58 protein-coding genes, 1 pseudogene and 1 riboswitch are annotated in these 55005 nt (G+C 67.5%); of the genes and pseudogenes, 29 read left to right on the forward strand and 30 right to left on the reverse strand.

All coding sequences use genetic code 11. The features are described 5' to 3' along the window. The 8 genes from J1M43_RS01550 to rplI form a co-directional block, all read left to right on the forward strand. On the forward strand, window positions 1–672 hold a 672-nt coding region (locus J1M43_RS01550), incomplete at its 5' end, for an HAD hydrolase family protein (protein WP_206475508.1). Between the two features lie 71 nt (window positions 673–743). Next, window positions 744–1616, forward strand: a complete 873-nt coding sequence (locus tag J1M43_RS01555; protein WP_206475509.1) for an N-acetylneuraminate synthase family protein — start codon at window positions 744–746, stop codon at window positions 1614–1616. Beyond that, window positions 1613–3034, forward strand: a complete 1422-nt coding sequence (locus J1M43_RS01560; protein WP_206475510.1) for a DUF6716 putative glycosyltransferase — start codon at window positions 1613–1615, stop codon at window positions 3032–3034. The genes J1M43_RS01555 and J1M43_RS01560 overlap by 4 nt, the downstream gene beginning before the upstream one ends. A gap of 151 nt (window positions 3035–3185) precedes the next feature. Continuing rightward, the gene (locus tag J1M43_RS01565; protein WP_152594837.1) at window positions 3186–3389 is read left to right on the forward strand and encodes a hypothetical protein; all 204 of its coding nucleotides are present in this window, start codon (window positions 3186–3188) and stop codon (window positions 3387–3389) included. Window positions 3390–3538: 149 nt separating this feature from the next. Further along, a complete protein-coding gene (gene rpsF, locus J1M43_RS01570; protein WP_033105626.1) occupies window positions 3539–3907 on the forward strand; it encodes a 30S ribosomal protein S6 in 369 nt (122 codons plus the stop codon). 5 nt (window positions 3908–3912) lie between these two features. Further along, window positions 3913–4422 carry a single-stranded DNA-binding protein gene (locus J1M43_RS01575; RefSeq protein ID WP_033105627.1) on the forward strand — a complete coding sequence of 170 codons (510 nt, stop codon included), beginning with the start codon at window positions 3913–3915 and terminating at the stop codon, window positions 4420–4422. Between the two features lie 59 nt (window positions 4423–4481). Then, window positions 4482–4736: a 30S ribosomal protein S18 gene (rpsR, locus tag J1M43_RS01580; RefSeq protein ID WP_017829850.1), complete on the forward strand. Its 255-nt coding sequence runs from the start codon at window positions 4482–4484 to the stop codon at window positions 4734–4736. Window positions 4737–4747: 11 nt separating this feature from the next. Beyond that, window positions 4748–5200, forward strand: coding sequence for a 50S ribosomal protein L9 (rplI, locus tag J1M43_RS01585; protein ID WP_033105628.1), 453 nt, complete (start codon window positions 4748–4750; stop codon window positions 5198–5200). Window positions 5201–5405: 205 nt separating this feature from the next. Here the strand turns inward: rplI and J1M43_RS01590 are convergent, their stop codons facing one another. Next, complete coding sequence (locus J1M43_RS01590) at window positions 5406–6692, reverse strand: chaplin family protein (RefSeq protein ID WP_206475511.1); 1287 nt, start codon at window positions 6690–6692, stop codon at window positions 5406–5408. 102 nt (window positions 6693–6794) lie between these two features. Beyond that, complete coding sequence (locus J1M43_RS01595; RefSeq protein WP_206475512.1) at window positions 6795–7835, reverse strand: hypothetical protein; 1041 nt, start codon at window positions 7833–7835, stop codon at window positions 6795–6797. 529 nt (window positions 7836–8364) lie between these two features. Here J1M43_RS01595 and dnaB point away from each other — a divergent pair. Next, a complete protein-coding gene (gene dnaB, locus J1M43_RS01600) occupies window positions 8365–9738 on the forward strand; it encodes a replicative DNA helicase (protein ID WP_206475513.1) in 1374 nt (457 codons plus the stop codon). A 92-nt stretch (window positions 9739–9830) separates the two neighbouring features. Here dnaB and J1M43_RS01605 read toward each other — a convergent pair whose 3' ends face one another. The 3 genes from J1M43_RS01605 to J1M43_RS01615 all read right to left on the reverse strand — a co-directional run bounded on the left by J1M43_RS01605 (window position 9831) and on the right by J1M43_RS01615 (window position 11853). Further along, window positions 9831–10331 (reverse strand): GNAT family N-acetyltransferase, encoded by a 501-nt coding sequence (locus tag J1M43_RS01605; RefSeq protein WP_206475514.1) that lies wholly within the window; start codon window positions 10329–10331, stop codon window positions 9831–9833. Then, entirely contained in the window at window positions 10328–10627 is a 300-nt protein-coding gene (locus J1M43_RS01610; RefSeq protein ID WP_206475515.1) for a DUF1778 domain-containing protein, read from the reverse strand. Before J1M43_RS01610 ends, J1M43_RS01605 begins: the two co-directional genes overlap by 4 nt. Before the next feature lie 188 nt (window positions 10628–10815). Beyond that, window positions 10816–11853 carry an aminoglycoside phosphotransferase family protein gene (locus tag J1M43_RS01615; protein ID WP_307823193.1) on the reverse strand — a complete coding sequence of 346 codons (1038 nt, stop codon included), beginning with the start codon at window positions 11851–11853 and terminating at the stop codon, window positions 10816–10818. A 74-nt stretch (window positions 11854–11927) separates the two neighbouring features. Here J1M43_RS01615 and J1M43_RS01620 point away from each other — a divergent pair, with 74 nt between their 5' ends. Then, window positions 11928–12428 carry a DUF664 domain-containing protein gene (locus J1M43_RS01620; protein WP_206475516.1) on the forward strand — a complete coding sequence of 167 codons (501 nt, stop codon included), beginning with the start codon at window positions 11928–11930 and terminating at the stop codon, window positions 12426–12428. A gap of 49 nt (window positions 12429–12477) precedes the next feature. On the opposite strand, the gene J1M43_RS01625 is transcribed toward J1M43_RS01620, so the two are convergent. The 3 genes from J1M43_RS01625 to J1M43_RS01635 are packed head-to-tail and all read right to left on the reverse strand — an operon-like array spanning window position 12478 to window position 15393. Beyond that, on the reverse strand, window positions 12478–13161 hold the full coding sequence (locus J1M43_RS01625; protein WP_206475517.1) for an NADPH-dependent F420 reductase: 684 nt from the start codon (window positions 13159–13161) through the stop codon (window positions 12478–12480). Continuing rightward, on the reverse strand, window positions 13158–14243 hold the full coding sequence (locus J1M43_RS01630) for an LLM class flavin-dependent oxidoreductase (RefSeq protein WP_206475518.1): 1086 nt from the start codon (window positions 14241–14243) through the stop codon (window positions 13158–13160). Before J1M43_RS01630 ends, J1M43_RS01625 begins: the two co-directional genes overlap by 4 nt. Before the next feature lie 37 nt (window positions 14244–14280). Then, window positions 14281–15393 (reverse strand): LLM class flavin-dependent oxidoreductase, encoded by a 1113-nt coding sequence (locus tag J1M43_RS01635; protein WP_206475519.1) that lies wholly within the window; start codon window positions 15391–15393, stop codon window positions 14281–14283. 88 nt (window positions 15394–15481) lie between these two features. Between J1M43_RS01635 and J1M43_RS01640 the strand changes: the two genes are divergently transcribed. Then, complete coding sequence (locus J1M43_RS01640; protein WP_206475520.1) at window positions 15482–15967, forward strand: MarR family winged helix-turn-helix transcriptional regulator; 486 nt, start codon at window positions 15482–15484, stop codon at window positions 15965–15967. 12 nt (window positions 15968–15979) lie between these two features. Here the strand turns inward: J1M43_RS01640 and J1M43_RS01645 are convergent, their stop codons facing one another. The 7 genes from J1M43_RS01645 to J1M43_RS01675 all read right to left on the reverse strand — a co-directional run bounded on the left by J1M43_RS01645 (window position 15980) and on the right by J1M43_RS01675 (window position 20630). Further along, on the reverse strand, window positions 15980–16831 hold the full coding sequence (locus tag J1M43_RS01645; RefSeq protein ID WP_206475521.1) for a sugar nucleotide-binding protein: 852 nt from the start codon (window positions 16829–16831) through the stop codon (window positions 15980–15982). Between the two features lie 154 nt (window positions 16832–16985). Continuing rightward, window positions 16986–17213: an RNA-binding S4 domain-containing protein gene (locus J1M43_RS01650; protein ID WP_033105639.1), complete on the reverse strand. Its 228-nt coding sequence runs from the start codon at window positions 17211–17213 to the stop codon at window positions 16986–16988. Between the two features lie 218 nt (window positions 17214–17431). Then, complete coding sequence (locus tag J1M43_RS01655) at window positions 17432–18028, reverse strand: dihydrofolate reductase family protein (RefSeq protein ID WP_033105640.1); 597 nt, start codon at window positions 18026–18028, stop codon at window positions 17432–17434. Window positions 18029–18145: 117 nt separating this feature from the next. After that, window positions 18146–18625, reverse strand: coding sequence for a molybdenum cofactor biosynthesis protein B (locus J1M43_RS01660; protein ID WP_206475522.1), 480 nt, complete (start codon window positions 18623–18625; stop codon window positions 18146–18148). After that, window positions 18622–19092: a cyclic pyranopterin monophosphate synthase MoaC gene (moaC, locus tag J1M43_RS01665; RefSeq protein ID WP_188435254.1), complete on the reverse strand. Its 471-nt coding sequence runs from the start codon at window positions 19090–19092 to the stop codon at window positions 18622–18624. Before moaC ends, J1M43_RS01660 begins: the two co-directional genes overlap by 4 nt. Continuing rightward, on the reverse strand, window positions 19085–20374 hold the full coding sequence (gene glp, locus J1M43_RS01670; protein WP_206475523.1) for a gephyrin-like molybdotransferase Glp: 1290 nt from the start codon (window positions 20372–20374) through the stop codon (window positions 19085–19087). The genes moaC and glp overlap by 8 nt, the downstream gene beginning before the upstream one ends. Before the next feature lie 7 nt (window positions 20375–20381). Further along, entirely contained in the window at window positions 20382–20630 is a 249-nt protein-coding gene (locus J1M43_RS01675; RefSeq protein WP_033105644.1) for a MoaD/ThiS family protein, read from the reverse strand. Between the two features lie 92 nt (window positions 20631–20722). Here J1M43_RS01675 and J1M43_RS01680 point away from each other — a divergent pair, with 92 nt between their 5' ends. Together J1M43_RS01680 and J1M43_RS01685 are read left to right on the forward strand one after the other, a co-directional pair. Next, on the forward strand, window positions 20723–21916 hold the full coding sequence (locus tag J1M43_RS01680; protein ID WP_206475524.1) for a ThiF family adenylyltransferase: 1194 nt from the start codon (window positions 20723–20725) through the stop codon (window positions 21914–21916). Beyond that, a complete protein-coding gene (locus J1M43_RS01685; protein WP_206475525.1) occupies window positions 21913–22326 on the forward strand; it encodes a molybdenum cofactor biosynthesis protein MoaE in 414 nt (137 codons plus the stop codon). Before J1M43_RS01680 ends, J1M43_RS01685 begins: the two co-directional genes overlap by 4 nt. A gap of 9 nt (window positions 22327–22335) precedes the next feature. Here J1M43_RS01685 and moaA read toward each other — a convergent pair whose 3' ends face one another. The 5 genes from moaA to J1M43_RS01710 are packed head-to-tail and all read right to left on the reverse strand — an operon-like array spanning window position 22336 to window position 26654. Continuing rightward, the gene (gene moaA, locus J1M43_RS01690) at window positions 22336–23430 is read right to left on the reverse strand and encodes a GTP 3',8-cyclase MoaA (RefSeq protein ID WP_206475526.1); all 1095 of its coding nucleotides are present in this window, start codon (window positions 23428–23430) and stop codon (window positions 22336–22338) included. A 35-nt stretch (window positions 23431–23465) separates the two neighbouring features. Beyond that, on the reverse strand, window positions 23466–24596 hold the full coding sequence (locus tag J1M43_RS01695) for a sulfate/molybdate ABC transporter ATP-binding protein (protein WP_206475527.1): 1131 nt from the start codon (window positions 24594–24596) through the stop codon (window positions 23466–23468). Further along, a complete protein-coding gene (locus J1M43_RS01700) occupies window positions 24593–25444 on the reverse strand; it encodes an ABC transporter permease (protein ID WP_206475528.1) in 852 nt (283 codons plus the stop codon). The genes J1M43_RS01695 and J1M43_RS01700 overlap by 4 nt, the downstream gene beginning before the upstream one ends. Continuing rightward, on the reverse strand, window positions 25441–26250 hold the full coding sequence (modA, locus tag J1M43_RS01705) for a molybdate ABC transporter substrate-binding protein (RefSeq protein WP_307823194.1): 810 nt from the start codon (window positions 26248–26250) through the stop codon (window positions 25441–25443). Before modA ends, J1M43_RS01700 begins: the two co-directional genes overlap by 4 nt. After that, entirely contained in the window at window positions 26247–26654 is a 408-nt protein-coding gene (locus J1M43_RS01710; protein WP_206475529.1) for a molybdopterin-binding protein, read from the reverse strand. Before J1M43_RS01710 ends, modA begins: the two co-directional genes overlap by 4 nt. A gap of 234 nt (window positions 26655–26888) precedes the next feature. Here J1M43_RS01710 and J1M43_RS01715 point away from each other — a divergent pair, with 234 nt between their 5' ends. The 3 genes from J1M43_RS01715 to J1M43_RS01725 all read left to right on the forward strand — a co-directional run bounded on the left by J1M43_RS01715 (window position 26889) and on the right by J1M43_RS01725 (window position 30282). Continuing rightward, on the forward strand, window positions 26889–27419 hold the full coding sequence (locus J1M43_RS01715; RefSeq protein ID WP_206475530.1) for a nucleoside deaminase: 531 nt from the start codon (window positions 26889–26891) through the stop codon (window positions 27417–27419). 12 nt (window positions 27420–27431) lie between these two features. After that, a complete protein-coding gene (locus J1M43_RS01720) occupies window positions 27432–28946 on the forward strand; it encodes an NCS2 family permease (RefSeq protein ID WP_206475531.1) in 1515 nt (504 codons plus the stop codon). A gap of 157 nt (window positions 28947–29103) precedes the next feature. Then, on the forward strand, window positions 29104–30282 hold the full coding sequence (locus J1M43_RS01725; RefSeq protein WP_206475532.1) for an MFS transporter: 1179 nt from the start codon (window positions 29104–29106) through the stop codon (window positions 30280–30282). On the opposite strand, the gene J1M43_RS01730 is transcribed toward J1M43_RS01725, so the two are convergent. The 5 genes from J1M43_RS01730 to J1M43_RS01750 form a co-directional block, all read right to left on the reverse strand. Then, entirely contained in the window at window positions 30266–31018 is a 753-nt protein-coding gene (locus J1M43_RS01730; protein WP_206475533.1) for an SDR family oxidoreductase, read from the reverse strand. The genes J1M43_RS01725 and J1M43_RS01730 overlap by 17 nt on opposite strands. Then, a complete protein-coding gene (gene xdhC, locus J1M43_RS01735; RefSeq protein WP_206475534.1) occupies window positions 31011–31856 on the reverse strand; it encodes a xanthine dehydrogenase accessory protein XdhC in 846 nt (281 codons plus the stop codon). The genes J1M43_RS01730 and xdhC overlap by 8 nt, the downstream gene beginning before the upstream one ends. 11 nt (window positions 31857–31867) lie before the next feature. Beyond that, entirely contained in the window at window positions 31868–34249 is a 2382-nt protein-coding gene (xdhB, locus tag J1M43_RS01740; protein ID WP_206475535.1) for a xanthine dehydrogenase molybdopterin binding subunit, read from the reverse strand. After that, window positions 34246–35859, reverse strand: coding sequence for a xanthine dehydrogenase small subunit (locus J1M43_RS01745; RefSeq protein ID WP_206475536.1), 1614 nt, complete (start codon window positions 35857–35859; stop codon window positions 34246–34248). Before J1M43_RS01745 ends, xdhB begins: the two co-directional genes overlap by 4 nt. A gap of 211 nt (window positions 35860–36070) precedes the next feature. Continuing rightward, window positions 36071–36826: an IclR family transcriptional regulator gene (locus J1M43_RS01750; RefSeq protein WP_033105651.1), complete on the reverse strand. Its 756-nt coding sequence runs from the start codon at window positions 36824–36826 to the stop codon at window positions 36071–36073. A gap of 139 nt (window positions 36827–36965) precedes the next feature. Between J1M43_RS01750 and aceB the strand changes: the two genes are divergently transcribed. Genes aceB through J1M43_RS01765 form a run of 3 tightly spaced genes read left to right on the forward strand, consistent with a single transcriptional unit; the run spans window position 36966 to window position 40720 of the window. Next, window positions 36966–38588 carry a malate synthase A gene (gene aceB, locus J1M43_RS01755; protein ID WP_206475537.1) on the forward strand — a complete coding sequence of 541 codons (1623 nt, stop codon included), beginning with the start codon at window positions 36966–36968 and terminating at the stop codon, window positions 38586–38588. After that, window positions 38585–39853 (forward strand): aldolase, encoded by a 1269-nt coding sequence (locus J1M43_RS01760; RefSeq protein ID WP_206475538.1) that lies wholly within the window; start codon window positions 38585–38587, stop codon window positions 39851–39853. The genes aceB and J1M43_RS01760 overlap by 4 nt, the downstream gene beginning before the upstream one ends. 24 nt (window positions 39854–39877) lie before the next feature. Beyond that, the gene (locus J1M43_RS01765; protein WP_152594839.1) at window positions 39878–40720 is read left to right on the forward strand and encodes a bifunctional allantoicase/(S)-ureidoglycine aminohydrolase; all 843 of its coding nucleotides are present in this window, start codon (window positions 39878–39880) and stop codon (window positions 40718–40720) included. Between the two features lie 179 nt (window positions 40721–40899). Here J1M43_RS01765 and J1M43_RS01770 read toward each other — a convergent pair whose 3' ends face one another. Continuing rightward, on the reverse strand, window positions 40900–41823 hold the full coding sequence (locus tag J1M43_RS01770) for an endonuclease domain-containing protein (RefSeq protein ID WP_206475539.1): 924 nt from the start codon (window positions 41821–41823) through the stop codon (window positions 40900–40902). 319 nt (window positions 41824–42142) lie between these two features. Between J1M43_RS01770 and J1M43_RS01775 the strand changes: the two genes are divergently transcribed. From J1M43_RS01775 to pucL, 9 genes and pseudogenes are all read left to right on the forward strand, one after another. After that, window positions 42143–42946 carry a hydroxypyruvate isomerase family protein gene (locus J1M43_RS01775; protein WP_033105655.1) on the forward strand — a complete coding sequence of 268 codons (804 nt, stop codon included), beginning with the start codon at window positions 42143–42145 and terminating at the stop codon, window positions 42944–42946. A 51-nt stretch (window positions 42947–42997) separates the two neighbouring features. Beyond that, window positions 42998–43876, forward strand: a complete 879-nt coding sequence (locus tag J1M43_RS01780) for a 2-hydroxy-3-oxopropionate reductase (RefSeq protein ID WP_033105656.1) — start codon at window positions 42998–43000, stop codon at window positions 43874–43876. 21 nt (window positions 43877–43897) lie between these two features. Then, the gene (gene gcl / locus J1M43_RS01785) at window positions 43898–45694 is read left to right on the forward strand and encodes a glyoxylate carboligase (protein WP_206475540.1); all 1797 of its coding nucleotides are present in this window, start codon (window positions 43898–43900) and stop codon (window positions 45692–45694) included. Window position 45695: 1 nt separating this feature from the next. Continuing rightward, a pseudogene (locus tag J1M43_RS16610) lies at window positions 45696–46799 on the forward strand (glycerate kinase); the annotation flags it as partial. A gap of 18 nt (window positions 46800–46817) precedes the next feature. Next, the gene (allB, locus tag J1M43_RS01790) at window positions 46818–48251 is read left to right on the forward strand and encodes an allantoinase AllB (RefSeq protein WP_307823523.1); all 1434 of its coding nucleotides are present in this window, start codon (window positions 46818–46820) and stop codon (window positions 48249–48251) included. Continuing rightward, window positions 48248–48724, forward strand: a complete 477-nt coding sequence (bcp, locus tag J1M43_RS01795; protein WP_206475541.1) for a thioredoxin-dependent thiol peroxidase — start codon at window positions 48248–48250, stop codon at window positions 48722–48724. The genes allB and bcp overlap by 4 nt, the downstream gene beginning before the upstream one ends. Window positions 48725–48871: 147 nt before the next feature. Continuing rightward, complete coding sequence (uraD, locus tag J1M43_RS01800) at window positions 48872–49369, forward strand: 2-oxo-4-hydroxy-4-carboxy-5-ureidoimidazoline decarboxylase (protein ID WP_206475542.1); 498 nt, start codon at window positions 48872–48874, stop codon at window positions 49367–49369. Then, the gene (gene uraH, locus J1M43_RS01805) at window positions 49366–49710 is read left to right on the forward strand and encodes a hydroxyisourate hydrolase (RefSeq protein WP_206475543.1); all 345 of its coding nucleotides are present in this window, start codon (window positions 49366–49368) and stop codon (window positions 49708–49710) included. The genes uraD and uraH overlap by 4 nt, the downstream gene beginning before the upstream one ends. Before the next feature lie 4 nt (window positions 49711–49714). Next, complete coding sequence (gene pucL, locus J1M43_RS01810; protein ID WP_235272340.1) at window positions 49715–50665, forward strand: factor-independent urate hydroxylase; 951 nt, start codon at window positions 49715–49717, stop codon at window positions 50663–50665. Window positions 50666–50692: 27 nt separating this feature from the next. On the opposite strand, the gene J1M43_RS01815 is transcribed toward pucL, so the two are convergent. The 3 genes from J1M43_RS01815 to J1M43_RS01825 all read right to left on the reverse strand — a co-directional run bounded on the left by J1M43_RS01815 (window position 50693) and on the right by J1M43_RS01825 (window position 52889). After that, window positions 50693–51610 (reverse strand): J domain-containing protein, encoded by a 918-nt coding sequence (locus J1M43_RS01815; protein ID WP_033105661.1) that lies wholly within the window; start codon window positions 51608–51610, stop codon window positions 50693–50695. After that, window positions 51610–52326: a nicotinamide riboside transporter PnuC gene (gene pnuC, locus J1M43_RS01820; protein ID WP_206477282.1), complete on the reverse strand. Its 717-nt coding sequence runs from the start codon at window positions 52324–52326 to the stop codon at window positions 51610–51612. The genes J1M43_RS01815 and pnuC overlap by 1 nt, the downstream gene beginning before the upstream one ends. A gap of 74 nt (window positions 52327–52400) precedes the next feature. Continuing rightward, window positions 52401–52529, reverse strand: a riboswitch (FMN riboswitch). A gap of 129 nt (window positions 52530–52658) precedes the next feature. Further along, window positions 52659–52889 (reverse strand): hypothetical protein, encoded by a 231-nt coding sequence (locus J1M43_RS01825; protein ID WP_206475544.1) that lies wholly within the window; start codon window positions 52887–52889, stop codon window positions 52659–52661. A 247-nt stretch (window positions 52890–53136) separates the two neighbouring features. On the opposite strand from J1M43_RS01825, the gene J1M43_RS01830 reads away from it, so the two are divergent. Continuing rightward, window positions 53137–53724: a protein-L-isoaspartate O-methyltransferase gene (locus J1M43_RS01830; protein WP_206475545.1), complete on the forward strand. Its 588-nt coding sequence runs from the start codon at window positions 53137–53139 to the stop codon at window positions 53722–53724. A 220-nt stretch (window positions 53725–53944) separates the two neighbouring features. Here J1M43_RS01830 and J1M43_RS01835 read toward each other — a convergent pair whose 3' ends face one another. Continuing rightward, a complete protein-coding gene (locus tag J1M43_RS01835) occupies window positions 53945–54862 on the reverse strand; it encodes a DUF808 family protein (RefSeq protein ID WP_206475546.1) in 918 nt (305 codons plus the stop codon). Window positions 54863–55005 lie beyond the last annotated feature (143 nt).

The following is a 55005-nucleotide window of genomic DNA, read 5'->3' on the forward strand; positions in this document are numbered from 1 at the left end:
CGCCAGGACCGCGAACCGCACTACCTCGAGACCGGCGCCTTCTACGTGTTCCAGGCGGGCGGCTTCCGCCGGGCCAGGCATCGCTTCTTCGGCCGGATCGGGATCGTCGAGGTCCCGGAGCGGTCGGCGATCGAGATCGACGACGAGCAGCAGCTCGCCGCGGCATCCGCTCTCGCCCCACTCGTGGACCAGTGCGAGAGCATCGCGGTCACAGCCGTCGTCACCGACTTCGACGGCGTGCACACCGACGACACCGCCATGGTCGACGCTGAGGGGCGCGAGCAGGTGCGTGTCAGCAGAGAGGACGGGATGGGAGTCGCGCGGCTCAGGCGTGCCGGCATCCCGATGCTCATCCTCTCCACCGAGGTCAATCCGGTCGTCAGGGCCAGAGCCGACAAGCTCCGCGTTCCGGTGCTGTACGGCGTCGACGACAAAGAAGAGGCGCTCGCCGTATGGGCCGCCGAGAACGACATCGCCCTCGCCGACATCGCGTATCTCGGCAACGACGTCAACGACCTGCCGGCCATGCGCATCGTGGGCTGGCCCGTTGCGGTCGCGAACGCGCATCCCGAGGTACGCGCAGCCGCGAGGGTCGTGCTGTCGAAGTCGGGCGGGCAAGGCGCGGTGCGCGAGCTCATCGAGCGCGTTCTGACAGCCGACCGACCCCGGTAACCCCGGGTTCGCGCGATGTTCACAGTCGCGGCGTACTCAGGAATGAGGGGTACGACGACCGGAGGAGCACCATGACTGTCAGCATCGGATCACGTGTCATCGGAGGCGGCCAGCCCGCCTACGTCATCGCTGAGATCGGCCTGAATCACAACGGCGATGTAGACATCGCCAAGCGACTCATCGACGTCGCGGCGGAGGCCGGCGCTGATGCGGTGAAGTTCCAGAAGCGCACCCCCGAGATCGCCACTCCCGAGCACATGCGCGACGTGCCGCGAGAGACGCCGTGGGGCACCATGACCTACCTCGACTACCGCCGCCGCGTCGAGTTCGGCCGCGATGAGTACGTGGAGGTCGGCGACCACGCCACGCTGCGCGGGCTCGACTGGTTCGCATCGCCGTGGGACGTGCCCAGCGTCGCATTCCTGGAAGACCTGAACGTCGTCGCGCACAAGGTCGCCTCGGCCAGCGTCACCGACCTCGAACTGCTCACCGCACTGCGCGAGACGGGCAAGCCCATCATCCTCTCGTCCGGCATGTCGACGATCGAGCAGATCGATCGCGCGCTCGAGACCCTCGGCACCGACCGGGTCGTGCTCATGCACGCGACGTCGACGTATCCGATGGAGCCGGAGGAGGCCAACCTCCGCGTCATCACGACGCTCCGCGACCGCTACCCCGGTGTGCCGATCGGATACTCCGGACACGAGCGCGGACTGCAGATCTCGCTCGCGGCCATAGCGCTCGGCGCAGTGGCCGTCGAACGGCACATCACGCTCGATCGCACCATGTGGGGATCCGACCACGCCGCATCGCTCGAGCCGACCGGACTTTCGCACCTCGTGCGCGACATCCGCGTGATCGAGACCGCTCTCGGCGACGGCGTCAAGCGCGTCTTCCCCGGCGAGCAGGCCCCCATGGCGAAGCTGCGTCGCGTTCCGGCATGAGCATGAGCACGGTCGTCAGCACGGTCGAACTCCGCGTCGTCGCGATCGCGGATGCAGACTCCTTCGTGAAGTGGTCGGCGTCGCTGCTGTCGGGCGTCGAGGGCATCCGCCGCCACATGCTGCTCGTGCGCACCCCGCTCACGGTCAGCCCGGCGCAGGAGCGCACAGCCCTCACGGGCACGAGTTTCACGGATGCTGACACCACCCGTCTCGGCTTCGACGAGGTGCACGGATGGCTGAGGGGGCATCAGCCCGACGTGGTCGTGCTCTCCGGACGCGGACCGTTCGTGCGGCTGATCGCGCGCCAGATCGACCGGCTGTCGCACCGGCCGGTCGTGGTGAGCGGGCTGCCGGGCATGTCGATCCCCGCCCAGCGCGGCGCGCTCGAGTACCGGCGCGAGAGCGACCTGATGGTCGTGCACTCGCACCGTGAGGAGCGGGCCTTCGCCGAGTTGGGTCGTCGCATCGGCATCCAGGTGCCGACCGCGCTCGCGACCCTTCCCTTCGCTCAGATGGCGCCGGATGCTGTGACAGCAGGGTCCGTTCGCGTCTCGCAGCGCGAACTGGTCGGTGCATCGACGGGTGGCGCCTCGCGGTCCGCGCGCGCGGTCGCTGCGCCCGCCGCCGCGCCGATCGCAGGACCGGGCGGCACGGACCTCGTGTTCGCCGCCCAGGCACTGGTTCCGGCGGCGCGGCACGAGCGCGAGCAGATCGCCGAGATGCTGCGCCTCGCGGCTGTCGCGGATCCGGCCAAGCGCGTCGTCGTCAAGCTGCGCTCGCGCCCAGGCGAGGCCGAGGCGCATCTGGAGCGTGATGCCTACGCCGATCTGCTCTCCGACCGACCGGGCAACCTCGTCATCTCTCACGAGCCGATGTCGACGGCGCTCGCACGTGCCGAGGGGTTGGTGACGGTCAGCTCGACTGCGGCGATCGAGGCGCTCGCGCAGAAGGTCCCCGTCATCGCTCTGGACACATTCGGCGTGCACAAGGCCCTGCTGAACACGGTGTTCACCGGCAGCGGGCTGCTGGGAGGGGGCGAGGAGGTCGTCGGCCGCCGGTTCCGGCATCCGCTCGCCGGCTGGCAGCGCGACAACTACTTCCATCCGGAATCGCACACGAACTGGTGGCGCTGCGTCGAGGAGCTCGTCGCGCTGCGCCGCGAAGGGCGCCTGCGCGCGAAGGTCGTGCCGACCGGTCGCGGCGGCGCCCTCCACGCCGCGTGGCACCGCAAGAGCGTGCTCGCGGACGAGGACCGTTCGCTGCTCGGAAGTGTCGCACTGGGCATCGGTGCACCGCTCGTGAACGGCATCCTGTCGATGCGCCGGGCGCGCGGCAAGGCGGGGGAGGACACGTGGTCGGACGCCACGACCGACTACACGCTCGAGCCGACCCCGCATCACGACCCGATCCGCCGCTGAGGCCGGACCGTTCGCCGGCGGTTGTCTGAACGTTTTCGTGGGGTCCTGGCCGGGGAGCTGTTGCCGGAAGAGTTTCGCGGGTCGAGGTGCATCTGAAGCCGGGAAACTCTTCTGGCACGTGCGCGAGGGGTGGGGCTTCGCGGATGCGAGCATGAAGGCGAAGATCTTCCTCGAGCCGGATGCTGAGGTGGCGCGCCTTGCCGTCGATCTGCAGATCGCCGCCACCGCGCTTCGGTACAGCACGGACGGCCGGCGCGTGAGCGTGGTGCACTACGACGCCGACTTCGAAAGCATCGCCGCCATCGAGCCGGCATTCGTGCATCGCTGGGTGGTCTCGCGGGGGTCGGTCGATTGATGCTGTTCGCGACACGCCCGCGCCTCCGCTAGACTGTCCAGGTTGTCTGTCTTCTGCGTGCATCCTGCGCGCACGGCCGGGCACGTGCACACACCCTCCTGCTTTCGGGAAATGCCCGGAAGCCGTTCTAGTCCGAAGGAGGTGGGTAAGTGACGCACCAGTACGAACTCATGGTCATTCTGACCCCCGAGATCGACGAGCGCCAGGTAGCCCCTACGCTCGACAAGTTCCTGAAGGTCATCACCAACGATGGTGGCTCGATTGACAAGGTCGACATCTGGGGCAAGCGCCGTCTTGCATACGAGATCCAGAAGAAGAACGAGGGCATCTACGCCGTCGTCAACTTCACCGCGACGAGCGCTGCCACGCAGGAACTCGACCGCCAGCTGGGCCTGAACGAGCAGATCATGCGCACCAAGGTTCTTCGCTCAGAAGAAGCTCAGGCGATGGTCGCTTTCGAAGCCAAGCGCTCCGAGGAGAAGGCAGCCCGCAAGGCTGCCAAGGCAGCGAAGGCCTAAGGCTCATGGCCGGCGAAACCGTCATCACCGTGGTGGGAAACCTCACGGCCGACCCCGAGCTGCGTTACACGCAGAACGGGCTGCCGGTGGCGAACTTCACCATCGCATCGACGCCGCGAACCTTCGACCGTCAGGCGAACGAGTGGAAGGACGGCGATGCGCTGTTCCTCCGTGCGTCCGTGTGGCGCGAGTTCGCCGAGCACGTGGCGGGTTCACTGACGAAGGGCATGCGTGTTGTCGCGCAGGGTCGTCTTCGCCAGCGCTCCTACCAGGACCGTGAGGGCAACAACCGCACGGCCATCGAGCTCGAGGTCGACGAGATCGGCCCGTCCCTGCGATACGCGACGGCACAGGTCACCCGTGCCGCTTCCGGCGGTGCCGGTGGCGGCGGTGGAGGACAGCGCCCCGCGCAGCAGCAGCAGGTGTCGGAGGAGCCGTGGTCAACGCCCGGTTCCTCGACCAGCGCAGATGCCTGGAGCACTCCTGGCAGCTTCGGCGACGACACCCCCTTCTAAACTCCGTTTCGATCCCTGAGCCTGTCGAAGGGTCGAAGCACACATCTTAAGGAATAACCATGGCTGGAAAGTCGAGCGGCGACCGCCGCAAGCCGCGGAAGGGTGGCAAGCCCACCGCTCCCGCGAAGTCGATCCGGGTCGGCGTCATTGACTACAAGGACGTCGCAACCCTTCGCAAGTTCGTCTCGGAGCGCGGCAAGATCCGCGCCCGTCGTATCACCGGTGTCTCGGTGCAGGAGCAGCGTCTGATCGCCACGGCAATCAAGAACGCACGCGAGATGGCACTCCTGCCTTACGCCGGCGCTGGCCGCTAAGGGGTATCGACATGGCAAAGCTGATTCTCACGAATGAGGTCGCCGGGCTCGGAAGCGCCGGCGACGTGGTCGAGGTCAAGAACGGGTACGCCCGCAACTACCTCATCCCCCAGGGCTTCGCTACGGCGTGGACCCGTGGTGGCGCAAAGCAGGTCGAGTCGATCCAGGCCGCACGCAAGTCGCGTGCGATCCACGATCGCGACGAGGCCGTTGCTCTCAAGGACAAGATCGAGGACACGAAGGTCCGTCTGGCCGTCAAGGCCGGCGGCGCCGGACGCCTGTTCGGTTCGGTCAAGACCGAGCACGTGGCGAACGCTGTCGAGGCTGCCGGTCTCGGCACGATCGACAAGCGCAAGGTGACCATCACGTCGCCGATCAAGTCGACCGGTGACCACGAGGCGACCGTGCGTCTGCACGAAGACGTCGTGGCCGTCATCACCCTCCAGGTCGTCGCGGCCAAGTAGTCCGCAACACCTTTCGGAACGCCCTCTGCCCTTCGGGACAGGGGGCGTTCTGCGTTTCTGCGACGATGATGCGGATGCCGCGTGCGTGCGGCGCCGGCATGATGGCAGCGCGATCCGGCAGGTCGACGGCTCCTGTTGAGGACGTCGACCCGCCGGGTCACTCGTGTCGTGCCTTGTGGCGCGTGGCCCTTGTGGCGCGTGGCGATCAGGCCATGCGGCGCCGGAGCAGCAGACCTCCTCCGAACACCATCAGCAGGATCGCCAGGGCGGCGGGCATGAACCCGTCTCCGCCGCCGGTGGTGGCAAGGCGCTCACCCGAGGGGACGATCGTTGAGCCGTGACCGCCCGCCGTCGGCGTGACGCCGGCGTTCGTTCCCGGGTCGGTGCCAGGGTTCGTCCCAGGATCGGTTCCAGGATCGGTTCCAGGATCGGTTCCAGGATCGGTTCCAGGATCGGTTCCAGGATCGGTTCCAGGATCGGTTCCCGGGTCGGTCCCAGGGCCCGTTCCAGGGTCAGTGCCGGGATCGGTCGGCGTCGTGCCCGGCCCAGGGTCGGTCACGGTGCTCGTCCCGATCAGGGAGATGGCGTTGCCGCCGATCGTGAGGGGGATGCTGATCGGCGCCGCGATCTGCGTGCCACCGAGCACCGAGTCGCGACCCGAGGTCACGATGTCGCCACCCGAGGCCGGCACGGTGCCGACGGCGCCGTTGCCGCTCCCGGGGACGGTGCTGGTGCCGAGCACGCTGATCGCATTGCCGGTGACCGTGATCGGTGCGGTGACCGGTGAGATCACCTGAGTGCCGCCGGCGATCGAATCCGAGCCGTCGGTGACAGCATCCGGTACGGGAGCCGTCGACGAGCCGTCCGCAGAGGAGGCGGGCATCGCCGCCCCGTCCGCAGTCGAGGCATCGCTGGTTCCGAGTACCGCGACGCTGTTTCCGGTGACCGTGATGGGCACGTTCACCTGGAGCAGCGCCTGGGTACCGCCGAGCAGCGAATCGACGCCGGATGTGGTGGTTGACGGCACCCCTGCCGCCGGAGCATCGGTCTGGGGAGCCGCACTCGGCGATGACTGGGGATCATCGCTCTGGGGTACGGCGGCAGGGGTGCCAGCTGAGGATGAGCCGAGGACGCTCACCGCGTTGTCTTGGACGGTCACCGGGACGTCGAGCGTGGCGACGGCCTGCGTACCGGATGCGACGCCCTCAGCGCCGCCTGTCGTGGCTTCCGGTGCCGGTGCCGGTGCCGCTGCCGGTTCTGCTGGAGCCGGTGCCGGCGCTGGCGCTGGCGCCTCCACGGTGGAGATGCCGAGCACGGATACCGCGTTGCCGACGATGTCGACGGGAACCGAGACGGGAATGATCGCCTGGGTGCCGGAGAGGATGCCGTCCTCTCCGTCGGTCTCTGCCGCGTTGGCGGCTGTGGCGCCGAGCAGGGTGATCCCGCCGGCTACCACGACGCCCCAGAGGGCGTGCTTGATGACTTTATGCATGATGATTCAGCTCCTGACTGAAATGGGGTCGTTTGGATGCGCGCGATCGGATGTGCGCGCGCAGCACACGTCGGTCATCCACGAGGGATGACGAGACCCCGGTCAGTCAGGTGAGACGTCGGTGCCGGCGACCGGTGATGACGGCAGTGCGTCATCGGATGCGCCGAGAATTCGCTTCCAGGTGTGAAGCGGGTCGAATGCGGAGTCGCCGAGGCGCGCAGCGTCGCCGTGGGAGCCGCCGCCCGATCCCGTTGAGGGCAGGGGCGTGGACAGGCCGGCCAGTGGCGCGTGCCTGTTCTCGTGCGGTCGCGTGGATGCCGCGGCATCCCGTTCCGCAAGGGGAGCATCGGATGCCGCGGCACTGAGCTGTCCGAAGGCGTGAGTCGACATCCGACCGATGGTCGCTTCGGAAGCAGCGCGGACGACCGCGTCGTCGACGCGTGCGGACGAGGGAGGTTCCGACTCGTCGTGGTGAACGGGCGCTTCCGCCACGGGCTCAGTGCCGGGCACTTCGGATGCTGCCGGCGGGGTCAGAGCGCCGAGCACGGGAGGCACTGTGCCGGCCGCCGTGCCTCCGATCAGATCGGCGGTCGCATCCACGACTTCGACGACCTCCCGCAGGGCGCCTGTGATCCCGAGGTCGGTCAGGACTTCACCGACTGTCCCGTCCGCGATGCCGGAGAGTGTCTGCAGAACCGGCTCGGTGAGCGTCGCCACAGGGGCGTGCTGCAGCGCGCCGGTCAGCGGAGAGGCGACGGCTTCGACGGCTCCGGTCGTGAGCGGGGCGACCGGGTCGAGAACGGGCCGGACGGAATCACCGACGATCGGCGTCGACACGACGGCCTCGATGGTGCGTTCGGCGATCTGCGGTGCGGTCTGCTGCACCACTGGAGCGACCACCGTCTCCACCACTGTCTCCACCACCGGCGCGACGATCTCGGTGGCGATCGGGGTCGCGAGAGAAGAGACGTCGTCCACGGTCGAGCCGACGAGCGAGGTCAGGGGGCTCAACGGAGCCTCCGGCTCTTCCTCGGCGTGCGCGGCGCTGCCACCGATCAGAACAGTGAACGTCGCCCACGCGAGCACGCCGAAGGCGACCCAGGCGATGCCGCTCAAGATCCGACGGGGTGCAGCAGCGGCCACGTTCACCTCCCCCTCCGAAGGAACGTTCTCGACGCGGATGCGTCCTGCCCGAAGATACTCGTGTCGATGATCCGTGTCCAGAGCTTATTGAGGTTTGACCTGCCCCTTCTGGAGGGGGCGCCACCTGACGCGCCCGGGAAAAATCGGGCTTGACTTCTCCCCAGGTTGTACACACCCCGTCGTGGTGGGGCAAACCTTCAATCGGGAGTTTAAACAGATTGTCATCCACAGGCTGGGGAGTGGGAAAAGCCCAGTTCACACGGGCTTAAAAACCTTGACATCGGGATGCACCACAGGGTTATCCACATCCGTTGTGCACAGACACTCCGAGGTTCTCCGCACGTTCTCCACATAGTTATCCACAGGCTGTGTTGCGGGTGCTGTAGCGCCCTTCTAGCGTGGACGAGCGACGAGATGTCGGAGGTACGTGGTTCGCTCTGTGCAACCGCGGATACACCCGCCGTCGTACGGCAACCGGAGATCACACATCCCGCGCCGCACCAGCAGCAAGCGCATCGAAGGGAGCACAGTGTCGATTGCCGACATCTCGGAGGAGCGCCTCGGGGGCCAGCGCAAGCCGGAGCGCACGCCGCCGCACGACCTCCTCGCCGAGCAGAGTGCTCTGGGCGGAATGCTTCTGTCGAAGGATGCTGTCGCCGATGTGATCGAGACCCTCAAGGGTGCCGACTTCTACATCCCCAAGCACGAGCTCATCTTCGAGGCGATCCTCTCGCTGTACTCGCATGGTGAGCCCACCGATGTGGTCGCCGTCACCGATGAACTGATCAAGACCGGTGAGCTGGGCCGCGCCGGCGGCGCCGATTACCTGCACACGTTGACCTCGATCGTCCCGACCGCCGCGAACGCGGGGTACTACGCCGGCATCGTCGCCGAGCGTTCGATCCTGCGCCGCCTGGTCGACGCCGGCACGCGCATCGTGCAGATCGGGTACGACGGCCAGGGTGACGCGACCGACCTCGTCAACAACGCGCAGGCCGAGATCTACGCCGTGACCGGCACCCAGACTGCTGAGGACTATGTGCCGCTGACGGTCGCGGTGGATGCCGCGATGGAGGAGATCGAGGCGGCCAGTGGCCGCGACGGTTCGATGACGGGTGTGCCGACCGGCTTCAAAGAGCTCGACGAACTCACGAACGGTCTGCACGGCGGACAGATGATCGTCGTGGCGGCGAGGCCCGCGGTCGGCAAGTCGACGCTCGCGCTCGACATCGCGCGTGCAGCCGCGATCGGGCACAAACAGCCGACGGTGTTCTTCTCCCTCGAGATGGGCAGGAGCGAGATCGCGATGCGTCTTCTCAGTGCAGAGGGAGCGATTCCGCTGCAGCACATGCGTAAGGGAACGCTCGACCCGCGCGATTGGACCACGGTCGCCGCGACCCGCGGGCGCATCAACGACGCCCCCCTCTTCATCGACGACAGCCCCAACATGACGCTGGTCGAGATCCGCGCGAAGTGTCGCCGCCTGAAGCAGCGCGAGGGCCTGCGCATGGTCGTGATCGACTATCTGCAGCTGATGACGAGCGGCAAGCGCGTCGAGTCGCGCCAGCAGGAGGTCTCGGAATTCTCCCGTGCCCTCAAGCTGCTCGCGAAGGAGCTGCAGGTTCCGGTCATCGCGCTGTCGCAGCTGAACCGTGGTTCAGAGGCGCGTCAGGACAAGAAGCCGCAGATCAGCGACCTGCGCGAGTCGGGCTCGATCGAGCAGGACGCCGACATGGTGATCCTGCTGCACCGCGACTCCGTCTACGACAAGGACGTGCGTCCGGGCGAGGCCGACCTCATCGTCGCCAAGCATCGCAACGGCCCGACCGCGACGATCAACCTCGCGTTCCAGGGTCACTACTCGCGGTTCGCGGATATGGCGACCGGCGGGGACTTCAACTGATGTAGGTTCAGCGTTGTCCGCGGGCAGCCGGAGGTGCGATATCTATCTATCACGGAGTGGATAGACGACTTCGCCGAAGCTGAGGAGATGATTCACTCCGCGAATTGACGGAGGGCCTTCATCGGGATCATGAGGTGCAGATCTTCGACCGGCGACTGGAGAAAGTCCCCGTGGTGGAGGTAGAAGTTCTTAGCGCTCTCGTCACGACAGTGGATCAACACAGCGGCGGCCCCGATGCTCCCACTGATGTGGAATGAGCGGCGCAAGGCATCGCGGAGCAATCCCGAACCGAGGCCTTTGTCGTTGAAATCCTCGTCTACGGCGAGTCGTGCGAGGAGGATGCATGGAATCTGGGTGGGCCGTCGCTCCGCAACGCGAGAAGGGGCCTCATTGCGAGCTACGGCGGCCATGGTGATCGAGTAGAACCCAACCACTCGCTCACCGTGACATGCGACATAGGTGGTTGCATTGTTTGCCGCCTGATTTTCCCAGGAAAAGCGCGTGAACCACTCGTCAAGCTCGGGTGCTCCACTGTGGAATGTGCCTCTGGGATCGCTCTTCTCAAGCTTTCGCGGGGTGCTGAAGTTTGTCACACTTCATCCGAAAAAACGGATGGTCGAGCGAACAACTTCTCAAACTTCGTCGTCGACGGCAGAGGCGCGTCGAGGAGTCGAGTGAACTCCTCAAACTGCTCCTCGGTGGCGACGAACCAGCGACGATCAGCCAAGACACGCTCGGCGTGGTCCACGGCGCTCCCAAGTATGAATTCGGTGAGGGTGTGATCGGTGGCCTCGGCAGCGCGACGGAGCAGTGATTCTTGCCGATCCGTTGCGCGCAGGTTGATCCGTTGATTCTTGGCGAGTCGATTGCCGACTACAGGCTCAGACATCGGAGTCTCCTTCGGGTACGTACATCGTATGTACACAAAGTTCTTGATGTCAACTCCTCCCTCCCCGCCAGCCCGTGCGTACCAAGAGTCTTCATCAGCGTCTGACGGTGCTTTGACTGTTACGTCATGGCGGACGGACTTCGCAGAGTCGCTGGCTGGATGCGCTCGGGTCTCAACGGGAGACATACTTAGGGCACTGTGGAGAGGACTTTGGCCAGCACGCGCTGCTGAGCTCTCCCGGCGTCTGGGCCGGACTGGCCCGACATGGTTGCAAGTGCTTTCCAGAGGGCCCATCCTCGTGCGCGTTGCCATGTTGCATCATCGAGGGCGACCGACTCGCGAAACGCCGCACGCGCCTCGCCATCGAAGTAGGTCCACGCGATGACGAGATCACATGCGGGGTCGCCGATCCCGCATGTGCCGAGATCGATGACTGCCGAGAGTCTTCCTTCCTCTGTGAGGAGGTTGCCGGTGGCAATGTCTCCGTGAAACCAGACGGGCTCGGACTCCCACGCAGACGTCGTCGCGGCGAGCCAGATCTCTCGGCACCGCTCCGCATCGACGTCGTCTCCCAGACGTTCGAGGGCAAGCTGCACTTGATCGCTGTACACGCTCGGGTGACAGCCGCGGTAGAAGGAATGTCGTCCCGCTGAGGCGCCCGCACCTGTCGGGAGGGATCTCAGTGCGCGCAACACGGAGCCCAGATCGACGGCCAAGGAGACCGGGTCGACCAGCGAACTCTCGTCGATCGTGTTGCCGGGCAACCACCGACGTACGGACCAGGGAAGCGGGTAGTCCTGGCTTGGCGCTCCGACTGCCATGACACCGGGGACAAGAACCGGAAGCTTCCCGTCGAGGAAGTCGAGCGCGCGCTTCTCTTTCTCGACAGCCGCGGCATAGGCCTCGCCACTGGGCAACCGTACGGACAGGTCATCTCCCAGGCGAAACGTCCGGTTGTCCCACCCCTGTTGCGGAACCGCGCGAATTCGCAGTGTGCTCCAGTGTGGAAACTGCTCCGATATGAGTTCGGCCACCAGGGGCTCGTCGATATCGATCATCTTTCCTCCCCACCGCTTCGTCGCGACCGAAACGAATACTCCTCGGAGCCAAGGACTCGCGACCAAGCGTATCTCGCCGTGCCGTTCGTTGAACTTGTCGTCTATGGCTACGACTCGATCACCGACAACGTGCTCACGCACCAACGTGTCCTCCGGGTGGATGATCACGGAAACGTGACGGCCAGCCCCCGTGACTCCGACGCGGTGCGCGCATTGTCGGCGACCAGCGCGATGATCGAACCATGGACAAGGACGACATCGACTCCGGTTTCACCACGCGGCAGGACTTCGACAGGCGGATCGAGCAGTACCGTCTGCTCATCCTGAGCAGTCTCGACGGTCTCTCAGAACAACAGGCTCGCGCTGTACAGGTACCCGGTCGACCTTCGCTCCTCGGGGTCGTGCGTCACACCGCCTACGTCGAGGGCGTCTGGTTCGGCGAAGCGATCACCGGCCGGCCCCGCACCGAACTCGGCCTTCCCTTCGCGACGGCGAACTCGTGGAAGGCTCGCAAGTCCGACAGCATCGCATCCGTCACCGAGCACTGCCAAGAGATCCATCAGCACTCGCGATCCAATCTCGCAGTTCTCGATCTTGCCGATGTCGTCACGGGGCGCAGCCCGCGCACGGTGCTGAGCATCTACACGCACGTCCTCAGCGAACTCGCCTGGAACACAGGGCAGATCGACATACTCCGCGCTCTCGCGGAGAACCCCGATGATTCCGGCGTGGGGCGCAGCTGAAGAGGTGAGGCGCAATTGAAGAGGAGGCGCCCAGCCGAAGAGCCGGACCTCAGACGTTCGTGGCCCGGGAGGGGGACGACGCGGCGGCCACCTCGATGAGCGCACGAAGCTCGTCGACGGGGAGATCGGCGCCGAAAGTGGGCTTACCCGGCTCGAGCAGAACACCGGCGGCGAGCGGCCCCGCGACGAGGGGATCGAAGCCCAGAGCCTCGATGAACTCGGAGACGCGCGCGACGTCGGCCTCGCGGTCACCGGCGATCGCGATGGCCTTGCGCCCCTGCGCCCCTGACGGTCGCGCTTCTTCCTCGAGGTCGTGATAGCCCATGTGGTTCAGGGCCTTCACGACGCGCGACTGCGGCAGGAACTCCTGCACGATCTCGCTCGTAGAGGTGCGCGGGTCGCTCAGGTCGTCGCGGATGCCGTCGGTCTCCCACCAGTAGTTCATCGCATCCAGCACGAGCGTGCCTTCGAGCTCCGCGACCGGCAGATTCCGATACTTCCCGAGCGGCAGCGCGAGCACGACGATGTCCGCTTCCCTGGCAGCATCCGTCGACTCAACGGCCGTCGCGCCGGGCGCGAGCACATCGATCGTGAGCGCGATCCGCTCTGGGCCGCCGGATCCGGCGATGAGCACGCGGTAGCCCGCGGCGATCGCGAGCCGCGCCAGTATGGTCCCGACCTTGCCCGCTCCCAGGATGCCGACGGTCGGCCTGTTCCCGTTCGTCTCGATCATCGCCGGAACGCCTCTCCGGTGACGACGGACTGCGCGGGCGCTTCTGCCAGCAGTTCGCGCACCATCGGGATCACCTTCGTGCCGTACAGTTCCACGGCGCGAAGCCGTGCGCTCGCCGCCATGGCGCCGCCGGCCGTGTAGATGAGGTCGAACCGGCCGACATCCAGCGTACGGATGGCGGCCACCATCTTCCTCGCCACCGTCTCCGGCGAGCCGACGTACAGAGATCCGCTCTCGACATCCGCTTCGAACTCGGAGCGACGCAGCGGCGGCCAGCCGCGCAGTGCTCCGATGCGGTCGCGGATCACCTTGTACCCGGGGTAGAACGCTTCCTTCGCCTCCTCGTCCGTCTCGGCGATGAAGCCGGGGGAGTGCATGCCCACCGGGTGGTCGGTGGTGCCCAACTGCTCGGTCGCCCGCCGGTACAGGTCGACGTACGGGGCGAAACGGGCCGGCGCCCCGCCGATGATCGCGAGCATGAGCCGGAACCCGTAGTGCGCCGTGCGGATCACCGACTGCGGCGAGCCGCCGACGCCGACCCACGTGCGCAGCCGGCCCGAGTCGGTCTTCGGGAAGACATCCGCCTCGTGCAGCGCAGCGCGCGTCGTCCCCTCCCAAGTGACCGGCTTCTCGTCGAGCAGGGCGTGGAACAGGTCGATCTTCTCGTCGAAGAGCAGTTCGTAGTCCGAGAGGTCGTAGCCGAACAGCGGGAACGACTCGGTGAAGGATCCGCGGCCGAGGATGATCTCGGCACGCCCGTTCGAGAGGGCATCGAGAGTGGCGAAGCGCTGGAACACCCGCACAGGGTCGTCCGACGACAGGACAGTGACGCCCGAGCCGAGCCGGATGCGCTGGGTCGCCGTCGCGATACCTGCCAGGACCGTCTCCGGGGACGAGATCGCGAACTCGGGGCGGTGATGCTCGCCGATCGCCACCGCCTCGATGCCCAGGTCATCGGCCAGCACAGCTTCCGCGACAGTGGCGCGGATGGCCGCAGCATACGAGACGACTGTCCCCTGGTCGTCGCGGGGCAGGTCTCCGAACGTGTCGATGCCGAACTCGAGGTCGGTGAAGTCGCTCATGGTCTCTTCCTTCTTGTGGATCTCAGGTCTGGTGGGCTCAGGCGTGGGCGGCCTTGCCGCCCTTGACGATCTCTGCGGGTGTACGCCCGGTGAGGTGCCACTCGCCGGGGTCGTCTTCGAGCAGTTCGCGTACTCGAGGCGCGACGCGTTCACCGAACAGGCGGATGCTGTGCTCACGCGCATCCCGCGGCAGGTGCAGCACGTCGTACTTCAGATCGAAGCGGGACAGGTGGTTGGCGCGGACGATGCGCGCGATCTTCTGGGCGACCGTCTCCGGCGACCCGACGTACAGTGCGCCGGTTCTGACCTCGGTCTCGTACCGCTCGAGGGTGGGCGCGTAGAAGCCGCGCTCCTCACTCATCGCGGTCACGACCGGCTGCCAATGCGTCCAGTGCGTGTTCTTCGCCTCTTCGTCGGTGTCGGCGATGAAGCCGAGGGAGTGCTGACCGATGGGCAATTCCGGTTGACCGAACTGCGAAAGTGCACGAAGGTACAGCTCGGCGTGCCCGGCGAACCGTTCGGGGCGTCCGCCGATGATCGCCATCATGAGGGGCAGACCGTTCCTGGCCGCGCGCACCACCGAGTCGGGGCTTCCGCCGATGCCGATCCAGGCCGGGATCCCACCCTCGGGCATCCGCGGGTGCAGGCGAACGTTCTCGAGCGGTGCGCGGTACTGCCCGCTCCAGGTCACGCGGTCCTCACGCATCAGGCGCAGGAACAGCTCGAGCTTCTCCTCGAAGATCTGCTCATACTCGGCGATGTCGTAGCCGAACAGCGGGAACGACTCGATCGCCGATGCGCGTCCGAGCACCAGGTGCGCCCGCCCGTCGGACAAGCCGTCGACGGTGGCGAACTGCTGATAGAGACGCACCGGATCCTGCGTCGACAGGACGGTCACCGACGTCCCGAGACGAATGGTCGAGGTGGCCTGCGCTGCGGCGGCGAGGATCACGGGGGTGGCCGCGTCGACCATGCCCTCCCGGTAGTGCTCGCCGATACTGAACACATCGAGGCCGACGGACTCCGCCACCTGCGCCTCATCCACGAGCAGTCGCAGCGATTCAGCATCCGACATCACTCGCCCGCCATCGGTGGCGACATCGCCGAAGGAGTTCAGTCCGAACTCGATGTCACCGATTCGAATCGCCATGATCAGCATCCTTCTCGTCCCGGCGCATCCGGATTGACGTGTCAATGCTGCAACATGGGTATTGACGTGTCTATTCTGAGGAGTCCAGATGGCCCAGAACCACCGCACGATGCCCACGCGGGAGCAGCTGCGCATCTGGCGCGACTACATCGAGACCGCGCAGGTGCTGCGCACGCGTCTCGGCAGTCGCCTGCAGAGCGAATCGTCGCTTTCGAGCGGCGACTATCAGGTGCTGCTCGCGCTCACGGAGGCGCCGCAGTACACGTTGCGGTCAGCTGAGCTGGCGGCGCTCATAGGATGGGAACGCAGCCGGCTTTCGCATCATCTGGGGCGGATGGAGAAGCGCCACCTGATCCGGCGCGTACCGTGCACCGACGATGTGCACGGGGTGGATGTCACAGCGACCGACACCGGCCGTGAGTCCTTTCGAGCCGGATCCGTGCCGCACCTGCGTGCGGTGCGCGAGCTCTTCATCGACGCTCTCAGCCCGCAGCAGCTCGCGAACCTCGACGACATCTCCGCTGCGCTCCAGCGTCATCTCGGTACGGACGGCCTGCCCGCACCCGCGGCGTGACCTCGCGCCCGACTACTCGGGTCGCGCGGTGCGGCGTGCGGATTCCGCGATCATCGCGGAGTACCCCTCGACATAAGTCGGATACTCCAGACGGCCGAGCAGCGATCGCAGCAGCGATCCGTCGTGCACGAACCCGGTCGGTCCGGACGACGCGTCGTCGGGCGGTGCGTCGACGCCGAGCGTGCCCGCGATGTACCCGACGACCTCACCCAGCGGGGCGGATGCCGCATCCACGGCGTGCACGAGGGGCGGCGGTTCCGGCATCCGCAGCAGCAGGTCGAGCGTGCGCACGAGATCGTCCTCGTGGATGCGGTTCGTGCGTCGCCGGTGGTTCAGGACCGTATGCTGCTTCACCTGCCGAAGGAGGAAGCCCCGGCCAGGGCCATAGATTCCGGCCGGTCGCACGATCACCGCACCGAACAGCTCGATCGCCGCGCGCTCGCCGTCGCGCAGACCGCGCGCACGTTCGCCTACCGGCGCTGGTTCGTCGCGCTCGGTGATGGGGTGCGCGGATGCCGCGCCGTCGAAGACGCCGGTGGATGAGACGAACACCGTGCGTGCGGGAGCGTGGGGGAGAGCATCCGCGAGGTGGGCCAGCGCCGTGCGATAACCGTCGACGCCGCCGGGTGGTGGCAGCGTGACGACCATCGCGTCGACCGCGGGCAGACCCGCTTGCAGGGGAGACGCAAGATCTGCGCGGATGCCGTCGACGCCCTCGGGCAGCGCATCGTCGCTGCGTCGCAGCGCGATGACCTCTCCGCCGTCGGCGAGCAGCCGCGGCGCAAGACTCTGCCCGAGCTTCCCGAAGCCCACGAGGAGCGTGCGGCCGGGCGGTGCGACGAGCGGATCGGGGAGCGAGTTCATCGACTCCAATCTGTCACATGACGGGCGCCCGCCGGTCGGCCACGGTGACGCACACCGCTGCACTCGCACGGCTCGGCCATGCCCTGTCCGACGCTTGGAAGGGTCTGGCTGAGCGCTTCGGTGGGCCGCCGCACGCACGGCGGGTGTCACGGCCTCACGGGCGAACGCGGACCGTGCGTCCCTCGAACGTGACGAGGTCGCCGTCGTGCAGCTGTCGGCCGCGGCGGCGTTCCTCCTCGCCGTTGACGCTCACGTAGCCGTCGATGATGACCTCCTTGGCGTTGCCGCCGGAGTCGAGCAGGCCGGAGAACTTGAGGAACTGTCCGAGGCGGATGACCTCGCCCCCGATGGGCACGTCGTCGATCTGATCAGCGTTCGTCATTCCTGAATGCTAACCGGCCGGCTGGTGGCGGATGCTGCAGGCGCCGTCCGGATGTCGGTGTTCCTTGCTATCGTGGCGCCGTGCGTTGGCTTGCGGACGAGGCGAGTGGTTCACGATGTGTTCCGCTCTCTCCGGGGTCACCCCGGGGTACGCAGTGCTCGCGCGCACGCCGCGACCGGCTGCCGTCGTCATGGGAGCCGGTACTTCCGCCCCATGACTCATCCGATCCGGTACGTGATGTGCGTGACGAGCCGGGATGCGCGCGCCGAGACGATGCTCATGGGTTGCGCTGGCACATCGAGGAAGAGACGCTCGCCCTCTCCGAAGATCACCGGCGAGATATGGGTGCGCAGTTCGTCGATCAGTCCGGCCCTGAGATATTGGTTGACGGTGGTCGCTCCTCCCGCGATCGACACACGCCCGTCGGTGCCCGCGACTGCTTTCGCCTGCTCGAGGGCGGCTTCGATGCCGTCGGTCACGAAAGTGAACGTCGTGCCGCCTTCCATCTCGAGCGGCTCGCGGGTGTGGTGACTGAGCACGAAGACGGGGCCGTGATACGGCGGATTGGGACCCCACCACCCGGTCCAGTCCTGGTCGAACTCACCCCGGTCGGGACCGAACATGTTGCGTCCCATCACGAACGCTCCGGCATTCACGATGTCGTCGATCTCGGCCGCGTTCTCCTCGGCGCCCTCGAACCGCCAGCGGAGCAGATCGTCCATCAGGCAGTCGCCGAACGGCTTCTGCGCCGTCTGGCCCAATCCGGATGCGAACCCGTCGGCGGAGATCGCCATGTCACTGAATACGAAAGTCATGTCAGCTCCCAAACTCTTGTGCTCTGCGCTTGGATCGAGCGTAACCACAAGACATCGCCAGCAACATCCTCGCGAACTGCCTGAGACGAACAACCCCGAGTCGGTCGCGCAGGGCGTTCAGTGCCCCGAGTGGTCCCCACCGGAGATCTGGTCGAGCACATGATCGAGAACGTCGCCGAGAACGGCGAGCCCGTCGCGCACGCCGCCGCTGGATCCGGGCAGGTTCATCACGAGCGTGCGCCCGGCGACGCCCGCGACCGCGCGGCTGAGGATCGCGGTCGGCGTGACCGCGACCCCGCGGCGACGCACCTCCTCGGCGATGCCGGGCAGCTCCATGTCCAGCAACGCCGTCGTCGCCTCCGGCGTGCGGTCATCGGGCGAGACGCCGGTTCCGCCGGTGGTGAGAAGCACATCCGGATGCTGCGCGAGCAACCCTGCAAGCGACTCGGCGATCGCAGCATCCGCCACGACGACCGGCCCTGCCACCTCGAAACCGCGAGCCCGCAGCCAATCGGCGATCACCGGACCGGTGCGGTCCTCGTAGGCGCCCGACGATGCGCGGGTCGAGGCGACGAGAACCGCTGCCGTCCGTGTCATTCGCGCGACCAGTCGCCGCTCTTGCCGCCGGACTTCGCGAGCACGAGCACGTCGGTGATCACGGCGCGATTGTCGACGGCCTTGATCATGTCGTAGAGCGTCAGCGCGGCGATGTTCGCGGCGGTCAGCGCCTCCATCTCGACGCCGGTGACGCCGTTGGTCACCGCCGTCGCGACGATCCGCACCCGGTCGCCCTGCGGCTCGAGGTCGACCGACAGCTTGGTCAGCGGCAGCGGGTGGCACAGCGGGATTAGGTTCGACGTCTGCTTGGCGCCCATGATGCCGGCCAGACGCGCCGTTCCCAGCGCCTCGCCCTTGGGCAGCGAGCCGTCGGCGATCTTCGCCACGACCTCTTCCGTCGTCACGAGCACCGCCTGCGCGCGCGCCTCGCGTCGTGTGACCGCCTTGTCGGTGACGTCGACCATATGGGCCGAGCCGTCGGAACGCAGGTGCGTCAGGTCACTCATCGATTCTCCATACCTCGACCTCGGCGCCCGCAGGGAGCGCGTCGACGCCGATCGGAACGTGCACCAGGACCGTCGCCCGCGCGTAGTCGTGCAGCAGATGCGATCCTGGGGCTCCCACCTCGACGCTACCGTCTGCGCGGATTCCGCCGCGGCGGATCTGGTGCTTCTCGCGCGGAGAGCTGAGCGCCTCGGCCAGGGGAGCTCGCTGCACCCGACGGGAGGGATCGAGCCCGGAGGCTCTGCGCAGGATCGGGCGGAGGAACATCTCGAACGACAGCAGGGCGGAGACCGGATTGCCGGGGAAGGCGATGACCGGCACCGTGCGCTCGCTGCCGCCCGAAGACAATCGCGCTGCGCCGAGCCCTTGCGGACCGCCAGGCTGCATCGCGACCTTCCCGAATCTCACGCCGGCCGGTGCGAGAGCATCGCGCACCACCTCGAAGGCACCGGCGCTGACTCCGCCTGTCGTCACGATCAGGTCGGCATCCGGATGCTGCGCGATCGCGTCCAGCACGGCCGAGGCGTCGTCGGGAGCGAACGCGACGCGGACGATCGCACCGGACTCCTCCATCGCAGCCGTGAGCGAGGCGGTGTTCGCGTCGTAGATCTGCCCGGGCTCGAGTTCGTCGCCAGGTGCACGCAGCTCATGACCGGTGGAGAGCAACAGCGCGACCGGACGCGGACGCACCTGCACCTCTGTGACACAGGCGGAGGCCAGCGACCCCAACTGCGCAGGGCCGAGCCGCGTGCCGGCGGGCAGGATCGTCGAACCTGCTGCGAGGTCTGCACCGGCCTCGCGCACGAACGAACCGGCCTGCACCGGGGCGTGGAACCGGACGGTCGTGTCCGCAGGAATCTCGACGGCCCCGCTGCCGATCCCGATGAAGCGCGGCGGATCGGCGATCTCGATCGGCACGACGGCATCCGCCCCCGACGGGATCGGCGCACCCGTCATCACCGGTGCCGCGGTTCCGGAGAGATGCTCGTGCACCGCATCGCCGGCGGCGCTGGTCGCGCCGATGCGGAGAGCCACGGGAGCTTCGGCGGCGGCCGACGCCAGGTCGGCAGCGCGGACGGCGTATCCGTCCATCTGCGAGTTCCGGAAGGGCGGCACGCTGATCGGGCTCCGAACATCCGCCGACAGGACACGGCCGGATGCTGTGCCGGGGCTCAGCGCGATCAACTCGGATCGCGCGTCATCGGCGAGACTGTCGATGACGGGGGCGAGCAGCTGTGCCACGGCATCGGCGTGCTCGGCCGGAGTGGCTGGATTCGAGGTCATGGGTCGATCATCCTCCCGCGAACGGCGGAAGGATATCGACCTGCGCACCGGTGGGGTGGTCGGGTTCGCGACGGACGACGCCATCGAGAAGGAACGAACCGGATCGGAGCACTCGCGCCATCGGCTCGCCGTAGTTGCGCACCAGAACCTCGCGCAGCCCGCCGAGAGTGGGATCGGGGCCGAGATCGAGCTGTTCCTGCTCGCGACCCGCTGCCTCAGAGGCGGCGGCGAAGTATCGCACCGTCACGATTGCCATGCTGTCCATTCTAGTTCAGAGTGTGGAATTCGATCTTCGTATCGTGGAATCTCACCATCAGCGGGCGGAGATCGCCGCGTACTATTGCAACCATGATCCCGCTCGTCGAGCCGGGCCCCGTGCTGGAGCCCGAGCGCATCACACGTTACAGCCGCCAGCTGATGCTGCCCGGGTTCGGCGAGGATGCGCAGCGGCGGCTCGCCGCGGCCCGCGTCCTGGTGATCGGCGCCGGAGGTCTCGGTAGCGCGATCGTTCCCGTTCTCGCCGGCTCCGGCATCGGCACCATCGGGGTCGCCGATGACGACGTCGTCGAGCTCTCGAACCTTCACCGTCAGCTCAGCCATGGCACCGGCGACATCGGGCGTCCCAAGGTCGACTCGCTCGCCGACACCGTGCGGGCGATCGACCCGGCGCACGAGCTGATCATCCACCGCGAGCGGCTCACATCGCAGAACCTGCCCGCGATCCTCGACGACTACGACCTCATCGTCGACGGCAGCGACAACTTCCCGACGCGCTATCTTGCGAACGACGCCGCGGAACTTGTGGGCAAGCCCCTCGTCTGGGGCAGCATCCTGCGCTTCCACGGGCAGGTCGGAGTCGCGTGGCGTGACCAAGGGCCGACCTTCCGCGACCTGTTCCCCTCGCCGCCCCCCGCGGACGAGACGCTCTCTTGCGAGCTGGGCGGGGTGCTGCCGAGCCTGTGCACGGCGATCGGATCGCTCATGGCGACCGAGGTCATCAAGCTCGTCGTCGGGATCGGCGAGCCGCTGCTGGGCCGGGTGCTCTTCTACGACGCCCTCACGGCTCGCACACGCGAGATCGCATATGCCGCAGACGAGACGCGCGCACCGGTGACGGAGCTCATCGACTACGAGGAGTTCTGCGGAGTTCGCAGCGAGCCGTCGGCCGAAGACGCGGACACGACGTCGGCAGCCGAGCTGCTGCAGTGGATGAGGGAGCGCCGGCCGGTACGGCTGCTCGACGTGCGCGAGCCGCACGAAGCAGGCGCGCGTCGCATCCCCGGCGGTCAGCTGCTGCCGCTGGGGCGTCTGGACGCGGGGGAGAGTCCCGAAGCCCCGAGCGATGAGCCGGTCGTCATCTACTGCGAGCGCGACCCGCGTTCCCGCCGCGCCGCGCGCACGCTGATGGAGCGCGGGTTCCGCGTGACGTATCTCGCCGGCGGCATCCAGGCCTACGTCGCCGTCGGTGGAGACGTGGTCGGGGATGCAGTTCCGGATGCTGAGAGCCTCGACGCCGCACAGATGGAGACAGTGAACTCATGACGACCACCTTCGCGCTGATCTCAGAGGAACCGATCGACGAGGCGGCCGTCCGGGCCGCGGTGGGCTCCGACGAGCACGGTGCCATCGTGACATTCTGCGGCGTCGTACGTGATCACGACGGAGGGCGCTCGGTGCGCTCGCTCGACTATCGCGCGCATCCGGATGCTGCGCGGTTCCTCGCCGACATCGTCGAACGCGTACGTGCCGAGACCGGGCTGCTGGTGGCGGCAGCGCATCGGGTGGGCGATCTGCGCATCGGCGACATCGCGCTGTATGCCGCAGCATCCGGTGGTCATCGTGCCGAGTCGTTCCGAGCCTGCGAGATCGTGGTCGAGGAGATCAAGCGCGGCGTTCCGATCTGGAAGCGGCAGCACTACGAAGACGGCGTCTCGGAGTGGGTCGGTCTCTGACCTGCCGGCTCAGCCGCCGATGTAGCTCATCTCGACCCGCTGGCGTGAGGCGCGAAGCTCTGGCGTGAGGCTCGAGCGGATCTCGGAGTACCGGTCATCCCGCGCCCCCCAGATCGACGCCATGGCCGCTGCGAGCTGCTCGTCGTCGGCGCCGTCGCGCAGCAGTGCGCGCAGATCGTGCCCCTCTGTGGCGAACAGGCAGGTGAACAGCTTGCCCTCGGTGGAGATGCGCGCGCGGTTGCAGGTGCCGCAGAACGTGTTGGTCACCGACGAGATCACGCCGATCTCGCCGGAGCCGTCGGTGTAGCGCCAGCGCTGCGCCGTCTCGCCCGTCACTGTGGCACCGACCGGCTCGAGCGGATGCTGCGCGCTGATCCGCTCGACGATCTCCGCCGACGGCACCACCTCGTCGAGCGACCAGCCGTTGGACGTGCCGACGTCCATGTACTCGATGAAGCGCAGCGTGTAGGGCGTGCCCTTGAAATGGGCTGCCATCGCCTCGATCTCGCCGTCGTTCAGGCCGCGCTTGACGACCATGTTCAGCTTGATGGGTCCGAGCCCGACCGCGTGGGCGGCATCGAGGCCGTCGAGCACGCGCGATACGGGGAAGCGCACATCGTTCATCCGCTGGAAGAGCTCGTCGTCGAGAGAGTCGATGGAGACGGTGAGCCGGCCGAGTCCGGCATCCTTCAGCGCCTGCGCCTTCACCGTCAACGCGGAGCCGTTCGTGGTGAGGGCGATCTCGAGCTTGTCGCCCTCCGGGGTGCGCAGCGCGGCGAGACGTGAGATGAGCTCTTCGATCCCGCGGCGCAGCAGCGGCTCACCGCCGGTCAGCCGGAGTTTTCGCACGCCGTGGGCCGCCGCGACGCGGGCGATCCGCTCGATCTCCTCGAAGCTGAGCAGTTCATCACGATCGAGGAATGCATAGTCGCGACCGAATACCGCTCTTGGCATGCAGTAGACGCAGCGGAAGTTGCAGCGGTCGGTCACCGAGATCCGCAGGTCGCGCATCGGACGATCGAACCGGTCGACCAGCCCGCCGGTCGAGGGCAGGCGCGACGCCCCTGTCGCCCGCTCTGGTGCGGGAATCGGAATGATCGCCATCGCCGCCCTTTCGTGTGGGCAACGGTAGCACCCGCTCAGTGCGTACGGCGCACCGAGACGTCCTGCTCCTGGATCGAGAACGTCAGCACGGCATCGGGACGCACGCCGGCGTCGACGGCGACCATGGATGAGCAATCCACGGCGATGTCCGGATGCTCGGCAGTGAACAGGCGCACTCCGCCCGGGATCGCTTCGAGATGGGAGACGGTTCCGGTCCAGGTGTTGGGAGGGCCACCGGTTGGTGTCGAGCTGCTCCTGCGACCGGTCGATGGCGACGCCGCGTCCGGGTGGATCCGGACGGCACCGGGGGAGAAGACCGCTGTGCCGGCATCACCGGGGCTGAGCGGCTCACCGCGTCCGATCCAGCGGGTGCTCGCATCCGTCTCGGATGCGTGCCGGCCGACCGTCTGCAGCACCCCGTCGCGATCCGCGACCCCCGAGACGAGATTCACACCGGCGATGGCCGCGACGAACGGCGAGTTCGGGTGGCCGAGGACATCCCTGGTCGACCCCTCCTGCACCACTCGCCCCTCCTGCAGCACGACCGTGCGCGACGCGAGCATGACCGCATCCATCGGGTCGTGGGTCACCAGCACCATCGGCACGCTGACGCGATCGCGAAGCTCAGACACCAGGCGCCGCGCCTGCGCCGACGTCTGCACGTCGAGCGCGGCGAAGGGCTCGTCCAGCAGCAGGGCGTCCGGTGACGCAGCCAAGGCGCGGGCGAGCGCGACGCGCTGACGCTGCCCACCCGACAGCTGCGCCGGCCGTCGGTCTGCGAGGTCGGCGAGGCCGACGTCCGCCAGATGCCCGCGGGCGACGTCGGCGGCCTCGGCGCGCGGCATCCGCTGGGCACGTGGTCCGAACGCGACGTTCTCCAGCGCGCTCAGATGCGGGAAGAGCGTGGTGTGCTGCCCGAGCAGACCGATCCGCCTGCGCTCCGGTGGCACCGAGCGGTCGAGCACGCGACCATCCAGAGCGATCCGACCCGATACCTCGGCGTGACGGCCGAGATTGTCGAGGTGCCCGGCGATCGCGCCGAGCAGCGTCGACTTCCCCGAGCCGTTCGGTCCGAGCACGGCGAGCACCTCGCCTTCTGCGGCGGTGATCGTCGCGTCGAGTGTGAAGCTCCCGACGCGGGCGCGGATGTCGACCTCGAGCGTCATCGGACGGCATCCGCACGCCAGCCGCGCATGAGCAGGAGCACCGCGACCGCGACGATGATGAGCAGCAGCGACAGCGCGATCGCGGTGTCCTCCTGCACGCCTGCGCCGTTGAAGGCGGTGTAGATCGCGAGCGGCATCGTGCGGGTGACGCCGGGGGCGTTCCCGGCGAAGAGCGCCGTCGCGCCGAACTCGCCGAGAGCCCTGGCGAAGCAGAGCACGGTGCCGGCGACCAGTCCCGGTGCGACCAGCGGCAGCGTGACCCGTCGGAACACGGTGAACCGGTCCGCACCCAGTGAGGCCGCGACCAGCTCGTGGCCGGTGCCCGCGGTGCGAAGCGCTCCTTCGGCCGAGATGACCAGGAACGGGAGGGCGACGAACACCTGCGCGATGACGACCGCCGCGGTCGTGAACGGGATCTGCAGTCCGGCGGCAGCCAGCGCCCCGCCGAACATGCCGCTGCGCCCCAGAAGCGAGAGCAGCGCGATGCCGCCGACGAGCGGCGGAAGCACGAGCGGCAGGGTCGTCAAGGTGCGCAGGATCGCGGCGAGCCACTGCGGGCTCCGCGCGATCACGAGTGCGAGCGGAACACCGAGGATCACGCAGATCACGGTCGCGATCGACGCGGTGGAGAGCGAGAGCGTGAGCGCCTGCATCGCCGCCGGGGAGGTGATCGCGGCAGGAACGCCTGCCCAGTCCAGCCGTGTCAGGAGCGCGACGAACGGCAGCACGAGGACAAGGGCGCCGAGCGCCGCGGGGACGGCAAGCCACGGCGGGATGCGCCGGAGGGCCGACCCCGACCGCGATGGGCCCGATGCCGACCGTGTCACGGCTGGTGCCGTAACGCTCATGGCGCACCGAATCCGAAGTCGCGGAGCACGGTCTGCCCGGCATCCGACAGCACGAAGGCGATGAAGGCCGCCGCCGCGTCCGGATTCGCAGCATCCGTCAACGCCGTCAGCGGATAGACGTTCGTCGCGGCTTCGGCGCCCTCGATGTCGACGGCATCCACCGCGTCTCCCGCGGCCGCGACGTCCGTGCGGTAGACCAGGCCGGCATCCGCCTCGCCGGACTTCACCTTCGCCAGCACCGATGTCACGTTCTGCTCTTCGCTCGCGGGCGTCACGGTGACGCTCGCGGCATCGAGCAGAGTGTGCGCGGTGGCACCGCATGGCACCTCGGCAGCGCACATCACGACGATGAGTTCGTCGTCGGTGAGAGCACCGAGGCCGTCGACGTCGTCCGGATTGCCAGGCGCCACGGCGATCTGCATCGTGTTCGTCGCGAAGTCCTCTGCCTCGGCGGCCAGCCCTGCATCGGCGACCTTGGTCATGTTCCGCTCGTCAGCCGAGGCGAAGACGTCCGCAGAGGCGCCTTCGATCAGCTGCGTCGCCAGCACGGACGATCCGTCGTAGCTGATCGGGAGGACGTCGACTTCCGGATGCTGCTCCTCGAACTGCGCCGCGAGTTCATCGAAGGCTCCGGAGAGCGACGCGGCGGCGAAGATCGTGAGCTCGCCGGTGGGTTCATCGGAGCCTGACGTGTCCGTGCTGGCTGAGGGTCCGGCATCCGTCGTGCTGCCTGTGCAACCTGCGAGTCCGAGGGCGCCGACGAGCATGGCGATTGCGCCCGCGCGTCGGAGGGGGGCAGTGGTCACGGGCGCGATTCCTTGTCAGTCTCGAGGATGACCATGGTGGCCTTGATGACCGCTACGGCCTTGGAGCCGACGTCGAGCCTCATCTCGCGGGCTGCCTCGGACGACATCAGCGACACGACGCGATTGGGGCCGCACTGTAGTTCGACCTGGGCCATGAGCCCGTCGATCTCGACCTTCGTCACCAGTCCCGTGAAGCGGTTGCGGGCACTGCGGCGCACGTCACCGACGTCCGAGACCTCGGTGGCCATGACCTTCGCATGGGCAGCGAGTTCGGCGCCGTCGACGACCTGGCGCCCCGACTCGTCACGCGCGACCGAGAGGATGCCGTCGGCGCACCACCTGCGCACGGTGTCATCGCTCACGCCGAGAAGGCCGGCTGCCTCGCTGATCCGAAATTGCGTCATGAGATGAAGGATAACCCCGCACCTGCGGATCCACAAGTGCGAATCTCGCATTGTGGAAATGCAATTCCAAAAAAGGTGGACGGGTGCCGGTTTCGCTGTTACTGTCGTAACGCCCCGCAACCCGTGATCAACGGGCAGGGAAGAAAACCAGAAGCCAGCGGATCGACGAGGATCACGCACACACACCCGGCAGGTCTCGTCGCATCAGCGTCCGACGCAAGGAAGCTCTCCCACATGGACACGATCGGTATCACCCCGTCCACGGCATTGTCAGCTGCAGACACCGCCCCGACACCCGCCGAGTACCTGGCTCGCGCCGTGGATCTCGCGACTGAGAACGTTCGGAACGAAGGCGGCCCGTTCGGCGCCATCATCGTCTCGGCCGACGGACAGGTCTTCGAAGGCGTCAATCGCGTCACTGCCAACCTCGACCCTTCCGCGCACGCCGAGGTCACGGCCATCCGCAACGCCTGCCAGGCGCTCGGCACGTTCGACCTGACCGGCGCCGTGCTCTACACCAGCTGCGAGCCCTGCCCGATGTGCCTGGCGACGTCGCTGTGGGCGCGCGTCGAGAAGGTGTACTTCGCCGCCGATCGCAACGACGCCGCCGATGCCGGCTTCGACGACGCCGTCTTCTACAAGTACTTCGAGGGCACGAGCGAAGACAGGGCGATCATGCCGGTCGCACAGGAACCCCTTCCTCCGGAGCAGCGGGTCGCCGCCTTCACCGAGTGGAACCAGACGACCACTCGTGTCGACTACTGATCGGACCCGACGATGACTTCAACCACATCCGTCCGCGGCGAGTCCGAGGACGAATCCACGCAGACCGTCGTGCACCCACCGCTGCCCACGGGCGCGACGACCACCGTCGACGCCGAACCCAAGAACGCCCTCGACCGGTTCTTCGAGATCACTCGCCGAGGATCGACCTTCGGACGAGAGATCCGCGGAGGCATCGTCACGTTCGTGACGATGGCCTACATCGTCATCCTGAACCCGCTCATCCTGGGCGGGACGGAGGACGTCGCCGGAAATGCGCTGCAGGCCGCGCAGATCGGCGCGGCCACCGGCCTCACCGCCGGCGTCATGACGATCCTCTTCGGCGTCGTGGCCCGGCTGCCGTTCGCGCTCGCCGCAGGCCTCGGGATCAACTCGTTCCTCGCGGTGGCGGTGGTCGGCCAGGTCACGTGGCCCGAGGCCATGGGTCTCGTCGTCATCAACGGCCTGCTCATCGTGCTGTTCGGAGCCACCGGCATCCGCACCGCGATCTTCAATGCGGTGCCCGCACCATTGAAGGCCGCGATCACCGTCGGCATCGGTCTCTTCATCGCCTTCATCGGCTTCGTCGACGCGGGCTTCGTCACCCGCACCCCGGGCGGCCCGCCGGTGCAGCTCGGTGACAGCGGTTCGATCACATCCGTGCCCACCCTCATCTTCCTGTTCGCGCTGGTGATCATCGCGGTCCTGGTGGCTCGCAAGGTTCCCGGTGGCATCCTGATCGGCATCGTCGTCGCGACGATCGCAGCGATCATCTCGCAGGCGTTCCTCAAGCTCGGTCCGAGCGTCGAGGATCCTGGCGGATGGCACATGACGATCCCCGAACTCCCGAGCGCGCTCGTGACGATTCCGGACTTCGGTCTGGTCGGCCAGTTCGACCTGATCGGATCATTCGGTCGCATCGGTGCCCTTGCCGCGACCATGCTCGTCTTCACCCTTCTGTTCACGAACTTCTTCGACGCAATGGGCACGATGACCGGTCTCGCCAAGAACGCCGGCCTCGCATACAAGGACGGCACGTTCCCGCGTCTGCGTTCGGCCTTTGTGGTCGAGGGCCTCGGTGCCGTCGCGGGTGGTGCGACGTCGTCATCATCGAACACGGTCTTCGTCGACAGCGCCTCAGGCATCGGTGAGGGAGCCCGAACGGGGCTCGCCTCGGTGGTGGTGGGCGTGCTGTTCCTGCTCTCGATGTTCTTCACGCCACTGACGCTGACGGTTCCCATCGAGGTCGGCTCCGCTGCCCTCGTGGTCGTCGGCGCGATGATGATGGCGCAGATCAAGGAGATCAAGTTCAACAACTTCGCGGTCGTCCTCCCCGCGTTCCTGACCATCGTCACGATGCCGCTGACCTACTCGATCGCTAACGGCATCGGCGTCGGCTTCATCGCCTGGACGTTGATCAACGCGCTCTCGCGTCGCGCCCGCAAGGTGCACTGGCTGATGTGGATCGTCTCGGTCGGCTTCATGCTCTACTTCGTCCGAGGTCCGATCGAGCAGCTGCTCGCCGGCTGAGGCGAGGGCGGGCATCCTGGGGGCTTCGGTCCGCTCGTCGCATCCGTCGTCGCATCCGGACGGTGCGAGAAGACTTTCGTTGGTTCGCCCGCGCGGGAACCCGCGAAAGTCTTCCGGCGTCGGGTGGAGCCCGCCGGGCGGATGAAAGGATGGGCGGATGCAGCAGAAGTCGGTGTGGCGCGCGCCCGGCATGCCCGCCCTGCTCGGCATGGTCGTCGCGGGGTTCTCCGGATACGCGCTGCTGATGCCGATCGCCCCGCTGTGGGCGGTGCGCGGAGGAGCGGACGAGGCGGGTGCCGGACTCGTGACCGGTGTCTTCATGCTCTTCACGGTCCTCTCGCAGCTGTTCGTCCCCGCCGCGCTGCGCCGATTCGGTTGGACACGAGTGCTCGTCGTTGGCATGCTGCTGCTCGGACTGCCCGCGGCCGCGCACCTGCTCTCCGATGAGCTGCCGCTCATCCTGTTCCTCGCTGCCGTGCGAGGCGCCGGTTTCGCTGTGCTGACCGTGTGCGGAAGCGGCGCCGTCGCCGAGCTCGTCGAACCCGCGCGGCGCGGCAGGGCGATCGGCGCATTCGGACTGGGGATCGCTGGTCCCCAGGTGCTCCTGCTTCCGGCGGCGCCGTGGATCGCCGAGCATCTCGGCTTCTGGCTCGTCTTCCTGCTGGCGACCGCACCGGTTCTGGGTGTCTTCGCGGCGGTGCGGCTGGGACGACGAGTCGACGGCCTGCCGCCGCATCCCGATCCGGCTGACGAGGCGCACCACGGAGTGCGCCGATACCTCGGGCTGCTTCCACCGATGTTCCTGCTCCTCGGGGTCACCCTCGCAGGCGGAGCGCTCATCACCTTCGTGCCGCAGTTCGGCGTCTCGGCCGTGATCACGACGATCGGGCTGCTGCTCCTGACGGGACTTGCGGCGCTCACCAGGTGGGGCGTCGGGCACCTCTCCGATCGTGTCGGTGCGCAGCGGTTGATGTGGCCGTTCGTGCTCTTAACCATCCTTGGGCTTGTCGCCACAGCGTGGGCGACCGCCGGCAGCGGGAGAGAGGGGATGCTGTTGACGGGAATGGCACTGATCGGCATCGCCTACGGCGCGCTGCAGAACCTCACCCTCGGAGCGGCCTTCGCCGCGGTGCCGCGGCGGGACCAGGTGGTCGCCAGTGCCGTGTGGAACATCGGCTTCGACGCCGGCACCGGCCTGGGTGCAGTGGTCGTCGGGTTGCTCGCGTCGGCGTTCTCGTTCCCTCCGGCGCTGCTCGCCGCTGCGGCGCTCGCGCTGCTGACCTTTCCGCTGGCGTTCGTGCGCGGCTCGACTCGATCGGTCAGCCGCGGCCGATGAACGGCATACCGGCTGCGGTGACGGTCAGCTGAGGAACGCTGACCTCGAGCGGCATCCCCGCGAGCTGAACGACGAGATCGGCGACGTGACCGGCATCCATCGTCGGCTCGGGTCGACGTGAGCCATCCGCCTGCAGCGCCCCGTCGGTGACGAGTCGGTCGATCAGCTCGGTGCGCGCGTTGCCGATGTCGAGCTGCGTGGCGGTGATCCGGTGCGCACGCCCGTCGAGTTCGATGGACTTCGTGAGCCCAGCGATGGCGTGCTTGGTGGTCGTGTACGCGACCGAGCGCGGGCGCGGGGTCTGCGCGGAGATCGATCCGTTGTTGATGATGCGTCCACCGGCCGGCAATTGCGCCTTCATCTGGCGGAACGCCGCTCCTGCGCAGAGCATCGCGCCGGTGAGATTGACGGCGAGCGTCGACTCCCACTCGGCGGTCGTGAGGTCGCCGATGTCGGCACTCGGACCGAACACCCCGGCATTGTTCACCAGGACGTCGAGCCGGCCGAAGGTCTCGACGTGACGAGACAGCAACCGCTCGACCTGGGGCTGATCGGTGATGTCGGTCTCGACGACGAGCCCATGCGCATGACCTGCGGCCGTCTCCTGCAGAGGCGCAATGCGTCGGCCGGCGAGAGTCACGCCGAACCCGGCAACGAGCAGGGCGCGCGCGATCGAGCGTCCGATGCCGCTCCCGGCGCCTGTGACGATCGCCGAAGCATGCGGCGTCTCAGTCATCTGATTCCGCCACCGCGACCGGCGCCGCCTCGTCGATGAGCTGCAGGATGCGGGCCGCGACGCTGACCGCGATGACCGCCGGCTGCTTGCCCGACACCTCCGGCACGCCGATCGGCGTGGTGACGCGGGCGAGGTCCGCGTCACCGTGCCCGAGCTCGGTGAGCTTCTTGCGGAAGCGCGCCCACTTCGACGACGAGCCGATCAAGCCGATCGAGCGGATGCCGTCGGTGCGCAGCGACTGGTCGACCACGGCGAGGTCCTCGACATGGTCGTGCGTCATCACCAGCACGTGGGCGCCGGCCGGCAAGGTCGTGAGCGCCGCCTCGGGAACAGGGGAGTGCGTGATGCGGACCCTGGCGACAGCATCCGCGAAGACGCCATCTCGACCCGGTTCGCCCACGCGCTCGGGTGCGAGCATCTCGGTACGGGAATCGATCAGGTGCAGATCCATCTCGTGCCGCGCGAGGATGCGCGCGAGCTCGAGCCCTACGTGCCCCACCCCGAAGATCGCGACCACGGGGACGACCCGCATCGGCTCGAGCATCATCGTGACCTCTCCTCCGCAGCACTGCACACCGTACTCCGTGGTCGCCTTGTCGCTGAGCGTGAGCGTGAGCAGTTCGGGCTCGGCCGAACCGGACGCGAGCATCGCACGGGCGCGATCGATCGCGGTCGCCTCGAGGTTTCCGCCTCCGATCGTGCCGAACACGCCGTCGGGGGAGACCACCATCTTCGCGCCGCCGTTGCGGGGCGCGTGGCCACGCACGAGCGCCATCGTCACGACGACGGCAGGAATGCGCCGCGTGCGCAGATCCTGCAGGGCGTCGAGCCAGTCCATCCCGCGTCCGATCAGCGAACGGCGGCGAGCTCGTGGGCACCCGCGCGGTCGGGCGCCGCCTCTGCCGCGGCCCGCTGCACGGTGCGGACCGCCCAGAAGACGGCTTCCGGCGTCGCCGGCGAACCGAGTTCGACCATGTGGCCCTCCGGTCCGAACGCGCCGACGGCCTCGCGAATCGCCTCACGTGCGCTGAACGCGAGCATGAACGGCGGCTCGCCGACGGCCTTGGAGCCATACACAGCGCCGTCCTCGCGGGCATCCTCGAACAGCCGCACATTGAACTCCGAGGGCATCTCCGAGAAACTGGGCAGCTTGTACGTCGACGCCGACTGCGTCTGCAGACGGCCACGGTGCGGACCGTCGCCGGTGTCCCAGCGCAGCTCCTCCAGTGTCAGCCAGCCGACGCCCTGCACATAGGCGCCCTCGACCTGACCGATGTCGAGCATCGGCGAGAGCGAGTCGCCCACATCGTGCACGATGTCGACGCGGCGCACCGTGTACGCACCGGTGAACTCGTCCACCTCGACTTCGGTCGCAGCGCTCCCATAGGCGAAGTACTTGAACGGCGAGCCCTGCATGATCTCGGGATTCCAGTGCAGCCCCTCGGTCCGGTAGTAGCCGGCGGCGAACAGCTGCACGCGCTGCAGATACGCGGCCTCCGCGACCTCGGCGAAGGTCAGGGTCTGCGACGTGTTGCCGAGGCCAGTGATCAGACCGCCCGAGAAGCGCACATCGCGCTCGTCAACGTTCAGCAGCCGCCCGGCGACTGCGGCCATCCGCTCCCTGATCTGCTCGCACGCGTTCTTGACGGCGCCGCCGTTGAGGTCGGCGCCGGAGGATGCCGCAGTGGCCGACGTGTTCGGCACCTTGTCCGTGCGGGTGGGGGCGAGGCGCACCTGGTGCAGCTCGAGGCCCAGTGCGGTCGCGGCGACCTGCAGCATCTTGGTGTGCAGGCCCTGGCCCATCTCGGTGCCGCCGTGGTTGATCAGCACCGAGCCGTCCTTGTAGACGTGCACGAGCGCGCCGGCCTGGTTGAAGGCGGCGAAGTTGAACGAGATGCCGAACTTGATCGGTGTCATCGTGAGTGCGCGCTTGGTGTGAGGGCTGGCGGCATTGAACTTCGCGATCTCCGCGCGGCGCTCGTCGATGTCGGCCTCGTCGTGGAGCTGATTCCAGATGGTGCCGAGGCGACCAGCATCCTTCACGAGTTGGCCGTACGGCGTGCTCTGACCCGGCTGGTAGAAGTTCTTCTCGCGCAATGCGAGAGCATCGATGCCGAGCGCGGGAGCGACCCTGCCGAGGATGTCCTCTATGAGGAACACGCCCTGCGGGCCGCCGAATCCGCGGAACGCCGTGTTCGACGCCTTGTTGGTCTTCACGATCCGCCCGAGCGCGTGCACGTTGGGAATCCAGTACGCGTTGTCGATGTGGCAGAGGGCTCGGCCGAGCACCGGCTCCGAGAGGTCGAGGCTCCAGCCGCCGTCGCAGGTGAGCACGGCATCCAGGCCCTGCAGCAGACCGTCGGCGTCGAAGCCGACCTTCCACGAGATGTGGAACGGATGCCGCTTGCCGGTCATCGTGATGTCCTGCGTGCGGTTCAGACGAAGCCGCACCGGCCGCCCGGTGAGCTTGGCGCCGAGAGCGGCGATCGCCGCGAAGCCGTGCGACTGCATCTCCTTGCCGCCGAACCCGCCGCCCATGCGCAGCGACTGCACGGTGACCTGGTTCGAGGAGAGATCGAGCACGTGCGCGATGATCTCCTGCGTCTCGGACGGATGCTGCGTCGAGCACTGCACGAAGTACTGACCCTCGGAGTCGATCGTCGCGAACGACGCCTGTGTCTCCAGGTAGAAGTGCTCCTGGCCGCCGAACTCCGTCTCGCCTTCGAAGACGTGCGCAGACGATGCCAGGGCGGATGCCGCGTCGCCGCGCTCGACCGTGCGGGCTGTGCCCTGGAAGGATTCGGCGTCGACGGCATCCTGAATCGTGATCAGCGACGGAAGCGGCTCGTACTCGACCTTGACGGCTGCGGCGCCGAGCCGGGCGGCCTCCTGTGTCTCGCCGAGCACCCACACCAGGGCGTGGCCGTAGAACATCGCCTCGTCGGGGAACAGCGGCTCGTCGTGCTTGATGCCTGCGTCGTTGACGCCGGGGACGTCGTCGGCGGTGAGCACGCGGACGACACCCGGCACTTCATATGCGGGCGAGACGTCGACGGTGACCTTGGCGTGCGCGTTGGTGGATTGCACCGGCCACGCGGTGAGCACACCGGCCGTGTGTGCGGCGAGATCGTCGGTGTACATGGCGGCGCCCGTCACATGCAGGGCGGCGCTCTCGTGCGGGGCGCGGATTCCGACCACGGGGTTGGACGGACGGTCGGCGAGAGCACTCATGCCGACACCTCCTTGTTGTTGATCACTGTCGTGCTGTAGAGCTTGAGCAGCGCGGTGTTGAGCATGAGCGCGCGGTACTCCGAACTCGCGCGGTGATCCGACATCGGCGTGCCCTCACTGCCGAGCACTGCGGATGCTGCGCGGACCGTGGCGACATTCCACGGCTGTCCGACGAGGGCTTCCTCGGTCGCGCGGGCGCGCAACGGCGTGGCGGCCACGCCCCCGAGCCCGATCTTCGCCGCCGTGACTGAGCCGCCTTCGATGTCGAGCGCGAACGCCACCGCGACGCTGGAGATGTCGTCGAAGCGGCGCTTGGCGATCTTCTGGAACGAGGTCACCTTCGCGAGCGGACGGGGGATGCGCACGGCCCGGATCAGTTCGCCCGCACGCCGGACCGACTGGCGGTAGCCGGTGAAGTATTCGGCCAGGTCGACCTCGCGCTCGCCGTCTGCGGATGCCAGCACCACACGGGCTCCGAGGGCCAGCAGCGCGGGGGGAGTGTCGCCGATCGGCGATCCGGTGCCGAGGTTTCCGCCGATGGTGCCGCGGTTGCGGATCAGCCGGGAGGCGAACTGCGGGAACAGCTGTGCGAGCAGCGGCACCGTGCCGCCGAGGCGCGATTCGATCTCCGAGAGCGGCAGGGCGGCGCCGATCTCGATCTCGTCGTCGGTGACGGCGAGCGTGCGCAGTTCCTCGTGGTGCTCGATCGCGACGACGAGGGGCGCGCGCGAGCCACGGATGTTCACCTCGACGCCCCAATCCGTGGAACCTGCGACGAGCAGAGCATCCGGCTCATCGCGGATCAGACGCAGGGTCTCGTCGAAGGATGCCGGACGGATGAAGCGCGAGCCGTCGACTGTCGCGGCTGTGGCGACCGGGACGGGCGCGGGGTCGGCAAGGCGCTGCAGCAGCGGGTCGTCGCTCTCGGGCGAACCCAGCGCGTACGCGGCGTCGCGGATCGGGCGGTAGCCGGTGCACCGGCAGAGGTTTCCGCTGAGCGCGTGCAGGTCGAAGCCGTTCGGGCCGTGCTCGGCGTCGTGAACGGGGCAGTCCGCTTCCGATCCCTGGTCCGCCTCCGATCCCTGAGCCGCCTCCGATCCCTGAGCCGCCTCCGATCCCTGAGCCGCCTCCGATCCCTGAGCCGCCTCCGATCCCGGAGCCGCCTCCGATCCCTGAGCCTGTCGAAGGGTCGGGGTCGGCGGGGCTTCAGCGGACGCGGCAGCCTCGCGACCGTCGCGGTAGTACTCGCCTGCCATGCTGCAGACGAAACCCGGCGTGCAGTAGCCGCACTGCGAGCCGCCGGCCTCGGCGAGCTTCTCCTGGACAGGATGCAGTGCATCGGGGCTGCCAAGACCCTCAGAGGTGACGACCTCCTGACCGTTCAGTGCGTATACCGGCACGAGGCAGGAGTTCACCGGCGTCCAGGCCGTGCCGCCTTCGGGCGTAGGAGTGGCGAGCATGACGGCGCAGGCACCGCACTCTCCCTCGGCGCAGCCTTCCTTGGCGCCGGAGAGTCCGGCTCCGCGAAGCCAGTCCAGGGCGGTGGTGTGCGACGGGGTGCCCGCGAGGGGGCGGCTCTTCCCGTTGACGTTGACGGCGATGTCATTCATAGGTGGATCTCCTCAGATCCGGCGGTGTTGCGTGTACGGGCGCCGAGATCCGATGATGCGAGTCTAAGCGCCCGACGCTGCCGGGTGGGGGCCGAACAGATTGTCCTGTTTCCAGTATTCGGAAACACTATTCTGTTCCATGGAAAGGATAGGCCGCGCGTCCGGTGCGGTCAAGTGCATCAGAATCTCCGCCCGACGGGGCGAGATCGGCTCAGGACGTGCTGGAGAGCGCGGAGATCTCGGCGACGACCTCGCGCAGCACGGGGATGGCCCGCTCGGCGAACCCCTCGTCGACGCGGGCGACGGGGCCCGACACCGAGACCGCGGTGAGGGTGGGCATGTCCGGCACGGCCATGGCGTAGCAGCGCACGCCGATCTCCTGTTCTTCGTCATCGATCGCGTAGCCGCGCTCACGCGTCAGCGCGAGGTCTGCGAGCAGGGCATCGACGGTCCCGATGGAGCGTTCGGTGTCACGCGGCATCCCGGTGCGCGAGACGATTTCGCGTACGGCGTCGTCGCTCATCTGCGCGAGGATCGCCTTGCCCACGCTGGTGGAATGCAGGTACGAGCGGCGGCCCACTTCGGTGAACATGCGCATCGCGTGCGGAGACGGCGCCTGCGACACGTAGATCACGCGGTCACCGTCGATCGTGGCGAGGTTGGACGTCTCGCCCAGGCGCTCGACGAGGTCCTTGAGCTGCGGCATCGCGATCCGACCGAACTTGCGGTTGGCGGCTTCGCCGAGTCGCACGAGCCGCGGTCCGAGCGCGTAGCGCCTGTTCGCGAGCTGACGGGCGTATCCGAGAGAGACGAGCGTGCGCAGCAGGCGGTGGATCGTGGGCAGCGGCAGTTCGGCGGATGCGGAGAGCTCACTGAGGGTGACGTCGCCCCCGGCGTCGGCGATGAGTTCAAGCAGATCGAAGACGCGAGTGACGGACTTCACTCCGTCGGATGCTGCTGCGGGCATTGAGAGACCTCTCGAATTCGACACACTTATCCACATGGTGGAAACGACTTCCCGATCAGGCTATCCCATCAACGAATCGCATGCGCTCTTGAAACTTCCGTATTGTGGAGGTTATTATCCACATGACAGAAGGGGTCGCATGACCATCCAGATCACACGTCAGCCCCGCATCGACGCGGCGGACGATATCCTCACCGCAGAGGCTCTCCGTTTCGTGGAAGACCTGCACCGTGAATTCGACACCCGCAGGCGCGAACTGCTCGTCGCCCGCCAGCTGCGCCGTGACCAGGTCGCCCGCACCGGGCGTCTCGACTTCCTCCCCGAGACCGCGCACATCCGCGAAGGGGACTGGCAGGTCGCTCCCGCACCTGCTGCCCTGCAGGACCGCCGAGTGGAGATCACCGGCCCCGCCTCACCTGCGAAGATGGCGATCAACGCCCTGAACTCCGAGGCTCGCGTCTGGCTGGCCGACCTGGAAGACGCCTCGAGCCCCACCTGGGAGAACGTCGTCGAGGGCGTGCGGAACCTCCGTGATGCCGCCCGAGGCACGCTCGCGTACACCTCGCCCGCCGGCAAGCCGTATGCGCTGCGTACGGATGTGCATCGCCCCACCGTCGTCGCCCGCCCTCGCGGGTTGCACCTCTCCGAGAGCCATGTGCTGATCGACGGCGAACGTGCGAGCGCGTCGCTCGTCGACTTCGGGCTGCACTTCTTCCACACCGCCCGCCAGCTCATCGCCAACGGGCACGGCCCGTACTACTACCTGCCCAAACTCGAGAGCCACCGCGAAGCGCGTCTGTGGAACGATGTGTTCGTGCATGCTCAGGATGCTCTTGGCATCCCCCAGGGGACGATCCGCGCCACGGTGCTGATCGAGACGATCCCTGCGGCCTTCGAGATGGACGAGATCCTCTACGAGCTGCGCGACCACGCCTCGGGCCTGAACGCCGGACGCTGGGACTACCTCTTCAGCCTGATCAAGGTGTTCCGCGACCAGGGTGAGGCGTTCACCCTGCCCGACCGTGCGGATGTCGCGATGACCGCACCGTTCATGCGCGCCTACACAGAGCTTCTCGTGAAGACCTGCCACCGGCGCGGTGCCGTCGCGATGGGCGGCATGGCTGCATTCGTGCCGAACCGCAACGATGTGGAGGCGACCAAGGCGGCCTTCGACAAGGTCCGTGCCGACAAGACGCGTGAGGCCGGTGACGGCTTCGACGGATCCTGGGTCGCGCATCCCGACCTCGTGCCGATCTGCCGCGAGGTGTTCGACGGGGTGCTCGGCGAGCGTCCCAACCAGCTCGATCGCCAGCGTCCTGAAGTCTCGGTCGCCGCTGACGACCTGCTCGATGTGGCGTCGGCATCCGGCAGCGCGACCGAAGCCGGTCTGCGCACCAACCTCGCCGTGGCCGTCACGTACACCGCGGTGTGGCTCTCCGGCAATGGCGCCGTCGCGATCAACAACCTCATGGAGGATGCCGCGACCGCCGAGATCTCGCGTTCGCAGATCTGGCAGCAGCTGCGCAACGGCACCGTGCTCGCCGACACCGGAGAGGCGGTGACCGCGGATCTCGTGCAGCGTCTGCTGGCCGAAGAGGTCGCGAAGCTCGCCGCCGGAGTGAGCGACGCGGACTTCGAGCAGTACTACCAGCCGGCGGCTCGCCTGGTCTCGCAGATCTGCCTCGATGACGAGTACGTCGACTTCCTGACGCTGCCGGCGTATGAGCTGCTCACGGATGCCGCGGCAAGGGTGGACGCATGAGAAGTGGACTCAGCGACGACGACCTGGCGAGGATCGATCAACACCTCGCCACGACCGACGACCTTCTCGACACCGTCTACCCGGGAGACAGCGGTGCGCGCCAGCCGGTGCACACGGTCTACGTTCCCGCGGATCAGTTCACGCCGGATTTCGCCGCGCAGTGGGGTGCGCAGGCGCTCGCCGCTGTCGAGGCAGCAGGTGGGATGGAGGCCCTCGCCGCGCAGGTAGGAATCGAGCCCGGTCTCATCGGCGAAGTGGCCGGTCGGGTGGCGCGCAAGCTCTCGACCGAACCGATCGAGGATCTGCGGCTGGATTTCGAAGACGGCTACGGTGATCGCGGCGACGTCGAAGACGCGGATGTCGCGCATGCGGCGTCGAAGGTGTCGGATGCCGTGGCATCCGGGTCTGCTCCGCCTTTCATCGGCATCCGCTTCAAATGCTTCGAGAAGCCGATGCGCGCTCGCGGGCTCCGCACCCTCGACCTGTTCATCGGGGGATTGCTCGATGCCGGCGGCTTGCCCGACGGGCTCGTGCTCACGCTGCCGAAGGTGACGACGACTGCGCAGGTGGAGGCGATGATCATCGCTGTCGAGGCGCTGGAGCGCGTGCACGGACTGGATGCCGGTCGCCTGCGTTTCGAGGTGCAGGTCGAGACGCCGCAGCTCGTGCTCGGCGCCGACGGGCGCTCGCCGCTCGCGCAGCTGCCGGTGGTCGCCCCCGGACGCATCTCGGGCCTGCACTACGGCACGTACGACTACAGCGCCTCACTCGGGATCGCGGCGGGGTACCAGTCGATGGAGCATCCGGCCGCTGATCTCGCGAAGGAGATCATGCAGCTCGCGGTCGCCGGTACCGGCATCCGCCTCTCGGATGGCTCGACCAACATCCTGCCGGTGGGCGAGGGGGCTGCCGAGGCGTGGGCGCTGCACGCGCGACTCGTGCGGCGCTCGCTCGAACGCGGCTTCTACCAGGGCTGGGACCTGCACCCGCATCAGCTGCCGACGCGCTATCTCGCGACGTACGCCTTCTACCGACACGGCTACCCGGACTCGGCATCGCGGCTGCGCACGTACCTCGCGCAAGAGGAGGGTGCCGTCATGGACGAGCCGGCCACTGCGCGGGCGCTGGCGTGGTTCGTGCTCCGCGGCGTGCAGTGCGGAGCCATCGACGCCGACGAGGTGGCTGCGGACATCGGCATCCGGGTCGACGCGCTCACCGCGCTCGCTCATCCCAGGCTCTCAGACCACGCGCTCGCGCGCGCCTGACGCGCCCCCAGAATTCGAAGGAGAATCATGAGCTATTACACACCGGCCGGCGGCCTGCCGGACCAGACCACGCTGCTCACGGATCGCGCCATCGTCAAAGAGGCGTACACGGTCATCCCCAAGGGCGTCTTCCGCGACATCGTCACGAGCAACCTGCCGGGTTTCACGAAGACGCGCTCGTGGATCATCGCCCGCCCGATCGCCGGATTCGCCACGACGTTCTCGCAGCTCATCGTCGAGATCCAGCCGGGCGGCGGCGCTTCCCACCCCGAACCCGAGGCGGGCGTCGAGGGCGTGGTGTTCGTGACCGCAGGCGAGCTGACGGTGACGATCGCGGGACAGCGACATGTGCTCGCCGAGGGCGGCTACGCGTTCCTCGCACCCGGGGAGACGTGGTCGCTGGCCAACGAGGGTGCGGAGCTGACGTCGTTCCACTGGATCCGCAAGGCCTACGAGCGCGCGGGAGGCATCGCCTTGCCGAAGTCGTTCGTGACGCGCGATCAGGACGTCACGCCGCGTGAGATGCCGGACACCGACGGGGCATGGGCGACGACGCGCTTCGCCGATCCGGATGATCTGTCGCACGACATGCACGTCAACATCGTGACCTTCCAGCCCGGAGGATCGATCCCCTTCGCCGAGACGCACGTCATGGAGCACGGCCTCTTCGTGCTCGAGGGCAAGGCCGTCTATCGCCTCAACGATGACTGGGTCGAGGTCGAGGCCGGCGACTTCATGTGGCTGCGCGCGTTCTGTCCGCAGGCCTGCTACGCGGGCGGACCAGGGCCGTTCCGCTATCTGCTGTACAAGGACGTCAACCGCCAGGTCATGCTGACCCGCGGCGGGGATCCGCGTCCCTGGGGGTGAGGGCGCGCCCGGCGCACCGCGCGCCCGGTGCGAGCCGGGCGAGCTCTCGACCGTCGCCAGGCCGCCGAATGGCAGATGCGGGAAGAGTTTCCCGGGTTCGTTCGCGGCGGAACCCAGGAAACTCTTCCCGCGTCCCGGCGGGCGGGCGGATCTGGGCGACGGCGGGCGGGCGGCGCGGGTCACTTGCTACGTGAGGCGATCGCGCTCCGGACGCGAGCGATCAGCAGTTCGGGCTCATCGAGGTCGGCCTGGGTGAGGCGGATGACGATCCAGCCCGCGCTTTCGAGACAGCGCTGCCGCTGGATGTCTTTGCGCCACTGGTCCTTGTCCGTACGATGGCCGTCTCCCTCGTACTCGAACGCGATCTTCCACTCCGGATATGCGAGGTCGGTGCGTCCGAGGAACTGCCCGTCGACCCACACCTCGTGCTGCACGACGGGCTCGGGCAGCCCGCTGTCGATGAGCAGCAGCCGGGTCTCGGTCTCCTTCGGAGATTCGACGAGTTCACGAGCCTGCGGCAGCGCAGCGCGAATCGTCGCGCGCCCGCGGAACCTCTCCCATTCCTCAAGCCGACGGGTGATCTCGGAGCGCGTGCTGAGCGGCCTCCCCGGCCCGAGATCGGGATAGTTGGATGCCGTTGTCAGCAGTGCGTCGAGCACGATGACCGCCTGCGTCACGGTCAGGGTCGCAGCGCAGGTGAAGAGCGCGGCGACTGGATCGATGACAGGGTGTCCGCGGAGGGTGCGGGTCTCAGCGCGATCCTCGCGCATGCGCCGACCGCGGACTCCCGGTGTCTTCGGCGGAGCCCCTGACCACGGTACGAAGATGTCGAGCGGTTCCTTCGACGTCCATTTCGTCGGCATCGGCAGGCCCCAGTCGCGGGCTGCCGTCATGCCCCCGAATCGCTGGGCCGGCTTCAGTCGTGGCACGTAACAGTCGACGAAGTCATGGAACGTCGTCGGCACCTCGACCGAGCGGATGCCGCGGAACGGCCGGTGCAGATCGGGAGTGCTGTACCGGCCGGGGCGGAGGCCGACGGCTTCCGCAGTGCGCACGGGGAACCTGTCGCCCAGTCGGCGGGGAAGTCTGACACGGTGTCGCATCCGTCGATATTGACGGAGCTGCGCGACGCGGCATCCCGAGTTCTCCGAGAATGTGAGCAACCCCCGCCTCTGCTCATCTCGTGCAGGAAGAGTCGTCTACATCCCGCCCGCGGTCGTACCGGAACACTTTCGCGGGTTCGAGACGCGATGAACCCGCGAAAGCGTTCCGGCAATGCAGGCGGCGCGCGCCACCCGCGCTCAGCCACCCGCGCCTGACGGATCCCATCGTTGACACCTCGCCCGGCGCGCCGTAGACTTTCGTGTAGCAGAAGTTTTCTTCCACAATACGGAAAGACACAAACAAGACGAAGGAGTCGAAATGACGTACACGGTGAACTGCTCGATCCTTCTCACCGAGCTCCCGCTGCTCGAGCGCCCCGCCGCGGCGAAGGCCGCCGGATTCGACGCGGTCGAATTCTGGTGGCCGTTCTCCACCTCTGTACCGCTCGACCACGAGGTCGACGCGTTCATCGCCGCCATCCGCGACGCAGGCGTGCAGCTGACCGGCCTCAACTTCAACGCCGGCGACATGCCGAACGGCGACCGCGGACTGGTCTCGTGGCCCGCACGCGGCAAAGAGTTCCGCGACAACCTGGCCGTCGTGGTCGGCATCGCACGCGAACTCGGCACCAAGGGTTTCAACGCGCTGTATGGCAACCGCATCGACGGGGTCGACCCGGCCGCTCAGGATGCCGTGGCGATCGAGAACCTCGCGGCCGCCGCCGAAGCCGTCGGGACAGTCGGGGGCACCGTGCTCGTCGAGCCGGTCAGCGGCGCAGAGCGGTACCCGCTGCGCACTGCGGCGGACGCTCTGGACGTCATCGACCACGTCCGCACCTCGACCGGCGCGCGCAACCTCGCCCTGCTCGCCGATTTCTACCACCTCGCGGTGAACGGCGACGATGTGCCCCAGGTCATCGAAGAGCACGCCGCATCGTTCGGTCACATCCAGATCGCGGATGCGCCCGGCCGCGGCGCCCCCGGAACGGGCGCCCTACCCATCGACACCTGGATCGCACGCAGCCAAGAGCTCGGCTATTCCGGCTACATCGGCCTCGAGTACAAGGCGCCCATCGAGACCGCGTTCGCATGGGCGGCAGCAGCCGCCGGCAGAACGCGCTGAGAACACATCCACTTCCGCGGCATCGTCGCCGCATCACACGAAGGAATCATCATGAGCAGCATCGCAGTCATCGGCCTCGGCATCATGGGCCTTCCCATGGCCAAGAACCTCATCGCCGCAGGACACTCGGTCACCGGCTACAACCTCAGCAAAGACCGCATCGACGAACTCGTCGCCGCGGGCGGCCAGGGCGCCGACGGCATCCCCGCGGCAGTCAAGGGCGCCGACGTCATCATCACCATGGTGCCGGACTCCCCTGATGTCGCAGCCGCCGTCCGCGGCGAAGAGGGCATCTTCGCGCACGCCGAGAAGGGAGCGCTGTGGATCGACGCATCCAGCATCCGCCCCGACGTCGCGAAGGAGCTCGCCGACGAGGCGATCGCCGCGGGCCTCCGCGCCGTCGACGCTCCCGTCTCGGGGGGTGAGCAGGGTGCGATCGACGCCGTGCTGTCGATCATGGTCGGCGGCACCGAACAGGACTTCGCCGACGCTCTGAAGGTGCTCGAGTCGGTCGGCAAGACCATCGTGCACGTCGGGCCTGCAGGCGCCGGGCAGACGGTGAAGGCGGCCAACCAGCTGATCGTCGCCGTGAACATCCAGGCGCTGGCCGAGGCCATCATCTTCCTCGAGGCATTCGGCGTCGACACGGATGCTGCGCTCAAGGTGCTCGGCGGCGGACTCGCCGGATCCAAGGTGCTCGACCAGAAGGGCCAGAAGATGCTCGATCGCGACTTCTCGCCCGGATTCCGCCTCGCCCTCCACAACAAGGACATGGGCATCATCACCGCCGCCGCACGACAGGCAGGCATCACCATCCCGCTCGGCGCCCACGTGGCCCAGCTCGTCGGCTCCGCCGTGCAGCAGGGCGACGCCGGCCTCGACCACTCCGGGCTCTTCAAGCTGACCGCGGCCTTCGCCGGTCGCGCCTGACACTGTTTCTAAGGACAAGTCATGACTCGCATGCGCGCGGCAGATGCCGCCGTGGCCATCCTGGTGAAGGAGGGCGCCATCGAGGCGTTCGGCCTGCCAGGGGCCGCCATCAACCCTTTCTATTCCGCGATGCGCGCCAACGGCGGCATCCGGCACACCCTTGCCCGCCACGTCGAGGGCGCAGCCCACATGGCCGACGGCTACACCCGCGCCGCCGACGGCAACATCGGCATCTGCATCGGCACCTCCGGCCCCGCCGGAACCGACATGATCACGGGGCTGTACGCGGCCTGGGCCGATTCGCTGCCGATCCTGTGCATCACCGGCCAGGCGCCCGTCGCGAAGCTGCACAAGGAAGACTTCCAGGCCGTCGACATCGAGACCATCGCCAAGCCCCTCACGAAGATGGCGATGACCGTGATGGAGGGTGCTCAGGTTCCCGGTGCCTTCCAGAAGGCGTTCCAGCTGATGCGCGAGGGGCGGCCTGGTCCGGTGCTCATCGACCTGCCGATCGACGTGCAGCAGACCGAGATCGAGTTCGACATCGACGCCTACGAGCCGCTGCCGATCGCCAAGCCCGTCACTTCGCGCCGTCAGGCCGAGAAGGCGATCGACATGCTCACCGCGAGCGCGCATCCGGTCATCGTCGCGGGTGGCGGCATCATCAACGCCGGCGCGTCCGCTCAGCTCGTCGAATTCGCAGAGGTGCTCGGCATCCCGGTCATCCCGACTCTGATGGGCTGGGGCACCATCCCCGACGATCATGAGCTGAACGCCGGGATGGCGGGTCTTCAGACCTCGCACCGCTACGGCAACGCGACGCTGCTGGCGTCGGACTTCGTGATCGGCATCGGCAATCGCTGGGCCAACCGCCACACCGGCAGCGTCGACAAGTACACCGAGGGGCGTACGTTCGTGCACGTCGACATCGAGCCGACGCAGATCGGTCGCGTCTTCGCGCCGGACCTCGGGATCGTGTCGGATGCCGGTGCCGCCCTCGACGCGTTCCTCGAAGTAGCGCGCGAGCGCAGCATGTCGGGCACCCTGCCGGACTACTCGGCATGGGCCGATGAGAGCCGCGAGCGCAGGGCCACGCTGCAGCGCAAGACGCACTACGACGACGTGCCGATGAAGCCGCAACGCGTGTACGAGGAGATGAATCGCGCCTTCGGCAAGGACACCACCTACGTCACGACGATTGGGCTGTCGCAGATCGCCGGCGCGCAACTGCTGCACGTGTTCGGTCCGCGCAAGTGGATCAATGCCGCGCAGGCCGGTCCGCTCGGATGGACGGGGCCTGCCGCTCTCGGTGTCGTCCGCGGCAAGCCGGGCGAGACCGTGGTCGCACTGTCGGGCGACTACGACTTCCAGTTCATGATCGAAGAGCTCGCGGTGGGGGCGCAGCACAAGCTGCCGTACATCCACGTCGTCGTGAACAACAGCTACCTCGGGCTGATCCGCCAGGCCCAGCGCGGCTTCGAGATGGACTTCGAGGTGTCGCTGGCGTTCGAGAACATCAACTCCCCGCACGTGGAGGGCAGCACCGCGAACGGCTATGGTGTGGATCATGTCAAGGTCGCAGAGGGACTCGGATGCCGGGCGATCCGCGTCGAGCGCCCCGAAGACCTCGCCGCGGCATTCGCTGAGGCGCGGTCTCTCATCGAGCAGTATCAGGTTCCCGTCGTGGTCGAAGCGATCCTCGAGCGCGTGACGAACATTCCGATGGGCACCGAACTCGACAACGTCAACGAGTTCGGCGAGCTCGCCGTCACATCCGAGGATGCTCCGACCGCTATCCGTTCGCTCGCGAAGGTCTGAGATGCGTCTGGTCATCGCCCCCGACAAGTTCAAAGGGTCGCTGACGGCTCCCGAGGTGGCTGAAAGGGTCGCCTCGGGAGCGCGGCGCGCCGACCCGACGATCGAGGTCGTGACCGTTCCGGTCGCCGACGGCGGTGAGGGCACTCTGGATGCCGTGCTCGCCGCAGGATTCTCCTCCCGTACTGCTCTGGTCGCCGGACCGACCGGTGCGCGGATCGAGGCGGAGTTCGCGGTGCGCGGTGAAGAAGCGGTCGTCGAGATGGCGCGCGCCTCTGGCCTCGACTTGCTACCCGGTGGCCGTAAGGATGCGCTCGGGGCGACGAGTCTCGGCACCGGCCAGCTCATCCGCGCGGCTCTGGATGCCGGATGCCGACGCATCGTGCTCGGAATCGGAGGCAGCGCTTCCACCGACGGTGGGGCCGGTCTGCTGCAGGGGCTCGGCGTGCGGTTCCTCGACGCGGACGGTTCAGAACTGCGGGCGGGTGGCGGGGCACTCGCGCGCCTCGACTCCGTGGACGTGAGTGGGTTGGATGCACGGCTGCGCGACGCCGAGATCATCCTGGCGAGCGACGTGGACAATCCGCTCACCGGGCCGACCGGCGCTGCAGAGGTGTTCGGGCCGCAGAAGGGCGCGAGTGCCGACGACGTCGCGACGCTCGAGGCGGGTCTTGCGCGGTTGGTCGAGGTGCTTTCTGCCGCGGGCGGGTTCCCTGTCGCTGCGGCCGACGCCGCTTCCCGAGAGGGGGCTGGTGCCGCCGGCGGCGTGGGATTCGCCGCCATAGCGCTCGGCGCGACCAGGCGCGCGGGAGTCGACGTCGTCCTCGAAATGACAGGCCTCGCCTCCCAGATGGAGGGGGCGGATGCCGTCATCACCGGCGAGGGCAGCCTCGACGAGCAGAGCCTGATGGGCAAGACCCCGGTCGGCGTCGCACGTGCGGCGGCCGCTGCCGGCCTGCCGGTGTACGCGGTCTGCGGGCGGACGACGCTGTCCGCCGATGCGATTGCGGACGCCGGGTTCGCCGGAGCTCGCGCACTGTCCGAGCTCGAACCAGACGCCGAGCGCAGCATGGCTGAGGCCGGTCCGCTGCTTGAAGAGCTCGCCGAGGGCTTGGTGCGCACGATCATCGCAGAGCTCGATCTTGCAGAGCTCGATCTTGCAGGACCCGATACTGCAGGCGCGCACCGCTATGACCTCGTTCTTCGCGGTCGCGCCCTGATCGACGGTGCGATCACCTCCGCTGAGATCGGGGTGCGCGACGGCCGAATCGCCAAGGTCGCTCCTGCGGATGCCGGGCTCAGCGCCGCCCGGATCGTCGAACTCGCCGCGGACGAGGTGCTCCTGCCCGGCCTGGTAGACACGCACGTGCACGTCAACGAACCGGGTCGCACCGAGTGGGAGGGTTTCGAATCCGCCACGAGGGCGGCCGCGGCCGGTGGGGTCACGACGATCGTGGACATGCCGCTCAACAGCATCCCTCCCACCGTCTCGGTCGCTGCGCTCGATGAGAAGCGCGCCGTGGCGGAGGGGCGCGTCTTCGTCGACGTCGGATTCTGGGGCGGGGTGATCCCCGGCAACATCGCCGAGCTCGCTCCACTGCACGACGCGGGCGTCTACGGGTTCAAATGCTTCCTGCTTCCCTCCGGGGTCGATGAGTTCCCTGAGGTGTCTGTCGTCGAGATGCGCGACGCGATGGCGGTGCTCGCAGGGCTGGACTCGCTGCTGGTCGTGCACGCCGAAGATGCGCACATCATCGAGGAGTCGGTGCAGCCGGGGAGCCGCGAATACGCGCCGTTCCTCGCCTCGCGCCCGCGCTCGGCGGAGGATGCGGCGATCGCCGAGGTGATCCAGGGCGCGGCCGACACCGGCATACGCGCACACATCCTGCACCTCTCCAATGGCGACTCGCTCGGACGGATCGCGGCGGCTCGAGCCGATGGCGTCGACCTCACGGTGGAGACCTGCCCGCACTATCTGACACTCACCGCCGAAGACATCCTCGACGGGAGCACAGCATTCAAATGCTGTCCGCCGATTCGCGAGGGCGACAATCGCGACGAGCTGTGGCGCGGATTGTCGGAGGGGACGATCGACTACATCGTCTCCGATCATTCGCCGTCGACGCCTGAGATGAAGTTCGCCGGCGACGGTGACTTCTCGCTGGCGTGGGGCGGCATCGCGTCACTGCAGCTGGGGCTCCCGCTCGTGTGGACGCACGCGCGCGAGCGCGGGTACTCGCTCGAGCAGGTCGTGTCGCTCATGGCCGAGAAACCGGCGGCAAGAGTCGGTCTGGTCGACAAGGGCCGCATCATCGAGGGCGGCGCGGCCGATTTCGCCGTCTTCGCCCCGGAGGAGACGTTCACCGTCGATGCGAAGCGCCTTGCGCACCGGCATCCGATCACCCCCTACGACGGCCAGCAGCTCACGGGTATCGTGCGAACGACCTACCTCGCCGGAGCGCGGGTCGAGAGCGACGCCCCTCGCGGCCGGCTGCTGCGACGGGAGAATAGTGCTCATCGAGGAGCTGCCGAACCTGTCGAGAATGGAGAAACCGCATGATCAACTCAACCGAAGAGCTCGAGGTCGGCCAGAAGGCTCCGGACTTCACGCTCACCGATGCATCCGGAACCCAGCGCACGCTGTCCGAGCTGCGCGGTGCACCAGTCATCGTCTACTTCTATCCGGCGGCGTTCACTCCAGGCTGCACGACCGAGGCGTGCGACTTCCGCGACAACCTCGGGTCGTTCCAGGGCGCTGGGTACACAGTGCTCGGGATCTCGCCCGATCCGGTCTCGAAGCTCGCGGAGTTCGCGGAGGCCGAGCAGCTGAGCTTCCCGCTGCTGTCCGACGAGGATTCCGCTGTCGCGAAGGAATGGGGTGCGTGGGGTCAGAAGACCGTGAACGGCCGTACGTTCGACGGCCTGATCCGCACGACGGTGGTGATCGACGCCGACGGGGTCATCTCGTCCGTGGAGTACAACGTGAACCCTGAGGGGCACGTCGCTCGGCTCAGGGACGAACTGCTGAAATGACCGCTGAACTGGGGTGCAGGGCTTGCCAGCTCCAGCATCCCGTTCTATGATTGTCGTATGCTGAAATAACAGTTCCACGATACGAGAGACATTCGCTCGTATTCCTTACACCGTGGATGCCAGCACGCAAGAGAAAGAGATCAAGCGATGTTGCTTGAGCAATTCAATCTGGCGGAGCGAGGCGACGCTGTCGCCGCGCTCAGGCCGTGCATCGATGTGACGCGATGGTGTGAAGACATCGTCGATCGCCGTCCGTACGAGTCGGTCGATTCTCTCGTGACGGAGGCGGCGCAGGCCGCCGATCCATTCACGGCCGAGGAGATCGATTCGGCTCTCGCGCACCATCCTCGGATCGGTGAACGTGCGGGGGGCGACAGCAGGGAGGCGACGCTGTCGCGCTCCGAGCAGGCCGGACTCGACCCGTCCGATGCCGACGTGCAGCAGGCGCTTCGCGACGGCAACCTCGCGTACGAGGAGCGCTTCGGCCGGGTCTTCCTGATCCGCGCGGCCGGGCGATCGGCGGGCGAGATCCTGTCGAGTCTGCGGGAACGTCTGCAGCACGATCCTGCCTCGGAAGAGCGGATCATCGCCGGGCAGCTGCGAGAGATCGCGCTGCTCCGACTGAGAGGAACCATCACCGCATGACTGCTGTGTCGCACATCACGACCCACGTGCTCGATGCCGTCCAGGGGCTTCCGGCACCGGGGGTCACTGTGGTGCTCTCCGCTCTCAGAGACGGTGAGTGGATGCTGCTCGCCGAGGGCGTCACGGATGCCGACGGCCGCGCCAAGCAGCTCGGCCCCGAGGCCGTGCCCGCCGGCACCTACCGGCTCCACTTCGACACCGGCGGGTACTTCGCCCGCACCGACACCCCCACCTTCTATCCCGAAGTCGTGCTCACGTTCGTCGTCGATGACGAGCAGCGTCACTATCACGTGCCGCTGCTGCTGAGCCCCTTCGCATATTCGACCTACCGAGGAAGTTAGAACGATGACCGACATCATGACCCGCACCGAGACCTCCACCGCGACGCCGGACGACGGCATCATTCTCGGCCCGAACCAGTACGGCAAGGCCGAGGTCCGCGTCGTCAAGGTCACCAGAGACGGTGACCGGCACTCGATCGAGGACCTCAATGTCACTTCGCAGTTGCGCGGCGACTTCCAGGCCGCGCACCTCGACGGCGACAACGGTCACGTCGTCGCTACCGACACCCAGAAGAACACCGTGTTCTGCTTCGCGCGGGAGGGGATCGGTTCGCCCGAGGCGTTCCTGCTGCGGCTCTCCGATCACTTCACGAGCTCGTTCGACTGGGTCAAGGGCGGTCGCTGGCTCGCTGAGAGCTACGCGTGGGACCGGATCCAGGTCGACGGCGAGGGGCATGACCACTCGTTCGTGCGCTCGGGGCAAGAGACGCGCACGGCCGTCGTCGTCGCCGGGGGGGCGGAGCGGCACATCATCGCCGGGCTGAAGGGACTGACGGTGCTCAAGACCACGCAGTCCGGATTCGTCGGGTTCCCGAAGGACCGATACACGTCGCTCAAGGAGACCACCGACCGCATCCTCGCCACCGACGTCTCGGCGCGCTGGCGGTACGCCCAGGATGCCGATGCTCGCGATCTGGACTTCAATGAGATCTACGCGGACGTGAAGCGCATCCTGCTGGAGGAGTTCACGCGGCAATACTCGGCTGCGCTGCAGGCGACGCTGTTCGATATGGGCCGTGCGGTGCTCGCAGCGCATCCTGAGATCGCGGAGATCCGCTTCTCGATGCCCAACAAGCATCACTTCGTCGTCGATCTCGAACCGTACGGTCTCGACAACCCCAACGAGGTGTTCTTCGCCTCCGATCGCTCGTACGGCCTGATCGAAGCGGCCGTGACCCGTGAGGGTCAGGCCGAGGTGGCGTCGGCATGGGAGGCGGTCAGCTCGTTCTGCTGAGCGCTCGGCTCGATCTGAGCCCGTCGCTCAGACGAATCGCACGGCGTGCTGCAGGCGCGTGCGCACATCGAACAGCTCGTTGCCGCCGATGTCGCGCGCGCCCGGCACGCCCTGGCGCAGCACGGTGTGCAGCGCGCTGCGGCGCACGACGACCACAGGGACGCCGCGCACCTTCCCGAGGGGCGTGATTGCCTGGTCGAGGTCGTCGTCGGGCAGCACGACGATCGCTCCGCCGAAGCGGACACGGGCCGAACGTGCGACGACGCGCATGCGGGCGAGGAGAGCGGCGATGGGTGCGGCGCCGTCGACGGCCGGGCCGATGATCTCGCCGCGTCGGAAGCGGACGACCTCGCCGAAGTCCTCGGACAGCACGCCGTACAGGCCGGACGGGCTGAGTATGACGTGATCGAGCTTCGCGTCGGGCTCCGGGCCGGTCGCGACGTCGTGCCACACGGTGAAGCCCATGCCGAGGTCGGAAACGGTGCGCGCGGTCTCCTCTTCGGCGAGGGCGTCGGCGAGCATTCGGCGCAGTTCATGCGGTGCTGAGCGTACGAGCGCCGGGTCGTAAGGGTCGGGAACTTCGACGCCGTGGCCCGCCCATTCGCGGATCAATGACAGGTAGCGCTCGCGACGCCAACCGCCCGGGTGCCCATAGGAGCGTGCCTTCGGACGGGTGTCGGTGCGGGCAGGAGGCGCCTGCCAACCGCTCCAGGTCACCTCGTCGGCCGAGAAGCCGTGGCCGCGATCGTAGGCGGCGCGGGCTTCGACCGTGCCGACCAGTTCCCACGCCCGCTGCACCTGGTTGAACGCGGCAGCATCGCCGCCCGCATCCGGATGCGTCTGGCGCAAGCGCAGGCGGAACGCGCGCTTGATCTCGTCAGCGGTGGCGGTGGGGTCGACGCCGAGCACCTCGTAGGCCGAGGCGGAGAGCGGGCTGTCGAACATCACTCTCCATTCTGGTCGGTCCTCGCTATGCGCGGGTCGGGCATGATCGTGTCGATCTTCGGCTTGGCGTTCGCGTGCGCGCGCCACCAGACGACGAATCCGACGGCGGTGAAGACGCCGTAGAACACGTACATGAAGCCGGTGGCGTAGTACCCGGAGCTGAAGAGCAGTGGCACGCCGACGACGTCGACGGCGATCCAGATCAGCCAGAACTCGGTCCAGCCCTTCGCCATGCCGTAGGTCGCGAGCAGCGATCCGACGAAGGTCCAGGCATCCGCCCAGACCGGTTCCCACGAGCCGAGCAGACGGAACAGGGGCGTCAGAGCGATCGTTCCGATGATCATGACGAGTACGAGTCCGACGCGTGCGCTGTTCGGTGCCCAGCGTGGAGTCACCTGCCCGCCGCCTGCGGATGCCTGGTGCCAGCGGATCCAGCCGTAGATCGCGACGGCGATGAACATGATCTGGCGGCCTGCCTGACCGAGCAGGTTCGGCAGTGAATGGGCGGGGTTGAGGATGGATCCGAGGAACACCGTCAGCAGCAGCAGATTGCCGACGATGCCGACCGGCCATGCCCAGACCTTGCGGCGCATGCCGCCCAGTGCGCTGGCGAGGCCGAAGACGTTGCCGACGACCTCGCGGATGAGCAGGCTCTGCCCACCGGGCAGTACCCACTGCGAGTTGAAGGCTTCGACCAGCCAGCGCAGGATGTCCATCGTTCTCCATTCGGCATCGATGCTGCCGAGGAGGATGCTGCGCTCTGACATGCGCGTCGCCGCGCATAGCTCACGCTGTGCTTCTCCCATCCAGACTTTGACTGTCGGTACCGGAGTTCCACCGGTTCAACCGCCGCTCCGAAGAGCAGCGGGTCGCGGACTATGACCGCCGGTTCGGAATTTCACCGACCCCGGAGCACATGTGTGTTCATTGGGAACATTACCCGAGGTCGGGGAGGAGCTCGTTCAGCCCGGCGATGGTCAGGTCGAAGCGATCGGATGCCGTCGGCGGGTCACCGACCGGGTCGATACGGAAATGCGTCGAGACGCTGTCACGGGGTGTTCCATGTGGATTCGGGTTCGGTGTGGCGTTCGTGGTCGAGGGCTTCGTCGACGGCTTGGTAGTCGAGGTGGGGGGATCGCCATTTGGCGTAGGGGTCCCACCAGCCATCCAGAAGCTCGGCGTCATCAGCGACGCGAAGATCACCACCCGCACCAGAGGAGCCCATCGCATCGGCCAACAACCGATCGATGCCCTCCAACTCCTCCGCCAGTGATCTCATACCCCCATTCAACCCGGGGCCACCGACATTCAAACCCCAGATCAGACCACCTTCACGAACTGTGCACAACCACCCGAAACCCCACACCCGTGGAGGAAGAGTGCGCACACGATCGGCGCTCGAAAACTGACAGTGCGAGCGGCGAGCGGCGACTGGCGCGCCGCAAACGCGAGGCACCCGAGCCTTCGGGCGTCACTGACACCGACGTCACCTGGTGCCCCGCCGTCCTCCGGCGTACCGTCACTTCATGGCCGGAATCAGGGTGGATCCCGCAACAGAAGCCCGCGTGCGCGCCGCCATGTCATCCACCCCGCGTGCAGATTTCCTGCCTCCCGAAGTGCGCCACTTGGCAGACGCCGACCATCCGGTGATGATCGGCTGGAACGCGACGAACTCGCAGCCGTCGACGGTGGCCAGGATGCTCGAGTTGCTCGACGTGCAATCAGGTGACCGCGTGCTCGATGTGGGAAGCGGTTCGGGGTGGACCACCGCCATTCTCAGCGTTCTGGCCGGCGACGAGGGCGCCGTCATCGGCGTCGAGCTGGTCCCGCAGTTGGTCGAGTACGGAAATGAGCGGCTCGCGGAGACCGGAACACGCGCCGAGATCAGGGAAGCCGTCCCCGGTGTCCTCGGCCTCCCCGACGAAGCGCCGTTCGACCGGATCCTCGTCTCAGCGCAGGCGGCGACAGTTCCGACACAGCTGGAGGCTCAACTCGCCGAAGGCGGACGCCTCGTCGCGCCGATCGCAGGGCTGATGACAGTGGTCGACATGCGTGACGGCCTCCCGCACAGACGGGCGGATGCCGGGATCTACAGCTTCGTCCCTCTCGTCTGAGACGATGACCGGCACGAGAGACGCGAGCGCATCACGCCTCCAGGTCCGCCCAGCCCGCGATGTCAACGCCGTGATTGTCCGGCGACGCGATCGTCCACGATTGGGGTGCGGGGTCGTCGGCAGCGATGCGCCCACCCGCAGCGACCGCGGCCCGCACACGCCGCTCCGCGAGGCTACGCCCGCACCCACCGCCGGAAAAGCCCTCCGCCGAGATCGCGAACTACGCGCCCACCGTCGTCGGCGATTCCTCGCCTTCATGGAAGCTCGGCTCCTTGCCCAGCATCCGTCCGATCAGAAGCACGATCCCGACGACCACGAGTCCCACGGCGAGCCCGGCCACCGCTGAGACGAAGGTCTCGCCGATCCACGCGATGACTGCTCCGGCGGGCGCGAGGAATTCCTGGATGCCGTGCAGCATGTCGCTGAAGAACACCAAGCCGACCTCGCCGAGGTTCGCAAGCAGCAGGTGGCCGCCGACCCACAACATGGCGACCGTTCCGACCACGCTGATGACGCGGAACACCGCCGGCATCGAACGCACGATCCGCGTCCCCGTGTGGCGCACGCGACGCGAGGGGTTCTTCGCCATCTTCAGCCCGATGTCGTCGATCTTCACGAGCAGCGCGACCGCGCCGTAGACGATGACCGTCATCAACAGGGCGATCGCGGCGAGGATCGCGAGCGTCATCCAGATGTCGAGCCCGGCCTCGAGATTCGACAGCGAGATGAGCATGATCTCGGTCGACAGGATGAGGTCGGTGCGGATCGCACCCCAGACGAGCTTGTTCTCGTTGCGCGCACCCTCATCGGCGCGGCCGTGGCTGAGCCCGAACCACTCCAGCACTTTCTCGGCGCCTTCGAAGCAGAGATACGTGCCGCCGAGGATGAGGAGGAACGGCAGCACCCACGGAGCGAACGCGGTCAGAAGCAGTGCGATCGGGATGATGATCACGAACTTGTTCGCGAGCGATCCGAGCGTGATCTTCGCGACCACCGGCAGCTCGCGTGCCGGCGAGATGCCCTGCACGTACTGCGGAGTGACAGCGGCGTCGTCGATCACGACACCCGCGGCCTTGGCCGACGCCTTCATCGCAGCGCTCAGAATGTCGTCGACGACGGCGAGCAGACCAACCGACATGCGTCCCCCTAGATGTTCAGGAAAGCAACACTACTGGCCCGATGCCCTGGCCGCTGTCGCCCGGAACCTCGATGTGGTGCGGAATGCCCGAAGCGGTGAGACTGTTCTCAAGGGGTGACAGATCATCACCCGAGGAGGGTCCA

Source organism: Microbacterium sp. KRD172, from assembly GCF_017168295.1.
GTDB lineage: Bacteria > Actinomycetota > Actinomycetes > Actinomycetales > Microbacteriaceae > Microbacterium > Microbacterium profundi.

What these genes read in the sequence shown, in the direction of transcription:
- J1M43_RS01625 (WP_206475517.1), bottom strand. Translation starts at nt 13,161, where the DNA reads ATGATCGAGACGAACGGGAACAGGCCGACCGTCGGCATCCTGGGAGCG.
- xdhC (WP_206475534.1), bottom strand. Translation starts at nt 31,856, where the DNA reads ATGGACTGGCTCGACGCCCTGCAGGATCTGCGCACGCGGCGCATTCCT.
- J1M43_RS01650 (WP_033105639.1), bottom strand. Translation starts at nt 17,213, where the DNA reads ATGACGAACGCTGATCAGATCGACGACGTGCCCATCGGGGGCGAGGTC.
- J1M43_RS01680 (WP_206475524.1), top strand. Translation starts at nt 20,723, where the DNA reads ATGATCCCGCTCGTCGAGCCGGGCCCCGTGCTGGAGCCCGAGCGCATC.
- J1M43_RS01835 (WP_206475546.1), bottom strand. Translation starts at nt 54,862, where the DNA reads ATGTCGGTTGGTCTGCTCGCCGTCGTCGACGACATTCTGAGCGCTGCG.
- uraD (WP_206475542.1), top strand. Translation starts at nt 48,872, where the DNA reads ATGTTGCTTGAGCAATTCAATCTGGCGGAGCGAGGCGACGCTGTCGCC.
- uraH (WP_206475543.1), top strand. Translation starts at nt 49,366, where the DNA reads ATGACTGCTGTGTCGCACATCACGACCCACGTGCTCGATGCCGTCCAG.
- J1M43_RS01630 (WP_206475518.1), bottom strand. Translation starts at nt 14,243, where the DNA reads ATGAGCGACTTCACCGACCTCGAGTTCGGCATCGACACGTTCGGAGAC.
- J1M43_RS01685 (WP_206475525.1), top strand. Translation starts at nt 21,913, where the DNA reads ATGACGACCACCTTCGCGCTGATCTCAGAGGAACCGATCGACGAGGCG.
- J1M43_RS01590 (WP_206475511.1), bottom strand. Translation starts at nt 6,692, where the DNA reads ATGCATAAAGTCATCAAGCACGCCCTCTGGGGCGTCGTGGTAGCCGGC.
- J1M43_RS01815 (WP_033105661.1), bottom strand. Translation starts at nt 51,610, where the DNA reads ATGTTCGACAGCCCGCTCTCCGCCTCGGCCTACGAGGTGCTCGGCGTC.
- J1M43_RS01575 (WP_033105627.1), top strand. Translation starts at nt 3,913, where the DNA reads ATGGCCGGCGAAACCGTCATCACCGTGGTGGGAAACCTCACGGCCGAC.
- xdhB (WP_206475535.1), bottom strand. Translation starts at nt 34,249, where the DNA reads ATGAGTGCTCTCGCCGACCGTCCGTCCAACCCCGTGGTCGGAATCCGC.
- J1M43_RS01725 (WP_206475532.1), top strand. Translation starts at nt 29,104, where the DNA reads ATGCAGCAGAAGTCGGTGTGGCGCGCGCCCGGCATGCCCGCCCTGCTC.
- rplI (WP_033105628.1), top strand. Translation starts at nt 4,748, where the DNA reads ATGGCAAAGCTGATTCTCACGAATGAGGTCGCCGGGCTCGGAAGCGCC.
- J1M43_RS01745 (WP_206475536.1), bottom strand. Translation starts at nt 35,859, where the DNA reads ATGAATGACATCGCCGTCAACGTCAACGGGAAGAGCCGCCCCCTCGCG.
- J1M43_RS01565 (WP_152594837.1), top strand. Translation starts at nt 3,186, where the DNA reads ATGAAGGCGAAGATCTTCCTCGAGCCGGATGCTGAGGTGGCGCGCCTT.
- J1M43_RS01830 (WP_206475545.1), top strand. Translation starts at nt 53,137, where the DNA reads ATGGCCGGAATCAGGGTGGATCCCGCAACAGAAGCCCGCGTGCGCGCC.
- J1M43_RS01825 (WP_206475544.1), bottom strand. Translation starts at nt 52,889, where the DNA reads ATGAGATCACTGGCGGAGGAGTTGGAGGGCATCGATCGGTTGTTGGCC.
- J1M43_RS01660 (WP_206475522.1), bottom strand. Translation starts at nt 18,625, where the DNA reads ATGACACGGACGGCAGCGGTTCTCGTCGCCTCGACCCGCGCATCGTCG.
- J1M43_RS01560 (WP_206475510.1), top strand. Translation starts at nt 1,613, where the DNA reads ATGAGCATGAGCACGGTCGTCAGCACGGTCGAACTCCGCGTCGTCGCG.
- J1M43_RS01635 (WP_206475519.1), bottom strand. Translation starts at nt 15,393, where the DNA reads ATGGCGATTCGAATCGGTGACATCGAGTTCGGACTGAACTCCTTCGGC.
- moaA (WP_206475526.1), bottom strand. Translation starts at nt 23,430, where the DNA reads ATGGCGATCATTCCGATTCCCGCACCAGAGCGGGCGACAGGGGCGTCG.
- J1M43_RS01760 (WP_206475538.1), top strand. Translation starts at nt 38,585, where the DNA reads ATGAGAAGTGGACTCAGCGACGACGACCTGGCGAGGATCGATCAACAC.
- J1M43_RS01655 (WP_033105640.1), bottom strand. Translation starts at nt 18,028, where the DNA reads ATGACTTTCGTATTCAGTGACATGGCGATCTCCGCCGACGGGTTCGCA.
- J1M43_RS01720 (WP_206475531.1), top strand. Translation starts at nt 27,432, where the DNA reads ATGACTTCAACCACATCCGTCCGCGGCGAGTCCGAGGACGAATCCACG.
- J1M43_RS01645 (WP_206475521.1), bottom strand. Translation starts at nt 16,831, where the DNA reads ATGAACTCGCTCCCCGATCCGCTCGTCGCACCGCCCGGCCGCACGCTC.
- aceB (WP_206475537.1), top strand. Translation starts at nt 36,966, where the DNA reads ATGACCATCCAGATCACACGTCAGCCCCGCATCGACGCGGCGGACGAT.
- moaC (WP_188435254.1), bottom strand. Translation starts at nt 19,092, where the DNA reads ATGAGTGACCTGACGCACCTGCGTTCCGACGGCTCGGCCCATATGGTC.
- J1M43_RS01715 (WP_206475530.1), top strand. Translation starts at nt 26,889, where the DNA reads ATGGACACGATCGGTATCACCCCGTCCACGGCATTGTCAGCTGCAGAC.
- J1M43_RS01700 (WP_206475528.1), bottom strand. Translation starts at nt 25,444, where the DNA reads ATGAGCGTTACGGCACCAGCCGTGACACGGTCGGCATCGGGCCCATCG.
- J1M43_RS01675 (WP_033105644.1), bottom strand. Translation starts at nt 20,630, where the DNA reads ATGGCAATCGTGACGGTGCGATACTTCGCCGCCGCCTCTGAGGCAGCG.
- J1M43_RS01775 (WP_033105655.1), top strand. Translation starts at nt 42,143, where the DNA reads ATGACGTACACGGTGAACTGCTCGATCCTTCTCACCGAGCTCCCGCTG.
- J1M43_RS01640 (WP_206475520.1), top strand. Translation starts at nt 15,482, where the DNA reads ATGGCCCAGAACCACCGCACGATGCCCACGCGGGAGCAGCTGCGCATC.
- J1M43_RS01620 (WP_206475516.1), top strand. Translation starts at nt 11,928, where the DNA reads ATGGACAAGGACGACATCGACTCCGGTTTCACCACGCGGCAGGACTTC.
- pucL (WP_235272340.1), top strand. Translation starts at nt 49,715, where the DNA reads ATGACCGACATCATGACCCGCACCGAGACCTCCACCGCGACGCCGGAC.
- J1M43_RS01695 (WP_206475527.1), bottom strand. Translation starts at nt 24,596, where the DNA reads ATGACGCTCGAGGTCGACATCCGCGCCCGCGTCGGGAGCTTCACACTC.
- J1M43_RS01750 (WP_033105651.1), bottom strand. Translation starts at nt 36,826, where the DNA reads ATGCCCGCAGCAGCATCCGACGGAGTGAAGTCCGTCACTCGCGTCTTC.
- rpsR (WP_017829850.1), top strand. Translation starts at nt 4,482, where the DNA reads ATGGCTGGAAAGTCGAGCGGCGACCGCCGCAAGCCGCGGAAGGGTGGC.
- J1M43_RS01610 (WP_206475515.1), bottom strand. Translation starts at nt 10,627, where the DNA reads ATGTCTGAGCCTGTAGTCGGCAATCGACTCGCCAAGAATCAACGGATC.
- bcp (WP_206475541.1), top strand. Translation starts at nt 48,248, where the DNA reads ATGATCAACTCAACCGAAGAGCTCGAGGTCGGCCAGAAGGCTCCGGAC.
- J1M43_RS01780 (WP_033105656.1), top strand. Translation starts at nt 42,998, where the DNA reads ATGAGCAGCATCGCAGTCATCGGCCTCGGCATCATGGGCCTTCCCATG.
- J1M43_RS01555 (WP_206475509.1), top strand. Translation starts at nt 744, where the DNA reads ATGACTGTCAGCATCGGATCACGTGTCATCGGAGGCGGCCAGCCCGCC.
- J1M43_RS01710 (WP_206475529.1), bottom strand. Translation starts at nt 26,654, where the DNA reads ATGACGCAATTTCGGATCAGCGAGGCAGCCGGCCTTCTCGGCGTGAGC.
- glp (WP_206475523.1), bottom strand. Translation starts at nt 20,374, where the DNA reads ATGACCTCGAATCCAGCCACTCCGGCCGAGCACGCCGATGCCGTGGCA.
- pnuC (WP_206477282.1), bottom strand. Translation starts at nt 52,326, where the DNA reads ATGGACATCCTGCGCTGGCTGGTCGAAGCCTTCAACTCGCAGTGGGTA.
- J1M43_RS01730 (WP_206475533.1), bottom strand. Translation starts at nt 31,018, where the DNA reads ATGACTGAGACGCCGCATGCTTCGGCGATCGTCACAGGCGCCGGGAGC.
- gcl (WP_206475540.1), top strand. Translation starts at nt 43,898, where the DNA reads ATGACTCGCATGCGCGCGGCAGATGCCGCCGTGGCCATCCTGGTGAAG.
- J1M43_RS01770 (WP_206475539.1), bottom strand. Translation starts at nt 41,823, where the DNA reads ATGCGACACCGTGTCAGACTTCCCCGCCGACTGGGCGACAGGTTCCCC.